This is a genomic window from Psychrobacter sp. Pi2-52, assembly GCF_904846705.1.
In the GTDB taxonomy this organism is placed as follows: Bacteria; Pseudomonadota; Gammaproteobacteria; order Pseudomonadales; family Moraxellaceae; genus Psychrobacter.
In genome coordinates this window covers 57,672-105,072 of the sequence record NZ_CAJHBS010000010.1, presented here as the reverse complement: position 1 = coordinate 105,072, position 47,401 = coordinate 57,672, and the positions used below count along the sequence as shown (strand labels likewise).

43 protein-coding genes (1 of these 43 running past the window's edge) are annotated in these 47,401 nt (G+C 42.9%); 29 read left to right on the top strand and 14 right to left on the bottom strand.

The window, feature by feature from the left end:
* The first annotated feature begins 185 nt into the window (after positions 1 to 185).
* From JMY00_RS07450 to JMY00_RS07430, 5 genes are all read left to right on the top strand, one after another.
* Positions 186 to 1,370, top strand: coding sequence for a glycosyltransferase family 2 protein (locus JMY00_RS07450; protein ID WP_201579679.1), 1,185 nt, complete (start codon positions 186 to 188; stop codon positions 1,368 to 1,370).
* Between the two features lie 39 nt (positions 1,371 to 1,409).
* A complete protein-coding gene (locus JMY00_RS07445) occupies positions 1,410 to 1,802 on the top strand; it encodes a hypothetical protein (protein ID WP_201579678.1) in 393 nt (130 codons plus the stop codon).
* A gap of 190 nt (positions 1,803 to 1,992) precedes the next feature.
* The gene (locus JMY00_RS07440; protein ID WP_201579677.1) at positions 1,993 to 3,297 is read left to right on the top strand and encodes a glycosyltransferase; all 1,305 of its coding nucleotides are present in this window, start codon (positions 1,993 to 1,995) and stop codon (positions 3,295 to 3,297) included.
* Entirely contained in the window at positions 3,297 to 4,598 is a 1,302-nt protein-coding gene (locus tag JMY00_RS07435) for a hypothetical protein (protein WP_201579676.1), read from the top strand. Before JMY00_RS07440 ends, JMY00_RS07435 begins: the two co-directional genes overlap by 1 nt.
* Positions 4,599 to 4,659: 61 nt before the next feature.
* On the top strand, positions 4,660 to 5,655 hold the full coding sequence (locus JMY00_RS07430; protein ID WP_201579675.1) for a glycosyltransferase: 996 nt from the start codon (positions 4,660 to 4,662) through the stop codon (positions 5,653 to 5,655).
* Positions 5,656 to 5,692: 37 nt separating this feature from the next.
* On the opposite strand, the gene JMY00_RS07425 is transcribed toward JMY00_RS07430, so the two are convergent.
* From JMY00_RS07425 to JMY00_RS07415, 3 genes are all read right to left on the bottom strand, one after another.
* Positions 5,693 to 6,073: a hypothetical protein gene (locus tag JMY00_RS07425; RefSeq protein WP_201579674.1), complete on the bottom strand. Its 381-nt coding sequence runs from the start codon at positions 6,071 to 6,073 to the stop codon at positions 5,693 to 5,695.
* A complete protein-coding gene (locus JMY00_RS07420; protein WP_201579673.1) occupies positions 6,066 to 6,350 on the bottom strand; it encodes a hypothetical protein in 285 nt (94 codons plus the stop codon). Before JMY00_RS07420 ends, JMY00_RS07425 begins: the two co-directional genes overlap by 8 nt.
* 132 nt (positions 6,351 to 6,482) lie before the next feature.
* Complete coding sequence (locus tag JMY00_RS07415) at positions 6,483 to 7,400, bottom strand: LysR family transcriptional regulator (RefSeq protein ID WP_201579672.1); 918 nt, start codon at positions 7,398 to 7,400, stop codon at positions 6,483 to 6,485.
* A gap of 244 nt (positions 7,401 to 7,644) precedes the next feature.
* Between JMY00_RS07415 and JMY00_RS07410 the strand changes: the two genes are divergently transcribed.
* The 14 genes from JMY00_RS07410 to JMY00_RS07345 all read left to right on the top strand — a co-directional run bounded on the left by JMY00_RS07410 (position 7,645) and on the right by JMY00_RS07345 (position 22,323).
* Positions 7,645 to 8,817: a muconate/chloromuconate family cycloisomerase gene (locus JMY00_RS07410; RefSeq protein ID WP_201579671.1), complete on the top strand. Its 1,173-nt coding sequence runs from the start codon at positions 7,645 to 7,647 to the stop codon at positions 8,815 to 8,817.
* A gap of 89 nt (positions 8,818 to 8,906) precedes the next feature.
* Entirely contained in the window at positions 8,907 to 9,197 is a 291-nt protein-coding gene (catC, locus tag JMY00_RS07405; RefSeq protein ID WP_179799432.1) for a muconolactone Delta-isomerase, read from the top strand.
* Between the two features lie 202 nt (positions 9,198 to 9,399).
* Positions 9,400 to 10,323, top strand: a complete 924-nt coding sequence (gene catA / locus JMY00_RS07400; RefSeq protein WP_201579670.1) for a catechol 1,2-dioxygenase — start codon at positions 9,400 to 9,402, stop codon at positions 10,321 to 10,323.
* 128 nt (positions 10,324 to 10,451) lie between these two features.
* Positions 10,452 to 11,837, top strand: coding sequence for a benzoate 1,2-dioxygenase large subunit (benA, locus tag JMY00_RS07395; protein WP_165596829.1), 1,386 nt, complete (start codon positions 10,452 to 10,454; stop codon positions 11,835 to 11,837).
* A 62-nt stretch (positions 11,838 to 11,899) separates the two neighbouring features.
* A complete protein-coding gene (gene benB, locus JMY00_RS07390) occupies positions 11,900 to 12,397 on the top strand; it encodes a benzoate 1,2-dioxygenase small subunit (RefSeq protein ID WP_201579669.1) in 498 nt (165 codons plus the stop codon).
* Between the two features lie 65 nt (positions 12,398 to 12,462).
* A complete protein-coding gene (benC, locus tag JMY00_RS07385; protein ID WP_201579668.1) occupies positions 12,463 to 13,479 on the top strand; it encodes a benzoate 1,2-dioxygenase electron transfer component BenC in 1,017 nt (338 codons plus the stop codon).
* Positions 13,480 to 13,538: 59 nt separating this feature from the next.
* Positions 13,539 to 14,318 carry a 1,6-dihydroxycyclohexa-2,4-diene-1-carboxylate dehydrogenase gene (locus JMY00_RS07380; RefSeq protein ID WP_144296328.1) on the top strand — a complete coding sequence of 260 codons (780 nt, stop codon included), beginning with the start codon at positions 13,539 to 13,541 and terminating at the stop codon, positions 14,316 to 14,318.
* A gap of 75 nt (positions 14,319 to 14,393) precedes the next feature.
* Positions 14,394 to 15,623 (top strand): benzoate/H(+) symporter BenE, encoded by a 1,230-nt coding sequence (gene benE, locus JMY00_RS07375; RefSeq protein ID WP_201579667.1) that lies wholly within the window; start codon positions 14,394 to 14,396, stop codon positions 15,621 to 15,623.
* Positions 15,624 to 15,736: 113 nt separating this feature from the next.
* Complete coding sequence (locus JMY00_RS07370) at positions 15,737 to 16,459, top strand: 3-oxoacid CoA-transferase subunit A (RefSeq protein ID WP_201579666.1); 723 nt, start codon at positions 15,737 to 15,739, stop codon at positions 16,457 to 16,459.
* A gap of 26 nt (positions 16,460 to 16,485) precedes the next feature.
* Entirely contained in the window at positions 16,486 to 17,151 is a 666-nt protein-coding gene (locus JMY00_RS07365; RefSeq protein ID WP_201579665.1) for a 3-oxoacid CoA-transferase subunit B, read from the top strand.
* A 20-nt stretch (positions 17,152 to 17,171) separates the two neighbouring features.
* Positions 17,172 to 18,392 (top strand): 3-oxoadipyl-CoA thiolase, encoded by a 1,221-nt coding sequence (gene pcaF, locus JMY00_RS07360; protein ID WP_201579664.1) that lies wholly within the window; start codon positions 17,172 to 17,174, stop codon positions 18,390 to 18,392.
* Positions 18,393 to 18,494: 102 nt separating this feature from the next.
* Complete coding sequence (pcaD, locus tag JMY00_RS07355) at positions 18,495 to 19,274, top strand: 3-oxoadipate enol-lactonase (RefSeq protein WP_201579663.1); 780 nt, start codon at positions 18,495 to 18,497, stop codon at positions 19,272 to 19,274.
* An 81-nt stretch (positions 19,275 to 19,355) separates the two neighbouring features.
* Positions 19,356 to 20,651, top strand: coding sequence for a M20 family metallopeptidase (locus JMY00_RS07350; protein WP_179799441.1), 1,296 nt, complete (start codon positions 19,356 to 19,358; stop codon positions 20,649 to 20,651).
* A gap of 310 nt (positions 20,652 to 20,961) precedes the next feature.
* A complete protein-coding gene (locus tag JMY00_RS07345) occupies positions 20,962 to 22,323 on the top strand; it encodes an MFS transporter (protein ID WP_201579662.1) in 1,362 nt (453 codons plus the stop codon).
* 260 nt (positions 22,324 to 22,583) lie between these two features.
* On the opposite strand, the gene JMY00_RS07340 is transcribed toward JMY00_RS07345, so the two are convergent.
* The 6 genes from JMY00_RS07340 to JMY00_RS07315 all read right to left on the bottom strand — a co-directional run bounded on the left by JMY00_RS07340 (position 22,584) and on the right by JMY00_RS07315 (position 30,036).
* Positions 22,584 to 23,618, bottom strand: coding sequence for a hypothetical protein (locus JMY00_RS07340; protein WP_240990689.1), 1,035 nt, complete (start codon positions 23,616 to 23,618; stop codon positions 22,584 to 22,586).
* A gap of 158 nt (positions 23,619 to 23,776) precedes the next feature.
* On the bottom strand, positions 23,777 to 24,262 hold the full coding sequence (locus JMY00_RS07335; RefSeq protein WP_201579661.1) for a thioesterase family protein: 486 nt from the start codon (positions 24,260 to 24,262) through the stop codon (positions 23,777 to 23,779).
* A gap of 167 nt (positions 24,263 to 24,429) precedes the next feature.
* Positions 24,430 to 26,118 carry a fatty acid--CoA ligase gene (locus JMY00_RS07330; RefSeq protein WP_201579660.1) on the bottom strand — a complete coding sequence of 563 codons (1,689 nt, stop codon included), beginning with the start codon at positions 26,116 to 26,118 and terminating at the stop codon, positions 24,430 to 24,432.
* A gap of 169 nt (positions 26,119 to 26,287) precedes the next feature.
* Entirely contained in the window at positions 26,288 to 27,490 is a 1,203-nt protein-coding gene (locus tag JMY00_RS07325) for a 3-oxoadipyl-CoA thiolase (protein WP_201579659.1), read from the bottom strand.
* Between the two features lie 72 nt (positions 27,491 to 27,562).
* The gene (locus JMY00_RS07320; protein WP_201579658.1) at positions 27,563 to 29,128 is read right to left on the bottom strand and encodes a 3-hydroxyacyl-CoA dehydrogenase; all 1,566 of its coding nucleotides are present in this window, start codon (positions 29,126 to 29,128) and stop codon (positions 27,563 to 27,565) included.
* 131 nt (positions 29,129 to 29,259) lie between these two features.
* Positions 29,260 to 30,036 (bottom strand): enoyl-CoA hydratase, encoded by a 777-nt coding sequence (locus JMY00_RS07315; RefSeq protein ID WP_201579657.1) that lies wholly within the window; start codon positions 30,034 to 30,036, stop codon positions 29,260 to 29,262.
* A gap of 329 nt (positions 30,037 to 30,365) precedes the next feature.
* Here JMY00_RS07315 and JMY00_RS07310 point away from each other — a divergent pair, with 329 nt between their 5' ends.
* The 4 genes from JMY00_RS07310 (at position 30,366) to JMY00_RS07295 (ending at position 35,222) form a co-directional block, all read left to right on the top strand.
* Positions 30,366 to 31,520 (top strand): acyl-CoA dehydrogenase family protein, encoded by a 1,155-nt coding sequence (locus JMY00_RS07310; RefSeq protein WP_201579656.1) that lies wholly within the window; start codon positions 30,366 to 30,368, stop codon positions 31,518 to 31,520.
* Between the two features lie 161 nt (positions 31,521 to 31,681).
* Positions 31,682 to 32,914 (top strand): MFS transporter, encoded by a 1,233-nt coding sequence (locus JMY00_RS07305; protein ID WP_220455972.1) that lies wholly within the window; start codon positions 31,682 to 31,684, stop codon positions 32,912 to 32,914.
* A gap of 220 nt (positions 32,915 to 33,134) precedes the next feature.
* Positions 33,135 to 33,980, top strand: a complete 846-nt coding sequence (locus tag JMY00_RS07300; RefSeq protein ID WP_201579655.1) for an IclR family transcriptional regulator — start codon at positions 33,135 to 33,137, stop codon at positions 33,978 to 33,980.
* A gap of 147 nt (positions 33,981 to 34,127) precedes the next feature.
* Complete coding sequence (locus JMY00_RS07295; protein WP_201579654.1) at positions 34,128 to 35,222, top strand: NADH:flavin oxidoreductase/NADH oxidase; 1,095 nt, start codon at positions 34,128 to 34,130, stop codon at positions 35,220 to 35,222.
* 644 nt (positions 35,223 to 35,866) lie between these two features.
* On the opposite strand, the gene JMY00_RS07290 is transcribed toward JMY00_RS07295, so the two are convergent.
* Positions 35,867 to 36,772 (bottom strand): LysR family transcriptional regulator, encoded by a 906-nt coding sequence (locus tag JMY00_RS07290; protein ID WP_197707684.1) that lies wholly within the window; start codon positions 36,770 to 36,772, stop codon positions 35,867 to 35,869.
* A 150-nt stretch (positions 36,773 to 36,922) separates the two neighbouring features.
* On the opposite strand from JMY00_RS07290, the gene JMY00_RS07285 reads away from it, so the two are divergent.
* From JMY00_RS07285 to JMY00_RS07275, 3 genes are all read left to right on the top strand, one after another.
* On the top strand, positions 36,923 to 37,987 hold the full coding sequence (locus JMY00_RS07285) for a TIGR03571 family LLM class oxidoreductase (RefSeq protein ID WP_101204498.1): 1,065 nt from the start codon (positions 36,923 to 36,925) through the stop codon (positions 37,985 to 37,987).
* 17 nt (positions 37,988 to 38,004) lie between these two features.
* Positions 38,005 to 38,613, top strand: a complete 609-nt coding sequence (locus JMY00_RS07280; protein WP_157822722.1) for an NAD(P)H-dependent oxidoreductase — start codon at positions 38,005 to 38,007, stop codon at positions 38,611 to 38,613.
* Between the two features lie 152 nt (positions 38,614 to 38,765).
* On the top strand, positions 38,766 to 39,581 hold the full coding sequence (locus JMY00_RS07275) for an IS3 family transposase (RefSeq protein WP_145990531.1): 816 nt from the start codon (positions 38,766 to 38,768) through the stop codon (positions 39,579 to 39,581).
* A 143-nt stretch (positions 39,582 to 39,724) separates the two neighbouring features.
* Here JMY00_RS07275 and JMY00_RS07270 read toward each other — a convergent pair whose 3' ends face one another.
* Both JMY00_RS07270 and JMY00_RS07265 read right to left on the bottom strand, forming a co-directional pair.
* Positions 39,725 to 40,372, bottom strand: coding sequence for a glutathione S-transferase (locus JMY00_RS07270; RefSeq protein ID WP_201579653.1), 648 nt, complete (start codon positions 40,370 to 40,372; stop codon positions 39,725 to 39,727).
* Between the two features lie 104 nt (positions 40,373 to 40,476).
* The gene (locus JMY00_RS07265) at positions 40,477 to 42,090 is read right to left on the bottom strand and encodes a phosphatase PAP2 family protein (RefSeq protein WP_201579652.1); all 1,614 of its coding nucleotides are present in this window, start codon (positions 42,088 to 42,090) and stop codon (positions 40,477 to 40,479) included.
* Between the two features lie 175 nt (positions 42,091 to 42,265).
* On the opposite strand from JMY00_RS07265, the gene JMY00_RS07260 reads away from it, so the two are divergent.
* Positions 42,266 to 43,282, top strand: a complete 1,017-nt coding sequence (locus JMY00_RS07260; protein WP_201579651.1) for a bile acid:sodium symporter family protein — start codon at positions 42,266 to 42,268, stop codon at positions 43,280 to 43,282.
* A gap of 294 nt (positions 43,283 to 43,576) precedes the next feature.
* On the opposite strand, the gene JMY00_RS07255 is transcribed toward JMY00_RS07260, so the two are convergent.
* Entirely contained in the window at positions 43,577 to 43,744 is a 168-nt protein-coding gene (locus JMY00_RS07255; protein ID WP_201579650.1) for a hypothetical protein, read from the bottom strand.
* Positions 43,745 to 43,765: 21 nt separating this feature from the next.
* Between JMY00_RS07255 and JMY00_RS07250 the strand changes: the two genes are divergently transcribed.
* Together JMY00_RS07250 and JMY00_RS07245 are read left to right on the top strand one after the other, a co-directional pair.
* Complete coding sequence (locus JMY00_RS07250; protein WP_240990688.1) at positions 43,766 to 44,125, top strand: TonB-dependent receptor; 360 nt, start codon at positions 43,766 to 43,768, stop codon at positions 44,123 to 44,125.
* An 83-nt stretch (positions 44,126 to 44,208) separates the two neighbouring features.
* Positions 44,209 to 45,972, top strand: coding sequence for a multidrug ABC transporter permease/ATP-binding protein (locus JMY00_RS07245; protein WP_240990687.1), 1,764 nt, complete (start codon positions 44,209 to 44,211; stop codon positions 45,970 to 45,972).
* 103 nt (positions 45,973 to 46,075) lie between these two features.
* Here the strand turns inward: JMY00_RS07245 and JMY00_RS07240 are convergent, their stop codons facing one another.
* Positions 46,076 to 47,401 carry the 3' portion of a PepSY domain-containing protein gene (locus tag JMY00_RS07240; RefSeq protein ID WP_201579649.1) on the bottom strand. The gene runs 180 nt beyond the window's last position, so 1,326 of the gene's 1,506 nt are visible here — the last part of the coding sequence; its start codon lies off the right edge, out of view; the stop codon is at positions 46,076 to 46,078.

Genomic DNA, 47,401 nt, shown 5'->3' with positions numbered 1-47,401 from the left:
TGCTTTTTTACTTAGTTTACAACGGGTTATCTTCATAAAAGTAGTCTAGCATAGTGCTTATCTACTACAGCCCCTAATTTTGTATTAGTATGCATTAAATGACTGAGGATACAAGTACTTACATTGTCTATAGGCCCATTCTTTTTATATAAATTTAATTTGTTGTATATGCCTAAGGACCAGACATGACTGCTAACATACAAGAAGCTCTAGCTAGAGAAGCACTCAGTTTTCAATTGATGACGCGAGCTGAGCCTCCAGAGTTGGTTATTGCCACGATAAAGTCGTTATTAGCAGTAAAGGAAGCGCGCGATGAGATATTGATTATCGATAATAATAATAAAGAGACATCGTTGTATGAGCCATTAGCAGCATTTTGCCAAAGCTTAGACGTTAAATTGAACGTCCATTTTTATCACATCGATCGTGTCGAAGGTTTCAAAGCGGGCGCTTTAAACTTGGCACTTGGGTTAATGAGTCCAGACTGTAGTCACATTGTGGTTGTCGATAGTGATTACCAAGCATTACCACATGCTAGAGCCTCTATTACACAGGCTATCGCCCAGTATCCTGAGCATACCCTACTGCAGTTTCCGCAGTTTTATCGTAATGAAGGACAGCTCGATGCGCATAGCGAGTTGAATCACTATTTTAACCATCATCTGTACCGCTCTTTTAATCGCAATCGCGCCTTATCAACGGGTACTTATGCAGTCATTCGACGCTCGGATCTTTTGAGCATAGGAGGTTGGTCAGGCGCTTCTATCACTGAAGATGCTCAGATGGGCGTGCTTATGCATCGACAAGGTTTTCGCAGTCAATTTGTGCCAGAAGTCATTGCCACGGGTTTACTGCCCAACACGCTAGATGACCTAATATGTCAACGCCGACGCTGGATCTACGGCAATATGCAAGTGCTCACGGATTACTTGTCAGTCCCGTACAACTCTCCAAGTCAATATGTTTCACAGTCCAAAAGTATGAGTGAACGTCTAGCATATATACGCGCTCATCTGTCTCAATTAAGTGCTTGGGTAAACTTCACGGGGTTCTTTATCCTTTTGCATATCTGCGCAATTCTGGTAATGGTTGATATGCTTTTAATAAATAACGCTGACGTGTCAATGCTTGCACCTTTATATCTGGTTTATGCAGGCTACATATTTTTTATCCTTAGACGGTTGTGGGCTTACTGCCATGATCAATCGCCTCTCAATCAACAAGTAGATGACAGCCATCAGCCACGTTTTAGCAGAAAGATACGAGCATGGTTGATGCATTTAAACTTTTGGGAGATTGGTGCCTTGTCATGGCTTCCGGTGCTGTGGGGACGAGAGAAACCTTTTGTTTGTATAGTCAGTTCAATATAATTTCGATACAAGGAAACCGAGTGCAAGTTATACATTAGTATGCTTAGCGAGGATGACGATGTATCGGATTTATATAGGCTTGACTATACGCCAAAACAAAACTATATCCAAAGTCGTCAGTCATTACTCCTTAAGAATATAGCAGCGTTACCAAAACTGCTGTTGGTGCTAAATATCATTACAGTCCTAGTTGTAGCACCGTTTTCATCGCTCTACTCACCAGTACTATTTATATGTGCAGCAGCAGTTTGCATTCTAAAACTAAGCGCAGCCAAGGTAGCAATGGATAACTTCTCTGATGCTCGAGCAGACATACCAAGTATGAGTAAGGTTCTAAAACAGACTTTAAAGGTAGCCCATGAAAAGAAGACGACTATCACGACATCTTATGCGACGTCTTTATTTAAAGATAAAAAAACCATCGATTCATAAAAATCAGTACTTATAAAGACAATACTCATAAAGATAGTGATTCTCAAAAACTTGCGATTTATATAAGCCAATTTTGAACCAAGGTCATTCTATTGTCTTTTATCGTTTCTATACTAGGTTCCCTATACATCACTCTACTAACTATAGCGCTTATAGCCATAACGCTTATAACTATAAAGGTCTTAAAAACATGATTAGGTCTTCGAATTCACCGCTACGTATTGCCATTATTGCGCATTCACTGTACCCCATTGCCCAGCCATATGCGGGTGGTCTAGAAATGATTACCCAATTGATTTGTGACGAGCTAGTGGCGCAAGGTCATGAGGTATTGCTTTACGCTCATAAAGATAGCGAGACGAAAGCAACGTTGGTGCCGTTATTGACTCGTCATGATTTTAACAAGATGGTCTATGATAATGAGCATGAAACGGTCGCCATGGGCCGTGAAGAGATGTACCAATATCTCACCTATCAGATAGCCTTACGAGATATTATCGAACGTGATGATCGTGGTGAGATTGATATCGTACATAACCACAGTCTGCATCATATTCCGATGATGACAGGCCAAGCATTTGGCGAAAGGTTTTTTACCACTTTTCATACGCCTATTTTTCCACAGTTACGTTTAGCGCTTTTAACACTGCGCTCTGGTACAACCACTCAATTTACAGCGATTAGTAAGCACCAACAGCAGTTATTCGCTGAGTTTGTCCCTTCACAAGTGGTGTATAACGGCATTGATGTCGAATCCTTTACTGCCAATACAGAATCGCTTGGCAATACTAATGATAGCGATGACGAGGTATATTTTTGGTATGGGCGTATCTGCCCTGAAAAAGGCACTCATTTAGCCATGCGGTACTGCATGGAAGCTGGGAAAAAACTTATCATAGCAGGACCTAAAAGCAACGAAGACTACTTCAATCAAAAAGTAGCCCCTTTGTTATTTAAAGACAGTAAGAGTGGCGATGACAAACTATTCAGTTATGTAGGTCATGTCACCAAGGACGAGATTAACAATTACTTGTGCCGAGCAACTGCCATGCTATTTACCAGTACTTGGGACGAGCCATACGGATTGACCTTAGCTGAGAGTCTGGCATGTGGCACACCAGTCATTGGTTTTGATGCTGGAGCCAGTGCCGAAATTATTACTTCAGAGACAGGAGTCATCGTACCTAAAAAAGACAAAGCCGCCTTTATCAATGGTTTTGCTACGATTAAAAATATATCACGCCAAGCCTGCCGTAACCGTGCTTTGCAGTTTTGTTCAGTGTCAGCCATGGTAGACGGCTATCTGAAACTGTACCGAGCAGCGTTAAAAAATAGAACTGCGTTGATAGAAGACAATTCAGAAAGTTATATCAACAGTATCAACAGCTATGAGCTGTCTGATTTAACAAAAGACTCCCTGCAATTTTTTAATCAGGCCATTCAAGCACCAGTTGAAACTGATAATGATCTTGTTAGCTTTTCTGAGGGGTCGTAATGATGCGTATCGGATATTATGCGCATCATCACGGCTCAGGACATTGCCGACAGGCAGACAAACTGGCTGCATTGCTGCCTAATGATGCAAGAGCGCAATTAACGGTATTTACGAGCTTAGATATAAATAGCTATCGTTTTACCGCTATTGATGAACAACAAATTGTACGTTTGAATGCAGAAGATGAACGACCCGACGACATATTAGCAGGTCGTGCAGGACAGTACTGGCAACCAGCCAGCCTACACTACTCGCCCGTAGGCAATAGTGACATTCAAAAACGCAGTCACCAAATATTAGACACTATCTTTCTAGGTAATATTGATCTGATGATTATCGATGTCAGCGTCGAGGTGGCCATGCTCTGCCGTGCGGCAAGTATTCCTTACCTTTACGTTAGGCTTCCTGGTATTCGCGATGATGCGCCACATTTGGGTGTATTTGCTGGTGCGCTTGCCTTATTAGCACCTTATCCTAAAGCGTTAGAGTCTGCCCAGACATCCGAATGGGTCTGCGGTAAAACGCTCTATCTTGATTTTATCTACTCTCAAAAAACTGAGTCATACACTTATGAGAGCTTTATAGATATCTTGGCAAAATTAAGCGTGGATAATGAAAATTCTGATCTTAAATCTACAAACCTACCAGCTATCGAAACTCAATTAACAGACAAGTCCGGAGCTACAATACCTATTATTACCGTTATCAAAGGCTATGGTGGACACAAAGCGATTGACGAAAAACTACCGGAGTTGCGCTCACTGCTACCCGATACATTAATTGTCTCTCTCGGGCCTATAGACGATGAAAAACGATGTTATGTCGATATCTCAGCTGAGGTAGATGATGTCACACCATTTATTTGTCATAGCGATTATCTGATGATGGCCTGTGGCCTAAATGCTGTCGCGCAAGCGTATCATTACGATACGCCGCTCATAGTAGTGCCTGATGACAGGCCACATAATGAACAGGCCGTCATGGCTGAAGCGTTAGTCACTCAAAACAAAGCGCTAAATTGGCAGCAGTTTAAAACCTTAATGAGTGTCAATGATGGTCAACCTGAATTTATTGCCCAAATAATTCATGGCCAAAGCAAACAACACCCCACTACATCGGTTGATAGCATTGAAAAAAATAACAGTGAGGAAGATAGCATTGAGGAAATCAACGCAGTTACGCCAATAGCTGCTCAAGCGTTTATGCATAGTATCACTGATTATCCTACAACTAAGCTTTGGTTCGAAAAATGGTTGCTTCCTCGTCTCAACTTAGCACCCGAATCAACAATTGAATTCTGACTTATTAAATACTGATTTATTAAAAGTAACAGGCAACCTGATAGCGAGGTAAAGACAAGCGATGACCATTCAGCCAACGAGTAATGCTAGTACGACTTCTGATACTGTATCGATGACCGTCATTACGACTTGCTATGGTCGTAATCGTCATCTCTACAACCTACTCAGTAGTCTAGAAAGTAGTAGTGTAAAGCCAGCCGAAGTCATTATCGTCAACGACGACGCTGATCCCAATCGGTTAGCTGAATTTTCATTAAATATTGTGAAGTTACCGACTACGGTTAAATCAGCTGTGAATGATGGTGACGATACTACAATTATAGAGTTTGATATCGGACATAACCGTAATCTTGGGGCACTGCAGGCAACTCACGATATGCTGATTTTTTTGGATGTTGATTGTATCGTAGCGCCTACGTTTATTGAGCAAATGTATAAGAAGCTTCTGCAATATCTTAATGCGCTTTTGATGGGTCAACCACGCTATCTAACTCGACCATTATCAGTAGAAGAAAGTACACAATTAAAAATCAACCATCTGCCTGTCTCTATTTTAGACGAGCTGTCTGTCTATAACCCTTATCGTTACAATTTTGATGAAGCTGACTCATATCCTACTGAAACAGAACAAACCGCTATCAAACAAACTGATGATTATGGTGCATTTTGGAGCCTATGCTTCGCTATCAAGCGACAGACTTTTGATAAAATTGGCGGTTTTGACACCCAATATACAGGTTATGGTGCAGAAGATACCGATTTTGCCTTTACAGCACGTCGATTAGGTATCAATTTTTACCTTACTGCTGATATCGCTTATCATCAGCAGCACAGTGTCTACCGGCCACCTCTTAATCATCTGGACAGTATCATTGTCAATGCCAATCGCTTCTATCAAAAATGGCACTGTTGGCCCATGGCAGGATGGCTGTCCCAATTTTCCGATATGGAACTGATTGATTGGACAGAGGAACAGTCGTTACCGATAGCCATACAACGAGAGCCTAATGACAAAGAGGTGGAGCTTTCTCATTGTCCAGACGCTCCTTATGTTTAACTACTTTTAGCTAACGAAAACTGAGCTAATCAATATTCTAGTATCGATGAATAGTCACTCCTTTAGGTAGTCGACTCATTTCCTGACGTTCAAAATCCCAATTATGACCATGCCAAAAGTGAGCAGTTTTATCATTGTCATTGAAGCCGATCATTAATATCTCTAATGGTAGTTTTGTCTTTTGAATATGGTGTAAGTATGCTCGAGCTACCAGCATCAGCCGATATAACAGAAAACCTGATGAGGGTGCTGACGAATGAATCTCGGTAAAGCATGGATAGTCAGCAACGACTTTATGATGCTCTGATAGCACACTGTGATAGGTAGGGCTTGATAATAGTTTTTGCATGCTCGAAGGAATATCTAAGATGCGCTGAGCAGTGATAGGATCGTCATTAGGGCTTGGGTCATCAGCCAATGTTGGAAACTGATTCAGCGTGAATAAAGTGATTAAATAACACCAAGACATCATCGGGCTGTAACAACATCTCAAGCTGAGCCGTGGTGACAGCAGGATTATTTGCAATTAGCACGACTCGTTTAGCTTGCTCTAGTGCAGTTTGTATAACGACTGGTAGTATTAAGAAAGCAGATTGCGCTGTGCTTATATCATCAAATGTATATTTGCTATTCTCTGACAGTGCGATACTCTGTTTAAGTATTGGTTTTTCTGTATTGGACTCTATATTAGACATAGCAACCTTAGTTAATGTGAACTTTTGATTGCTACTTTAGCATTATTAGCGATTTTTATAGAAAAATTGACGATGTTAGTATGCCTATTACTTTTGCCTTAAATAAGTAAAGCCCTTAAAACTTATACTTGATCAAATTTTTTCACGCTTATATATGAAGCCTTCTTCATCATAAATTTGATAAGTAACATCTAATAACGTTTCCAGTAATTCAGACTTATCGAAATGCCTGACACTCATCACGATTGGCGAAGTCAATATCCCTTCTTCAAATGGTATATAGGTTATCTCTTGATGACGTAAATGCTCAAGTGTCTTCGGTACGATAGTCAACCCTTCTCCTGCTGCTACTAACCCTAGGGCAATATGCAATTCACGTACTTCCATGAAATAATTCGCTTTCAAATTACGATTTTCAAATAGTTCTAATACGTAATCAATGAAACTCGGCCTCGGTGCTGTTGGATAAAGTAAGAGATTTTCATTTGTTAAATCGATCAAGCTTAAACTGTCGCGTTTTTCTTTTGATAACGGGTGTTCGATAGGAACAGCAACTACTAAATCTTCCTCTCTAAGTACCATTCGCCTAATGGAAGCATCTTCAAATAACAACCTGCCAAAACCTATATCTATCTTCCCTTCTGTCAATGCTTGCGTTTGTTGCCAAGAGTTTAGCTCATACAATTTAACCTCGATATTCGGATGAACTTCTCTGAAACGGGATATTACTCTCGGCAATATGCCATACAATATAGATGATACAAAACCTATTGAGAGTGAATTATCAAAATTCCCCTTACGAATAGTCATAGTACGCAGGTCGTCTGATTTTTTTAAAATTTGTATCGCATGATCATAAAAAAACTCGCCAGCCTCAGTGAGTTTCAAGGGACGGTTCTCCCTATCGATGAGCGTAACGCCAATCTCTTCTTCCAATTGTTTTATCTGCCGGCTAAGTGGTGGCTGCGAGATGTATAAACGAGCAGCTGCTTTATTGAAGCTTTTTTCTTCTGCCACGGCTATGAAATAGCGTAAATGCCTGAGTTCCATTATTCTTCCTTGATTGACTTCCTATTGTTTCTATCCTAAGTCGTTCTAATTTCTTCCCTTTTATCTATCACCTACTTCATATACAAAATTTCCATACCTAAAGAACATAACATACCACCTACCTTCCGACAAAATACCTAAAAAGTATTAAAACAAGACTAAATAGGTCTTAGACATGTCGATATTTAACACCTATAGTTCTTATTAAGCATAAGGAAGCCAAAATTTTATACTAAGGATAGATATGATTCGTTCAATTAATACTTTACTAGTACCAATACCTACTATTCGAGCGCACAAACTGGCTTGTACTGTGATGAATGAACAAGTATTGGTTCTGGTGCATATCCAAACCGAAGATGGCTACGAAGGTTGGGGCGAAGCAACGACGATTGGCGGCTTAAGTTATGCTGAAGAAAGTCCTCATAGTATCAAAACTAATATCGATACTTACTTTACCCCTCTCTTGATGAAGGAAAAGCCTACAAGCACAGCAAAAGCAATGCAGCTATTGAATACCCACATCAGCGGCAATCGTTTTGCAAAATGCGCGATTGAAACTGCTCTACTCGACATCGAAGGCAAAAGACTCAATCTACCTATCAGCGAGCTCATCGGTGGTCGCGTCCGTGATCGTATCGAAGTGGCATGGACGCTTGCTAGTGGAAATACTGATACCGATATCGCTGAAGCTCATCAAATGATTGAACAGAGAAAGCATCGGATTTTTAAATTAAAAATAGGCAGCAACCCTATCCTTGATGATGTCGCCCATGTGTTAGCTATTAAACAAGCCTTACCTGATTGCCGCATCACCGTTGATGTCAATCAAGCATGGACAGAGCTTGAAGCTATGAAAGGTATAAATTTATTACAGAATGGCAGTGTTGATTTAATCGAGCAACCAGTATCAATGCGTAATAAATCAGCGCTGAAGCGTTTAACTGAGCACTTTGACGTGGCTATTATGGCTGACGAAGTCGTGCAAGATCCACATAATGCGTTCCAATTGGCAGCGGATCATTGTGCTGATGTCTTTGCTGTAAAAATCAATCAAGCTGGTGGATTAAAAGCTGCCTGCCTTATCGGACAAATGGCACATCTAGCAGGTATCGAGCTTTATGGCGGGACGATGCTAGAAGGACCCATTGGTACTGCTGCATCAGCGCATGTGTTTTCTACTTATCCTAGCTTGAACTTTGACACGGAGCTGTTTGGCCCGTTGCTATTAACAGAGAATATTTTAGTTCAACCGCTTGATTATCAAAATTTTGGTTTGACTATTCCAACTGGTGCTGGCCTAGGTATCGAGGTAGATAGCGACAAAGTATATCACTATGCCAGACAAGCAAATTTATCATCCTCAAATCCCATGTCGTTAGGAACTTACGTAAGCGACTCTCACGCTGGGGCTTGATAGTGCTCTGCCAAAAGCTCCGTAAAATAAATGCTGATGTAGATCAAATATCAGCCATATGACTAACCATAAAATATAAGGACATAATTATGTTATATCACGTCAGAATGGATGTGTTGTTACCGACAGATATGAATGCTGATCAAGTTAATGAGCTTAAGCAAGCTGAAAAAGCGCTATCACACAAACTGCAGGAACAAGGTAAGTGGCGTCATATTTGGCGCTTAGCAGGAGAGTATTCTAACTTTAGTATTTTCGATGTCGAAAGTAATGAAGAACTACACGACATTATGATGTCGCTACCACTTTACCCTTATATGAAAGTCGAGGTCACCCCTCTACTTCGTCATCCTTCTTCTATTCGCGATGATGATAGTTAGTGCCTCATAACGCTATTACTAGATTTCATTATTACTTTTGATGCTAATCAAATAATAGCGCCTTAACCCATTTTTTAATAATTATTGGTCTATACCAGACCAACGGGCACCTGTTGCCAAAAATAAGCAGTGAATGAATAAAATTTGAGTAAGAGTACTCGTTATAACTACCTTTTAAATAGTCCTCAACAAGGAGAGAGACATGGAACGCAGCCAAATTGAAGCATTAGCCAATCAGTTCATCAAAGGTAAAATTGACTTTCCTGAACAAGTTAACCCACGTATACAAGCCATTGTCTTACGTATCGTAACCGACCTCATGCAAACCATTAATGACTTAAAAATAACCGCCGATGAGTATTGGTCTGGGGTTGAGTTCATTGGTGATTTAGGCAAAGAAGCCGGTTTGTTATCACCAGGTCTTGGTTTTGATCACTTCATGGATTTAATGATTGAAGAAGATTTAAAAGCAGCAGGTCTTGATGGCGGGACTGTACGTACTATTGAAGGTCCACTCTATGTCGCTGGTGCGCCAGAAGAAAAAGGCTTTGCGCGTCTAGATGACGGCACTGACCTTGACAATGGTACCGTGCTATTTATGCAAGGCACTGTTTATGGTGAAGACGGAAAACCTCTTCCAAATGCCAAAGTTGAAGTGTGGCATGCCAACAGCTTAGGTAACTACTCTTTCTTTGATGAATCACAGTCTCATTTCAACTTACGTCGTAGCATCATTACCGATGAAAACGGAAATTATGCATTCCGCAGCATCGTGCCGCTAGGTTACTCGGTACCACCAGAAGGAATGACGCAAAAAGTATTGGGCGCGCTAGGACGTCATGGTCATCGCCCAGCTCACATTCATTTCTTTGCCAGTGCTGACGGTCATCGCAAACTGACCACGCAGATTAACATCGATGGCGATGAGTACCTATGGGATGACTTTGCTTTTGCAAGCCGCGAAGGTTTGGTACCAGAGGTAACGATGGTCGAAGATGCGGACAAGCTAAAAGAAAAAGAGCTTGATAAGCCTTACGCAAGTATCGACTTTGACTTTCATTTAGTAAAAGACATTGACCAAGCTATACAAGGCAGCGAAGTAGCACGTCGCCGTGCACAAGGTTAACGAGCACTCATATTAAATAGCACTAATTAATCACTACTAGCGACTTACGTTTGATATGTCCTCAGTTGTTGTATCAAACGTAAGCTTCTAATCTCATTTTATACCGTCATTATACAAGGAAGGCAGCCATGAGCGAGCGTATCAATCTAGTACCTGAAGGATCAGACATCACTATTGATGATTTTTTAGAAGAGAACAGTGAAAAAGGGATTTATCGCCTGCATCGTAGCGCCTTCACTAACGAAGAGCTGTTCGAGCTTGAGATGAAGTACATCTTTGAGAACAACTGGGTCTACTTAGCTCATGAGTCTCAAGTTCCTGATAATAATGACTATTACACCTCATACATTGGTCGTCAGCCCGTCATTCTTGCCCGCAATAAAGAAGGCGAGCTGCACTGCATGATTAATTCATGCTCACACCGCGGCGCACAATTATGCCGTCATAAGAAAGGCAATAAAGCCACTTACACTTGCCCGTTTCACGGTTGGACTTTTAACAACTCAGGTAAGCTGCTTAAAGTTAAAGACCCAAGACACGCCGGCTACCCAGAATGTTTCAATAAAGAAGGTTCACACGACCTAAAACAAGTGAAAATGGCCAATTATAAAGGCTTTATCTTTGCTAGCTTAAATGATGATGTTCAGTCAATTGAAGACTGGCTTGGTGGTTCTACCAAAATTCTTGACATGATTGTCAATCAGTCGCCAGAAGGTCTAGAAGTTCTACGCGGCACATCAACCTATACCTTTGATGGTAACTGGAAACTGCAAGCTGAAAACGGTGCTGATGGCTATCACGTATCAGCTGTGCATTGGAATTATGCGGCTACCACTGCACGTCGTAAAGAACAAGAAGCAGTCAAAGAAGACAACATCAAAGCCATGAACGCTGGAAAATGGGGACGTCAAGGTGGCGGTTTCTACTCTTTTGAAAACGGACACATGCTGTTATGGACACAGTGGGAAAACCCACAGGACCGTCCAAACTATGCCTATCGCGATGATTATGTCGCTAAATACGGTGAAGCAATGGCGGACTGGATGATTGGACGCTCACGTAACTTATGCCTATATCCAAACGTCTACATCATGGATCAGTTCAGCTCACAAATTCGCATGCTCCGCCCTATCGCGGTTGACAAAACTGAAGTCAGCATCTGGTGTATCGCACCAAAAGGCGAAAGCGATGAGTCACGTGCACGCCGTATCCGTCAGTATGAAGATTTCTTTAACGTTACTGGTATGGCAACACCTGATGACTTAGAAGAGTTCCGCTCATGCCAAGAAGGTTATAACGGTATCAAACTTGAATGGAATGATATGTGCCGAGGCTCCGAGCACTGGATTCAAGGTGCAGATGAAGGCGCTGCCGCTATTGACCTAAAACCTTTAATGAGTGGTGTTAAGACTGAAGATGAAGGGCTATATACCGTCCAACATCGCTACTGGCATGAAGAAATGAAAAAAGCTCTAGAGCAAGAGCAGCAGCTACACGGTGCTAATAGCGACTAATACATTTTTATTATTACTCTGCTATTTATTGTAGAACTGACAAAAAAATAAGGATATCAATCATGAAAAACACAACTGTTAACATTGAAGACATTAGACAGTTTCTATACCGTGAAGCGCGTTTATTGGATGAGAAAAAATGGGAAGAATGGCTCACCTATTACCATGAAGACTGCCCTTTTTGGATGCCAAGTTGGGATGACGATGGTCAGCTCATCAGCGACCCACAACGAGAAATTTCGCTGATTTATTATCCGGACCGTCGTGGTCTTGAAGATCGCATCTTCCGCATCGAGACTGAGCGCTCATCAGCGACTATTCCTGACACTCGTACTACGCACAATTTATCGAATATTGAATTGCTAGAAGATAATGACGGTATTGTGACGGTGCGTTTTAACTGGATTAACAAATCCTTTCGCTATCACGAGACCAACACGTATTGGGGTTACTCTCAGTACAAAATAGACATGACTCAAGACAGCCCAAAGATTTTAGATAAGTATGTGGTCTTAAAAGACGACTATGTTCATCAAATCATGGATGTCTATCACGTCTAATCATTATTCACTCATCATTTAGTCACTAGCTTTTAATTAATACGTGTTGAAAAGGGATATTTCTCATGGAATATAATATTGCTCTACAGTTCGAAGACGGCGTCACGGGCTTTATCAAGTGTGAAGCCGACGAAACAGTTGCCGAAGCAGCGTATCGTCAAAAATTCAATATCCCTGTGGATTGTTTAGATGGTGCTTGCGGTACTTGCCGTTGCCATTGTGAATCTGGCAGCTACGACATGCACCCTGATATGTATATCGAAGATGCACTGACAGAATCTGAAGCTGAGGAAGGTTATGTTCTTACCTGTCAGATGATTCCTGAAAGCGATTGCGTAATCAAAGTACCAACCTCCTCTGAAGCTTGCAAAGTCGGCAAGTCTGTATTCAAAGGCAAATTACAGCAGCTGAATGTACTTTCAGAATCTACTATTCACTTTGGCGTCGAAGTCGACAATCCAGATGCGCTAGTATTTTTGCCAGGTCAGTATGTCAATGTCAGTATTCCTGACTCTAACGAGACACGCTCCTATTCATTTAGCTCTATACCTAGTGCCAATCAAGCCGAGTTTGTCGTCCGCAATATCCCTAATGGCAAGATGAGTACCTTCTTATCTGATAATGCGACTATAGGTCAAGAGATTAATTTTGAGGGTCCATTTGGCAGCTTTTATCTGCGCCCCCTAATCCGCCCGACGCTATTTCTAGCTGGTGGTACCGGTATTGCGCCTTTTCTATCGATGCTAAAAAGTTTAGAAGTGTCTGGTGCTCATCATCCTGTCAGAATGGTCTATGGTGTAACTAACGATTTTGATCTGATAGAAGTCGAGAAACTCGAGGAAGTAAAACAAAACCATCCTTGGTTTGACTACCGCACCTGTGTCGCAAATGAAGATAGCATCCATGAGCGCAAAGGCTATGTCACTGGTCATGTTGACAATGAGTGGCTGAATAATGGTGACATTGATGTCTACTTGTGTGGCCCGTTAGCTATGGTTGATGCAGTGAGTAATTGGTTAGACAGCATCAATCTAAAACCGAGTAATTTTTACTATGAAAAATTCACGCCCAGTGAACAATAACATAGCTTAGCCGTATTACTCTACTAGCAAAGCATGAGCAAGATTTTTAGGAGACTGTCATGAGTAAAAGATTTGATAATAAAGTATGTATCGTTACTGGTGCCGCCCAAGGCATCGGGCGCGGAGTCGCATTACGCTTAGCAAGTGAGGGCGGAAAAATCGTCATGGCAGACTTTTCTCCATTAGTAGAAGAGGTGCTGGCTGAAATTATCGCTGATGGTGGAGAGGCAATTACCATTCAAGCTGACCTTGAAACCCATCAAGGTGCTAAAGAGGCTATTGATAAGGCACTTGATAGCTATGGGCGTATCGACATATTGGTCAACAATGTCGGCGGCGCAATATGGATGAAACCTTTTACCAGCTTCTCTGAAGCAGAAATCCAAAAAGAAATCAGCCGCTCATTATTTCCAACATTATGGTGTTGTCATGCTGTTTTACCAACCATGGTCAAACAGCAATCAGGCACTATTGTTAATGTGTCCTCTATCGCTACTCGCGGTATCAACCGCATACCCTATTCGACAGCGAAAGGCGGCGTGAACGCCATGACCGCATCGCTCGCTTTTGAGTATGCAAACGATGGTATCCGTGTGAATGCTGTGGCAACTGGCGGTACTGAAGCGCCACCCAGAAAGATTCCACGTAACGCCAAACCATTAACTGATGATGAAAAATCATGGATGAATGCGGTGGTTGATCAGACCATTGATCGCACCTTTATGAAACGCTACGGCACGATTGATGAGCAAGTCAATGCCATCTTGTTTTTAGCATCCGATGAGTCTTCTTATATTACTGGTAGTACCATTCCTGTGGGCGGTGGCGACGAAGGCTAATAATAAATCTGCCAATTAGTAGCATGCATCTTAATTTGCAACCCCGTAACGAATGCTAATTTGCAAGGAAGCAATATGGCCTCTGTAATCCAAACCTTAAAAAACGACTGGTCGCTCTCCGCATCGGTTGCAGGGTTCTTAGCGGTTCTTATTTCTTATGCGGGTCCTTTGATTATTTTTTTTCAGGCCGCACAAGCTGCACAAGTCTCAGATGCCATGATGGCATCTTGGATTTGGGGTGTCTCCATCGGTGCTGCCATTCCTGGTATTTATTTATCTATTAAATATAAAACACCGGTTATTACAGCATGGTCCGCCCCTGGTACCGCTTTACTAGTCACCCTATTTCCACAGATGAGTATTAATGAAGCTATTGCCGGTTATATCATCTCGGCGATTGTCATATTTATTGTTGGAGCGACAGGTTGCTTCGACAAAATATTAAAATGGATTCCTAACGGTATTGCCGCTGGCATGATGGCAGGGATTCTATTTCAGTTCGGCTTAGAATTATTTAAAGCCACTGATAGCATGCCATTTATCGTCTTTAGCATGCTCGGTTGCTATTTATTAGCCAAACGCTTTTCGCCGCGCTATACGATGATCTGGGTGTTGATATGCGGTGTTATCTTAAGCGTCTTACTTGGCAAAATGAACCCTGTCCATTTCGATTTAGCCGTTACCATACCTACTTTTATTGCACCTGAATGGTCGTGGAACTCAACGTTTAACCTCGCTATACCACTCATCCTTGTGAGCTTAACTGGTCAATTCTTACCCGGCATGGCGATTCTTAATCTTAATGGTTACGACACACCAGCCAAACCTATCGTCAGTATTACAAGCCTCGCCTCTTTAGCAGTTGCATGTGTCGGCGGTATTACTATCGTACTTGCCGCGATCACAGCCGCGCTTTGCACTGGTAAAGATGCGCATGAACTTAAGGAAAAGCGCTATATCGCAGGTGTTGCTAATGGCATCTTCTATTTATTTGGCGGTTTATTTGCTGGCAGTATCGTGATGGTATTTAGCTTGCTTCCAAAAGAGCTTGTCGCGGCACTGGCCGGTCTTGCATTAATCGGTGCCATTTCTGCCAATATCACCATTGCTATGAAAAATGATGAGCAAAGAGATGCAGCGTTAATTACCTTTTTGGCGACAGCATCGGGTATGAGCTTTTTGGGATTAAGCTCTGTGTTTTGGGGCATTCTTATCGGCATGATTGCTCACTATATTCTGACCAAAAAACGCTTACTACCAACATCATCTATCTCATTAACGACCTCTAATAATGAAGCCAATTAAGAGCAAGTCTCTTACGAAAAAAATTAAGTAGTGTCAGAGCAATGAGTCTAACCCATGTACCACTTATTAATTTTAAAGACACTACCTCATATGACTTTTTATAGGATATAAACATGATTAATAAAGCTGATAAAAATATAACTGACGTACTTAGTCAAATCAAAGATGGCGCCACCATCATGATTGGTGGCTTTGGCACAGCGGGTCAACCTGCTGAACTGATTGATGGGCTTATTAATTTGGGCGTAAAGGATTTGGTCATCATTAATAATAATGCCGGTAACGGCGACCATGGCCTTGCCAAGCTCTTAAAAACAGGTGCTGTGCGTAAAATCATTTGCTCTTTCCCGCGTCAATCGGACTCTTGGGTATTTGATGAGCTTTATCATGCTGGCAAGATTGAGCTGGAGCTCGTACCACAGGGTAATCTGGCTTGCCGTATTCAAGCAGCAGGTATGGGACTCGGTGCGGTATATACGCCCACAGGCTTTGGCACTTTACTCGCAGAAGGTAAAGAGACTCGTCATATCGATGGTAAAGACTATGTTCTTGAATATCCGATAAAGGCTGATTTTGCCTTAATTAAAGCTTCTAGAGGCGATCGCTGGGGTAACTTGGTGTACCGCAAGTCTGCACGCAACTTTGGTCCAATCATGGCAATGGCAGCTGAAGTAACTATCGCCCAAGTCTCTGAAACGGTGGATCTTGGTGAACTTGATCCTGAGTATGTTATTACACCGGGTATCTTTGTGCAGCATGTGGTGCAAATCCAGCCTACTAGTACTGAACCTGCTAGTGATGAATATGCTAGCACAGCAACGACAGCCACCGCTTAATACTGCCAATTATAAGGATCGTCATCATGAGCCATACTTCCTACACCGTTTTGACCCGCGATCAAATTGCCGAGCGCGCTGCACAAGATATTCCAGATGGTGCTTATGTCAATTTAGGCATCGGACTACCGACCAAAATTGCCCAATACCTACCGGATGATAAAGATGTATTTTTACATTCAGAAAATGGCTTACTAGCTTTTGGACCACCACCTGCTAAAGGTGAAGAGGATCCCGAGCTGATTAATGCCGGCAAAGAATACGTCACCATGCTCGATGGCGGCAGCTTCTTTCATCATGGCGACTCTTTTGCGATGATGCGTGGTGGTCATATCGACATTTGCGTATTGGGCGCGTTTCAAGTGGCAGCCAATGGCGACTTAGCCAACTGGAGTACCGGTGCAGAGGATGCAATACCTGCCGTTGGCGGCGCAATGGACTTAGCCGTCGGTGCCAAAAAAGTCTTTGTCATGACCAATCATACCACCAAGACGGGCGACCCTAAAATCGTCAGCGAGCTTACTTATCCTGTGACTGGCAAAAACTGCGTTGATCGCATTTATACTGATTTATGTGTCCTTAATGTCACCGATAAAGGCTTAGTAGTCACCGAAATGGTCGATGGCATTAGCTTCGAAGACTTACAGGCCTTGACGGGTGCCACACTGACTGACGCTACTACAGTAAAATAATAAAAAGGATAATATCTACAATGGATAACTTAACAAACGCTTATATCATTGACGCCATTCGCACCCCTTTTGGACGCTACGGCGGCGGTCTAGCACCCGTACGTGCAGACGACCTAGGCGCTATCCCTATCAAGGCGTTAATAGAACGTAATGCTAATGTCGACTGGGTACAAGTAGATGACGTCATCTATGGCTGTGCCAACCAAAGCGGCGAAGACAATCGCAACGTCGGACGTATGTCGTCATTGCTAGCCGGCCTACCTTATCAAGTGCCTGCGACAACTGTTAACCGCTTGTGCGGCTCGTCGATGGATGCGTTAGCGATAGCGGCGCGTGCGATTAAAGCTGGTGAAGCCAATTTAATTATCGCAGGTGGTGTTGAGAGCATGAGCCGTGCGCCATTTGTGATGGGCAAATCAGGTCAGGCATTTGGTCGTAGTCAAAAGCTGGAAGATACTACTATGGGCTGGCGCTTTATCAATCCAAAGCTTGATGAGCTATATGGCACAGAGACTATGCCGCAAACCGCTGAAAATGTCGCAGAGCAATTCAATGTCAATCGAGCTGACCAAGATGCATTTGCGCTACGTAGCCAACAACGTACCGCAGCGGCGCAAAAGTCAGGATTTTTTAAAGATGAGATGACCCCTGTCGTCATTCCGCAGCGTAAAGGCGAGCCTGTCACCGTCGATACTGATGAGCATCCTCGTGCTGACACCACCCTTGAGAAGTTGACTAAACTGCGTCCTATCGTCACCGCAGATGGTACGGTGACTGCTGGTAATGCCTCTGGAATTAATGATGGTGCAGCAGCCTTCCTAGTAGCGTCAGAGCAAGCGGTTAGAGAATTTAATCTAAAGCCACGGGCACGTATTGTGGCCTCAACTACGGTAGGCGTTGAGCCACGTATTATGGGTTTCGCCCCAGCACCCGCAATGAAAAAGCTGCTTAAGCAAACCGGACTGTCTCTCGATGAGATGGATGTCATTGAATTAAACGAAGCCTTTGCTGCACAAGCTCTAGCTTGCACACGTGACTTAGGGTTAGCTGATGATAGCGAGCGCGTCAATCCTAACGGCGGTGCGATTGCCCTTGGTCATCCACTCGGCGCCTCAGGTGCACGTTTGATCTTAACCGCCCTTAATCAACTGGAAAAAACAGGTAAGCGTTATGCTATCTGCTCAATGTGTATCGGAGTTGGACAAGGTATCGCGATGATTATTGAGCGTGTTGAGAGTTAAGCGTGTTGAGAATATATAGATAGCTCAAAAAATAGATGCACTCATTGATAGGCAAAAACCAATACCTTACTCACATGACAATCACAAACAAGGACGTTCATCATGCCTGAATTTGACAATAAAGATATAACGCTAAACTATGCCACTTTTGGTGATAGCAGTAACCCTGCTCTGATATTCTCTAACTCTTTAGGTACCAGCTATCATATGTGGCAGCCACAAATCGATGCTTTGCAAAACGATTATTTTATCATCTGCTATGACACTCGTGGCCATGGTAATTCTTCTGCACCAAGAGGTCCTTATAGTTTCGATCAGCTTGGACAAGACGTCATTGATTTGCTTGATTATCTGAACATAGATAAAGCATTTTTTTGTGGCATTTCTATGGGTGGTATGACTGGTCAATGGTTAGCTATTCATCATCCTGAGCGCTTTGATCATTTAATGCTATGCAATACCGCCGCGAAGATTGGCAATGAGGCCGCATGGACAGAGCGGGCACAATTGGTACGAGAGCAAGGTCTAGATCCTATCGCGGCAACAGCTGCTCCGCGTTGGTTCACAGCAGATTTTATCGATCATTACCCAGGTGTAGTCACGGCATTGTCTAGCGCTCTTGCGGCTGGCAGTGCCGAGGGCTACGCAAGCTGCTGCGAGGCGTTATCTATCGCTGATACTCGCAAGCAGTTAAAAGATATTCGTGTACCAATTACAGTGTTAGCAGGCGTTGAAGACCCGGTAACGACCGTTACCGATGGCCAATATATGGTCGATCATATACCTAACGCTAAGCTCGTCACTATCGATGCCTCGCATATCTCAAACATTGAGCAGCCTGAGGTATTCAATCAGCTTGTGCGACAGTATTTAACCTACTAATCACGCCAAATTTATTGAGCAGTTAAGCGCTATTATGAAAAAAAGTCACCACACGGAAGTAATTTCAGACAAGGAAGCAACATGAAAAAGTCATTATTATCATTGGTTGTTAGTATTGCGGCCTGTAGCGCATTTAGTGCTCATGCCGATATTAACATCGATGAACAGGTAAAAAGCGTTGAAAATAAGGTGATTGAATGGCGTCGGGACATTCATCAACATCCTGAACTGAGCAACAGAGAAACCCGTACTGCCGCTATCGTTGCTAAGCATTTAAAGTCACTCGGTATGCAGGTTGAAACTGACATCGCGCACACGGGGGTTGTGGGTTACTTAAAAGGTGCCAAACCCGGCCCCACAGTCATGCTACGGGCAGACATGGATGCATTGCCAGTCACTGAAAAAGCAGATGTGCCTTTTAAATCAACCATTGTGACTAAGTATATGGGTGAAGACGTTGGGGTCATGCATGCCTGCGGACACGATACTCATGTTGCTATGCTAATGGGAACGGCTGAAGTACTGGCTGGCGTACAAAACGAATTGCACGGTAATATTATGTTCGTGTTTCAACCGGCAGAAGAAGGCCCCCCTACAGGTGAAGAAGGTGGCGCCAATCTGATGTTGAAGCAAGGCATATTTAAAAAATATAAACCAGACGTTGCATTTGGACTTCATATTATGTCTAGTTTAAACACTGGTCAAATTGGCTACCGAAGCGGCCCTATCATGGCTAGTGCGGACACCTTTGATATCACCGTAAAAGGCAAGCAGACTCACGGTTCAGCTCCTTGGAATGGGGTGGACCCTATTGCCGCTGCCTCGCAAATCGTTACAGGAATTAATCATATAGTCAGTCGTCAAGTGGACATTACTAAAGAGCCTGCCATCATCTCATTTGGCAAAATAAGTGGTGGAATACGCGACAATATTATTCCAGATAGTGTCAATATGATTGGTACTATTCGTAACTTTGATATGGATAATCGCGATCAAATTTTTAATAACATAAAAACGACTGCCACTCATATAGCGATGGCGTCAGGCGCAGAAGCAGATGTCAAAATCATCAAAGGTTATCCTGTTACGATCAATAATCCAGCGCTTACTGCGCAGATGCTACCCACTCTTAAAAGCGTAGCGGGTGCGGACAACGTATTTGACGTCCCTAAACTAACAGCATCTGAAGATTTCTCGTTTTATTCCCAAGAAGTACCGGGATTATTTATTTTCTTAGGCGGTACACCTGCTGGTCAAGACACTAGTAAGGCACCGTACAATCACTCTCCCTACTTTTACGCAGACGAAGCCTCATTTAAAGTGGGTACTAAAGCGTTGAGTCAATTAGCCATAGACTATTTAGCCATGAACAAATAACGCTTTCATAGAAACCTAAGTAGCTCATATATCTAAAAGATATATGAGCTACTTTTTTATTAGTGTTTTCAAAAAGACTATCTATGATCAGTAAAGGCATTATTTTCTTGAACAATAGTAATATTGCCGGAGTCATCGGCGTATAAATCCTTACAATGTATTCTAGAGAAAGGTCTCGCTTCTTCTATTCTACCAAAGTAAAAACCATACCTTTTAGGTATAAATTTATACTTAGATGGTTTTTGACTTAGCACCTGTAAAACCCTAACTTGTAAAGCACGTATAAGGATATCATCAACGGAGAATATGAATGGAATCTCAAACCTTAAACATCAATAAAGTTATTGATGAAGCCAAATTTTCACCTTTTCATTGGAAAGTCCTGTTTTGGTGCTTACTGATTATTATCTTTGACGGCTACGACCTCATTATTTACGGCGTGGCCCTGCCATTACTTATGGAGGAGTGGTCATTGACTTCGGTACAAGCAGGTTTTCTTGCTAGCGCAGCACTATTCGGCATGATGTTTGGTGCCATGATTTTTGGCACTTTATCTGACAAAATCGGTCGTAAAAAAACAATTATGATTTGTGTCGCTCTATTCAGTAGCTTTACTTTTTTTGGTGCTTTCGCTAGCGGGCCTATGCAGTTTGCGGCTTTGCGCTTCATTGCAGGTCTAGGTATTGGCGGCGTGATGCCAATCTGCGTGGCACTAACATCTGAATACGCACCGAAACGTATGCGTAGTACTTTAGTCGCTATTATGTTCAGCGGTTATGCAATTGGTGGTATGACGTCAGCATTATTAGGATCTTTTTTGGTGCTAGATTTTGGCTGGGAAATTATGTTTTATATTGCGGGCATCCCTACTTTACTATTGCCAATTATCTGGAAGATGCTACCTGAATCCTTGATGTATTTGGTCAAAGAAAAGCGAGAAGACGAAGCTAAAAATATCGTTCAAAAATTGGCTCCTCAAGAAAAAGTTACACCCTCTACTACGTTAGTACTAGACGAACCCACCAAAGGTGATGATGCACCAATTAAAGCGTTATTTCTGAACAGACGTGGATTCACTACTATTATGTTTTGGGTAGCATTCTTTATGTGTTTGCTGATGGTTTACGCTTTAGCAAGCTGGTTACCAAAGCTAATGATTCAAGCCGGTTACTCATTAGGTGCTAGTATGTTATTTCTATTTGCACTTAATATTGGTGGGATGATTGGGGCTATTGGCGGTGGTGTCCTAGCTGATAAATTCCATTTAAAACCTGTACTAACTATTATGTTTGTCGCTGGGGCAATAGCATTAATTTTGCTTGGCTACAACAGTCCTCAGATTGTACTATATACGCTCATTGCGATTGCAGGTGCTACAACCATCGGCTCACAAATTCTGCTCTATACTTTTGTGGCTCAATATTATCCTACCGCTGTACGTACGACTGCTATGGGTTGGGCGTCAGGGATTGGACGTATTGGTGCTATCGTAGGTCCAATCCTAACTGGTGCGCTTCTCACCTTAGAGCTGACCCATCAGATGAACTTCTTATTTATCGCTATACCAGGTATTATCGCAGCCATCGCTATCTTCTTAGTAAATCTGAGCGCAGCGGTCGATAGCAAAGAAAGCAAACTGCAACCAACAAGATTAGATGCTTCAGCAGCGTAAAAGTAAGACTGTCTTTAAAAGTGTATTACTGTTACCGTAGCAAACACATAGCATACTATCTTTTCATAAGCTAATATAACTGGCGTTTCGACCCCGACAATTGCAACGTCAGTTATATTTATAAGAGAATTCCTAGCATATATTCTAATACCTGAATAACATGATAAGTATTGGTAAAAAATCATTAATCAAGATAATACTTCCCCACTATAACTATGAAGATGCGCCATCGTATCGCTTACTCCTCTCAACACTTCAACTCAAAAATCATATTTTGCCATTATTTCAATTTGCTGACCTGCTGGCATCCATGGGAATGTCGTTACGTCCTGATTTCTCCACTCAATTCCCAAATCCAAATCTGGCAGATACTCATAGATAAGATTGGCGCTTTTGACATTGGCAGAGGTATTTGCCGCGTCATCGACATTGACCTCACCATAACGCAAGTTGCCACGCAGTTTTTGAGAGAACTGATGCTTATAACCAACACTATAACCTGTCTGAGAGATCAGTTTGCCATCTTCAGCGTCACAATCGGCACCGCCATTCATAATAAGCGGCTCGCCCACACATATGGCAGAATAAGCACCCATCCCTTTACCGTTATAGACACTCGCATGGAGCGAGTCTTGACCCAACGACAGCTTACCAGCTAAAGACACGCCGACGCCTACATCCGAGTCCTCTCCGTTCTCAGCCTCACGCGCCGTGACAGCGACATTATAGTCGAGACTGGCTATCTTATCTTTGTAACTGACCACCATGTCAGGCAGGCTGGCATCGTCATACACAGGGTCTTGAGCGGTAAAACGCAGCCCCTTGTAAGTGTAATGCACCGTCAAATCTGGACGAATGTATGAGCCGCCACCGGAGGCTGTGCCGATACCTGTTCCCCAAAAATCAAGCTGCTCGGTAGAGAGTGGCGCAACGGCTAAAAATTGACCGTTCCAAGTCTTACCCACTGTCAAATCATCAACCTGAACATAGGCATGGCGTAAGCGCAGATTTGAGCCGCCCTTGGCGTAATCGCCATAAAAATCACCTTCGATAAACCCCGTGAGTTTTTTATCATCTACCGACTTGGTCGTCTTAACATTGATACGAGACTGGCGTAAATTACCCTTAAATTCCGACTCGCCTTCATCAGGAGAGTTAAAAGCACCTTCTGCTTTGATGTAACCACCGATACTCAAAGTCGTGTCATCTGTTGTCACAAGATCGATTGCTTGTGCAGATACGCATGTTACAACCGTAGCAAAACCTACAGATAGCCTTTTTATATAAAGCATCATTCATCTATTCCCTGTTTTATGTTGATATCCTTATCAATCCCAATTGCTACTACGTTTTCTTTAATCCATAAAAATAAATAATTCTTTTACATGAAAATTAACTTCTACTTAATAAGTACTTTCTAATTAAAAACCCCAATCAGAATTTGACCGATATATTATGTTTTAGGCTGATGTTTGATATTCTCCAAAGCAGCAATCGCGTCTTTTTGCGACTCATCGATAGGCTTTTTCTGCCCACTCAATTTATCGAGATATACCAACACCGACTCACCGATTGCAACGACTGTTTTCTGCACCGTACTGTAATAGGTATATTCATGAATCAGACTTGAATTACCGATTTTTTTGACCTTGACGCCAATCCATAACTCATCAGGATAAGCAACCGATTTGAGGTATCGACATGACGAGGCTGCCATCACCGAAGACGTCTGTTCGTTAAATAAACCAAGCCGCCTGTTGTAGTAGATACGAGCATTTTGAGCATATTCGTAATAAACCACATTATTGACGTGACCAAAGGAGTCCATATCACCCCATTCCACTTGCTGAGGGTAGATAACTGTAAAGTCATGCAATGGGTGATCGGCATCGCTTGCGACAATCTCTTGTATTTCTGGGAACGTAGGCGCAGCTTCCATAGTTTTTCTCTTTTTATTAGACAGGTTTTGTTATAGAGATGATGAGTGTGACTCAGGGTGCTCGTGACTCACACACCTCTCCCATCCCTAGCATTTAGTCAAACACTAGGGTTTATGCAAGCTTTCACTTTTGTCAAAGTCGATTTGATGGTGACCGGATTGTTTGACTAGATGAGGTTTTCTGAGTACATCGAACGCATGCGTTTTTTATCGAGTTTACCGACGCTGGTTTTTGGCATATCTGGCAAAAACCTCACTTCACTTGGCACACCATATTTTGGCAGATGACCTCTCTCTACTGCTTGATGACCCAATGCCAAAATATCTTCCATTTTTGTGTCAACATGGTCTGGTTTTAGCACGATCAATGCCAAGGGACGCTCGCCCCATCGCTCATCTGGCACACCAATCACCGCGATATCAGCCACACTCGGATGAAAGGACAAAATGGTTTCGACCTCAAGCGAGGATACCCATTCGCCGCCAGATTTAATGACATCTTTGAGCCTGTCTGTGATGCTTAGCGTGCCATCAGCAGTCATGCAGGCGATATCTTGAGTATGCATCCAGCCGCCTTTCCATAACTCATTACCTGCGTCAGGATTTTTAAAATAACTTTGCGTTAGCCAAGGCGCGCGTATCACAAGCTCGCCTGTCGATTTGCCATCCATGGGTTGTGGTTTACCATTTTCATCCCAAATTTCCATCGAAACTAGCATAATGGGTGAACCTGATAGGCAACGATAGTTAAGGTTATCCTCTAGCGTCATTGACTCTGTTTTGTCATCGAATACTGCTCGAGACAGTACAGGGCAAGACTCTGACATACCAAAGCCTGACATAAATTCGATACCGCACTCGATAGCTGCTTTGGCTAAGCCTTCGTTTAGCTTTGAGCCACCTAGTAGTAGTTTGAGATTCTCGAATTTGCGGCCACGCTCTGCCATTTCTTTGAGAAGCATCTGCAATATTGCTGGGACACCATGTGACAATGTGACTTTGTGCTGCTCAATCAAATCGACCAATTTTGGTGCCAGATATCTCCCGGGATATACTTGCTTGAGCCCTATCATGGTTGCGCCATACGGCCAGCACCACGCATGTACATGAAACAAAGGCGTCATCGGCATATAGACATCGTTGTAGCGCGCGCCTTGACCTTCGGCATTGAGGGCTGACGCCAAGGTACTTGCCATCGTCTGTAGTACAATCTGTCGATGAGTAAAGAAAACCCCTTTTGGGTCGCCTGTCGTACCACTGGTATAGAATGTCGTAGCAATAGTGTTTTCGTCAAAGTCTGGGAAGTCAAACTCGTCACTAGCGGCTGCCAATAGTGCCTCATATTCGCCATCGACATAGTCTGGCAGCTCAGCTTTCTCACCACCTACTTTATCATCCTCTGCATCATCAGCCCACATTACGTGCTCAATAGAAGGCGCATCGTCACGATAGTCTTTAATCATCGGCGCAAATTCAGCATTCAACAATAAGGCTTTTGGCGCAGCATGATTGACGGTGTACAGCACTTTTTCTTCTGACAGACGGACATTAACGGTTTGCAAAATCATGCCCGACATTGGTACTGCAAAGTATGCCTCAAGGTAACGATGACTGTCCCAGTCCATGACCGCGACCACATCACCTGCCTGCAAGCCCATATTTTTTAATACATTAGCCAAGCGATTAATACGTTTAAAAAACTCAGCATAGGTATAAGTGACTTTGTCGGCATAGCTAATGGTTTGGTTGGTGGAAGCAATCTTGGCGCGGTTTAGTAGTTGTTTTATAATTAACGGAAACCCATACGCTTCTTCGGCTTGATGGTAGTTATCGTGTTCGTTGAGTATGGTTGTCATGGTATCTTCCTTGATAATAAATTGTCCTTGATATAGTCAATTCTCTATAAAAGAGTGACAGCGTTAACCTCACTTGAAGTATCACAATTACATCTGCGATCGGTTGCCTTATTTCTCTTCTAAACTGAATCAACCATAGTCAGTAATGGGGCGAGGTTGCTTTTGAGTCTTAGACGCGTTCTATCACCATGGCAAGCCCTTGCCCAATACCAATACACAAGCTGACCACGGCATATTTGCCGCTCGTACGCTGTAGCTCTCGAGCGGTACTCAAGGCGATTCTTGCACCTGATGCGCCAAGCGGATGACCGACAGCGATGGCGCCACCATTAGGATTGACACGCTTATCATCAAAATCAATGTCCAACCCTTTTAGACAGCCAAGCACTTGAGAAGCAAAAGCTTCATTAATCTCAATGACAGACATGTCCTCGAGGGTCAGATCCGCACGCTTTAGTGCTAGCTTAATTGCTTCAACAGGACCCACACCCATGATATTGGGTTCAACACCCATTGCACCTGATGATAAGATCTTGGCAATCGGTTTAAAGCCTAGCTTTTCCTCTGCTTGCTTTGAGCCAATGATGAGCGCGGCAGCACCATCATTGATGCCAGACGCATTACCTGCGGTGACGATTCCATCTTTGTTTAACGGTTTGAGCTTTTGTAGTGCTTCAATATTAGAGCTGGCACGCGGATGCTCATCCTCTATGACTACTTTTGCAGGCAATTTCTTACCTTGGGGTACGGTGATAGGTGTTATTTCATCGTTAAAAAACCCTGCTTGCTTAGCAGCTTGGTACTTGGCTTGTGATGCGGCTGCAAACTTATCGGCTTCCTCGCGCGTAATACCATACTTCTGCGCGACATTATCGCCCGTCTGCGGCATGGTATCACTGCCGAACTGCTCAATAATTTTTGGGTTGGGGAAACGGCTACCAATGGTCGTATCAAATACTTTGAAGTCACGGCTAAAAGGTTGCTCTGTCTTGGCAAATACAAACGGTGCACGCGTCATCGACTCGACCCCACCTGCTAAAATAATATCCCCTTCATTGCACGTAATACTGCGAGCAGCATCGACAACAGTGGACAGACCTGACGCACATAAACGGTTTACTGTCTGACCTGGGGTATTGACATCCAACCCTGCTAACAAAGCCGCGTTACGCGCGATGTTACGAGAGTCTTCACCTGCTTGGTTGGCACTGCCTAGCAACACTTCATCAAAGATATCAGCAGATAGTTGGTGCTTTTCGACCAACGCTTTCATCACGGTAGCAACCAAATCATCAGCACGTACGGTTGCTAATGCGCCAACATAGCGACCAAAAGGACTTCTTAATCCATCATAAATATAGGCATCTAACATAACGTTTCCTTGTCGTATTTTTAACTCTGAATAATAGTTTTATGGTTTGGCAATATTGCTGTGTCGTCAATATTAGTATTTGGTCTGCTGAGTAAACAATGACACATCAAGCTTGGCACGGCGTTGTAACCAAGGGCTTGGACGATAACGTGGGTCACCTGTCAGCCCGTAGATACGCTCTAAAATGAGCAATACACGCGAGGCCCCAAGATGGTCGCCCCAAGAGATAGGACCATATGGATAACCTAGCCCAAGCTTGACGGCATTATCGATGTCTTCAGGTGAAGCAATCCCTTGCATGGCAATGTCACAACCGAGATTAATCACCATAGCGACCACACGTTGTGCCACAAAGCCGATGCTTTCGGAAATCAGCGTGGCACCGACCATAGGCTGTGTGGTTGCTTCACTGTCATCCAAGCTTTTACCAAATAACGTATAGGCTTGTGCGATAAATGTCTCCTGCGTAATGAGACTTGGCATCAAAGTACGATACTTTGCTAGTCCAGTAAGCATATCAATAGCAACGGCTTGCTTGGGATCAACTTGATAACGAATGGCAGCATTGGTCGTATCTTCGCCATAGGGTGCGAGCAGCACCAAACTATCAGGGTTTGGCTTGTCGTTGTCATCGATAGTGATACCCTGAGACTTTAGGTAATCGACCAGCTGATTTTTGTCTTCTGCCAGATCAGCGCCAACCCAAACCGATGTAATAACGGCATCAGATATGAGTGCTTCGGACGACTGATCTTGAGCAGTAGCTGCTGACAACTTTTGACCGTTTTCATAGTGATAAAACCCTTCACCAACCTTACGACCAAGCTTTTTACCTACCAGCATTTGACGGGTCAGTGGATGCGGGCGATAACGCGCTTCGTGATAGAACTGATTGTAAATCGACTCCATCACGGGGTGCGATACATCGATACCAGTGAGGTCTAACAGCTCAAACGGCCCCATGCGAAATCCTGCGCCTTCACGCAAAATTCGGTCAATATTCTCAAACGTGGTTACCCCTTCACCCAATATTTTTAACGCTTCTGTACCGTACGCTCTACCGCCATGATTGACGATAAAACCCGGTGTGTCTTTTGCTACCACACCTAGGCGACCCATACGTTTGGCCAAATCGGAGAGAACGTCAATCACTGATTGCTGAGTAGACAGACCTGGAATGACCTCTACAATTTTCATTAAAGGGACTGGATTAAAGAAGTGAAATCCTGCCACGCGCTCCGGATGCTCGCAGTCAGCAGCAATGGCGGTCACTGATAAGGAAGAGGTATTGGTCGCCAAAATAGTATCGGCGGTGACCACACCTTCTAACTGGGCAAAAAGCTGTTTTTTGATGTCTAGATTTTCGATAATGGCTTCAACCACTATCTCAGCAGTCGCAATTTGGCTAAGCTCTTGTAGTACCGTCAAATTACTTAAAGTATCCTGTAGCTGCTCATCGGTAAACTTGCCTTTAGCAGTTAGTTTTTCTAGGGTACTTTGCAAGGATTGTCGTCCTTGTTCAGCAGCGCCTGACTTGGCGTCATACAAGAGTACTTGGATACCAGCTTGAGCAGCAATTTGAGCAATACCCATGCCCATAATACCAGTGCCTATAATGGCAATTGTGTTCACAGTCATAATAACTCTCTACATGATTTGCTATGAAATTTCGGTTCAAAGGTGATAACTTGCTTCAAAAGCGATCACAATGTGGCTCTGAATTAACGTGCCTATGAATTCACATGCTTATGAATCAACGCAGCTATGGATTAATGCCCTTTGTACTCTGCAGGACGCTTTTCTAGGAAGGCTTTAGCACCTTCTTTTTGGTCGTGAGTATTGAACAAAATCTGGAAAGCCTTGCGCTCTAGAGCCAATGCACCTTCTAAAGGCATATCAACGCCTAGATTTGCGACTTCCTTGATTTGCGCTAAGGCAATGGGAGAGTAATGTGATAGCTGCTCAGCAATCTCGATGGCACGTGTGATGGTAGCCTCGTCTTCAACGACTTCAGATACCAGCCCCATTGTGTCCGCCTCATCAGCGCTGATCATATCGCCCGTTAGTACCATCTTCATGGCCTTATGTTTGCCAATCGCGCGAAACAAACGCTGCGTTCCGCCAGCACCTGGCATGAGTCCTATCTTGATTTCGGGTTGACCAAATTTGGCAGACTTGCCTGCGATGATGATGTCAGCATGCATCGCTAGCTCACAGCCACCGCCCAAAGCGTAACCATTGACAGCAGCAATAATGGGTTTTTGGCAGTTAGTAATGGCATCCCAATAGCGCTCACTATGACGCAGGTACATATCCACTGTACTTGTAGTCAAGAAATCATTGATATCCGCACCAGCGGCAAACACCTTGTCACCACCAGTAAGGACGATCGCTTTGGTTTGTGGGTCATCATTTAGTTGAATGAACAGATCTGCCATTTGTTGACGTAGCTCGCTGTTTAGTGCATTGCGCACTTTGGGGCGATTAAGTCTAACGACACTCACGCCCTCTCCTTTTTTCTCACAAATAATGAGCGGCTCTTCCATGATCGACTCCTTAAACATCATTCTTGCATAAAGTATAAACACCCTAACAAAGTATTTATTTTGAATATTAAATATCGCTATGCGGTATTTAATATCAATATATACTGTTTATTTTGGTTTGTGAAGCATAAAAATTTGATAAATTAGAATAAATGTAAAGTAAAAAGCTATATTCAATTATATAAATACCGCAATGCGGTTTTTTAAACCAAAACTATTGTAATTTAATAATTCATCGATTATGCTGTTTATCCAAGGACGTCACATTATTTATTACAGTCACAGAGCCGATACTGATATCAGGCATCAATCAAACAAGGAAGATTCATATGATTAGAGATAAAGAGACCCTCGACCACATCACTCAAACCATTCGTAACTTCGTTAATGATCAACTTATCCCTATGGAACATTGGGTTGCCGAAAATGACCGTCTTCCAGAAGAGATCATTGCGCAAATGCGAGAATTAGGGCTTTTTGGATTGACCATACCTGAAGAATACGGCGGACTTGGGGTCACTATGGAAGAAGAAGTCACGCTGGCATTTGAGTTAGGACGCACCTCCCCTGCATTTCGCTCATTAATAGGGACAAATAATGGTATTGGCTCATCTGGCCTAGTGATTGATGGCACTGAAGCACAAAAACAGAAGTATCTACCTCGGTTGGCCAGTGGTGAAATCATCGGTTCATTCTGTTTGACTGAGCCGGAGTCAGGCTCAGATGCCGCCTCATTGAAAACGACGGCTATTAAGGATGGTGATACTTATATCATCAATGGCACCAAGCGCTATATCACCAACGCCCCGCAGGCTGGTGTATTCACTGTTATGGCACGCACCGATCCACAAAACAAACGCTCTGGCGGTATTTCAGCATTTATTGTGGAGAGTGACACACCTGGTATTACTTTGGGCAAGATTGATAAGAAAATGGGCCAAAAAGGCGCGCATACCTGTGATGTGATCTTTGACAATTGCGTTGTACCGGTGGATGCACTCATCGGCGGTGTTGAGGGGGTTGGCTTTAAAACGGCTATGAAAGTTCTTGATAAAGGGCGCTTGCATATCGCAGCAGCCAGTACTGGAGCTGCTACTCGCATGCTGAATGATGCACTCAACTATGCTGTCGAGCGTAAGCAATTCGGTCAACCAATTGCTAGTTTTCAGCTTATCCAAGGTATGCTCGCTGACTCAAAAGCAGAAATCTATGCTGCCAAATCCATGGTACTAGACGCTGCACGTCTGCGTGACGAAGGCAAAGACGTCGTTACTGAATCCTCATGCGCCAAAATGTTTGCCACTGAGATGTGTGGCCGTGTTGCTGATAGAGCGGTACAGATCCATGGCGGTGCCGGTTATATCGCAGACTACGGTATTGAACGTTTTTATCGTGATGTACGTCTATATCGTTTGTACGAAGGTACCACACAAATTCAGCAAGTCATCATTGCCCGCAATATGATTAAAGAAGCCAGCGAGTAATCCCTACCACTTTTTCATCCACCAAAATGCACGGCGGTATTTGCTAGGATGCTGATACCGTTCCCCTCTATTTTTACCACTACGCATCAAATTAGTTTTTCATTCTCACAACGTTAAGGATATAAATTGTGAAAAGTGTCGCTATAACTGCAGATCCAAGTATGAGCTCCACCCAAAAACAACCTTGGAAACTGGCCTTTGTTTTTTGTTTTTTAGTTTTACTATGTGATGGGGCTGATATCGGTATTCTTGCCTTTACCTTATCCAGCCTAAAGCTAGAGTTTGCACTGACCAATGTACAAGCTGGCGCTCTAGGCAGTTGGTCGTTATTTGGAATGGCAATCGGTGGGTTTTTTGGTGGTTGGGCTTGCGATCGCTTTGGCCGAGTACGTGTCATCGTCCTTGCGACTGGTATGTTCTCTATATTGTCTGGTTTTAGTGGATTGGTGCAGAGCTATGAGCAGTTTGTCACGCTACGGGTTATTGCTTGCTTGGGGCTTGGTAGTCTTTATATCGCTACCAATACGCTTATGTCAGAGATGGTACCTACCAAGCATAGAACCACTGTACTTGCTGCATTAATGACTGGATTTACTTTAGGCTCATTGGTTATCACCAGTGTATCCGCTTGGATTATCCCTAGCTATGGTTGGCGCACACTATATCTACTGACGTTTTTGCCGATACTTTTGGCAGTATCAATGTACTTTTTAGTCCCTGAACCCCAGTCTTGGAAAGACGCTCGAGCACTAAAACTGAGCGGAGCATTAGACACACTCAAAAAAGCAGAGAACCCATACAAAGCGATAATGGAAAATCCGAAACACCGTATCATGTTTATCCTATGGTCAATGAGCTCAGGACTTTTGTTATTTGGCTATTTTGGTGTCAGTAACTGGCTACCTTCTTATCTAGAAACTGAATTAGGTATCAAGTTCAAAGAAATGGCACTGTATATGGCGGGAACGTACCTGACTATGATGTTTGCCAAAGTCGTGGCTGGATTCATGGCTGATAAAATCGGACGTAAGATAGTATTTGCCTTTGGTACGATGGGCACCGCATTGTTTATTCCTATTCTAGTGTATATGCATACTCCAGAAAATATTGGTTGGTTAATGATCACCTTTGGTTTCTTATATGGTATCCCCTATGCCATTAATGCCACCTATCTAACCGAAAGTTTCCCTACTGCTATCCGAGGTACTGCGATCGGTGGTGCATTTAATATTGGACGGCTTGGCTCTGTGATTGCTCCTGTTGCCATTGGTTATATGGCCATGCATAACTCTATCGGCGCAGGTTTATTACTTATGGCAGGTGCATACTTCTTATGTGGTCTTATTCCTACTTTATTCATTAAAGAAAAGCAGTACGATCCACAACAAGCCTAACCATACCTCTTATAACGACTATTGCTACCGTTCATACCGCATAGCGAAACAATAGTTTCTCATTATGCTATGCTGAGAATGTGAAAGTAAATTGATATAATATAATCAAAGAGACAGTGGGTAACTGTGGGCTGATATTAGCTCACAGAATGCTATGACTAATGAAGTTTTGTGATTTTATAACGCTTGTATGAATTTGATTGGGGATAATAGACGACATATGACTAATGATACCCTTGCCGATGAAGACACTAACAATGAGATGCATATTGAACTGTTAGAACCCATTGCAGAGATGAGAGATAAAAACGACAGACAGTTTGTCACAGCGTTGGCTCGAGGATTAGAGCTGCTGCGTTGTTTTACCCCGCAGCGGCCTTATCTAGGTAACCAAGACTTAAGTCAGCTGACAGGACTTCCTAAAGGAACCATCACTCGTCTGACCTATACATTGGTCAAATTGGGATACTTAAAACAATCGACCAATAGCAGTAAGTACCAGCTCTCAACAGGGGTACTAAGTTTTGGTTATACGATGATGACTAATATCTCTATCAATAACCTTGCGACTCCTTATATGGAAGAGCTAGCAGACTATGCCAATAGTGCCGTTGCCATGGCTACTCGTGATCGACTGATGATGGTGTATCTAAACGTTGTACAAGGCCAAGGGACCACGACCATGCAACGCAATGTTGGCTCTTATTTGCCTATTCACTTAAGTTCAATGGGGAGAGCCTGTTTGGCGAGTATGCCACCTGCTGAGCAAGAGTTTATCCTTAATGCGATTCGTAGTAAGTATAAAGATGATTGGCTAAAGATTAGACGAGGATTAGATAAAGCCTTCCAAGACTATGAGGACTATGGTTATTGTTTTTCAATTAGTGAATGGCAAAAGGATGTCAATGCGGTAGCCATTGCGCTGATGCACCCGACAGAAGGCTTGCTCACTTTTAACTGTGGTGCGCCAAGCTTTATCCTCAGTCGTACCAAACTAGAAGAAGATATTGCCCCTCGCCTGCTGCATATGAAAAACATGATCGAGAGTAATCTATATATTAGCTAGCATCGCTTAAATGTGCCCCATGGAAATAACAATTCATCCCCATCATGCATTCAAGCGATAATCATAAAGTCATTCATATCGCTTTTGCATTTTATGTTACGTGTCTTTTTATTTTCAGTGCCTTTAGACGTTTTTTGAGGATTCACCATGAGCCAGCTTTTTTCGCCTTTGAAACTTGGGCAACTCACATTAGATAACCGTATTATCATCGCACCCATGTGCCAATACTCTGCCAACGATGGAGCGGCAAGTGATTGGCATATGATCCATTTGGGCCAAATGAGTTTGAGCGGCGCAGGACTACTTATTTTAGAAGCAACAGCGGTCAATCCACAAGGACGTATCAGCTATGCTGATTTAGGTTTATGGGATGACAGGACTCAAGCTGCACTAGATAAAACGCTAACAGCAATCAGACAGTACAGTCCTATGCCAATAGGCCTACAACTGGCCCATGCTGGACGTAAAGCGTCAACCGAAAAGCCATGGGACGGCGGCGGTTCGATTGCCCCTGATGAAGTAAATGGCTGGCAAACGGTGGCACCGTCGGCATTGGCGTATGACGAAAATTCTACTGTACCCACAGCAATGGATCAAAATGACATTGATGCGCTAGTAAGTGATTTTGTGAATGCGGCAAAACGCGCTGATGCTCTGGGCCTTGATTTAATTGAACTTCATGGGGCGCACGGTTATCTATTGCATCAGTTTTTATCGCCACTTTCTAATAACCGTGAAGATCAGTACGGTGGCAACCTTGAGAATAGAATGCGCTTGTTACTTGACGTGTTTACAGCGGTTCGGGCTGAATTTTCAAGTAAAAAGCCAGTGGGCGTGCGTGTGTCTGCAACCGATTGGGCCCAAGGCGGCTGGGATCTCACCCAAACGATCGAGCTGGCTAAAGCATTGGAGGCGTTAGGCTGTGACTATATCCATGTGAGCACCGCAGGACTTAGCCCAGACCAGCAGATCCCTGTAGAGCCTAACTTCCAAGTGCCTTTTGCAACCGCGATAAAAGAAGCCGTCAATATACCCGTCATCGCAGTGGGCTTAGTTACCAAAGCCGAGCAAGCGCAAAGCATCATTGCTGAGCAGCAAGCGGATGCGGTTGCATTAGCACGCGGTATGCTTTATGACCCGCACTGGCCTTGGCATGCGGCGGCCGAGCTTGGCGCAACCGTCAAAGCGCCTAAACAATATCTGCGCTCAAGCCCACATGGCAAGCCGTCTCCGATAGAATAAGTGTAATCGAACTACGAACATAGACTGAAGACATTACTTGCTTCAGTCTATGCATTAACTCACTTTAATTCAAACTAAAGTAATTATGGCTTAAAAGTTAGATAGTCATCAGTGTATTCAGCTTGACAAGTGGTAGTGATATCAACGCTGCCATAATTTACCGGCTGAAGTGTAGCGCAGGGAGGTCAACTTATGGTCTTGTTAGGCCTGCTAAATGTTCCATAAGCGGAATTACCTCATTGTAAATACCCCATTCTTAACACAACATCATCGTAGAATAATTAAGCCACCTGCCTGTACTCAGCAGGTGTCATTGTAGTGGCATAATGAAATAGGACAGTAGATAAGAGGTTATACTATCACCAAGACTGGAGAGAAGATATGACCACTACACACCGCACAAACAAAAGTATTAAGCTATTATTCTAGTAAGTAATGAAACAAAATTATATATGGTTTTCCGTTCACCCTGAGCCTGTTGAAGAGTAGGAAAACCGTTATGGTTCGACAAGCTCACCACGAACGGTTTTTTATAATTTAAATTTGTTCAGTTACTTAAATCAGAATAGTATGATGAAGAAAGCCTTTCCTAAATTAGATACGCATAATATTCTACTGCTTTTCACAATATCACCATCTACAGTTTAACCTATCAAACGCTGTGCTAAAAAATTCACCAACACGCCAATTTTTACCACATTACGGCTAGTGGGCGGATACACCAAATAAATCCCGTCATCTGTCGCCAAAGACGGGGTCACTTGCCAATCAGACAACACCTGTACCAACGCCCCAGACTGCAACGCTTTCTCAATCAGCCAATTAGGTAAATGGCTAATCCCTTGTCCATCAAGCGTGGCTTGTTTCAGCATTTCTATATTATTACCCATCAAATTCCCTGTCACCCGCAAACTTTGCGTTTTACCCGTTTGATGGAAATACCACTTTGACGCATAGCCTTGATACATAAACGGCAAACAATTATGCTCGGCTAATTGTGACGGTATTTGTGGTGTTCCATGCAATCGTAGATAATCGGGACTGGCACATAACAGCCGTTGCTGAGAGGCAATAAATTTTGCTACCAAGCGGTCATCCTCCACACGCCCTAACCGCACCCCTACATCATATTTCTCATTAAATAAATCTACAAATTCATCACTGGCAAATAGCTCCAATTCAATTTTTGGGTATAAATGGGCAAATTCGGCAAGCAATGGGGCGATTTTTTCAATCCCATAGGCACTGGGAAAAGTAAGGCACAATCGCCCTTGTGGCTCAATTTGCTCCTCTTTAATCGCTTCATTTACCTGTTGTAATTCAGCTAATATCGGCTCGGTCTGTTGTAAATAACGCATCCCTGCATGGGTCAAATCCAAATGTCTGGTTGAGCGATTCAATAGCTTAACTTGCAAGGATTGTTCTAAGTTATCAATTTGCCGAGTGACAGACGACACCGCCAGCCCAAGCTGACTTGCCGTGGCAGTAAAGCTATTAGTATTCGCCACATGGTGAAAAATAGTGAGGGCATAGAAGTAATTGATGGTCATGGGTTTGTTAGCAGTTAAGTGTATTTTTGAATAAACATATTTTTGCAAAAAAAGCAAAACTGTTTCTAATTTTACCCCAATTATCATTAAAAATAAAAGCATTATACTAAGGCTATATTTTTTAATGCTTAATTTAACGGAGTGACTCCCATGACCACAAGCTCACAAACTGCTGTACCAAACCTCTCTGTTCTTGGACAAGACAATAGCCAATTATTTCACACCGCTGAGACGAATGAAAATATAACCCCGCAACAAAAACAACTACCCCCTCATCTTGCCAATCACCCTGCTTTTAGTGAGGTGTTTCAAGCGGATAAACTCACCTTGGGATTGATTGCCCCGTTTAAAGGCTATCCCAATAGTCCGATTCCGAGCTTAGAAGACTTTGGGGAAACCGCTGTCTTAGCAGAACAGCTTGGATTTTCTGCACTATGGTTGCGAGATGTGCCATTTTATGACCCAAGTTTTGGCGATGTTGGACAAGCATTTGACCCCATGGTTGCCATGGGCTATTTGACTGCGAAAACCCAACGAATTGCGATAGGTTCAGCAGGCATCGTTGCACCTTTGCGGAGTCCCATTCATATCGCCAAAGCCTCAGCAAGTACGGCAGTATTAAGCAATAATCGCTTTATTTTGGGGATGTCGAGTGGCGATAGACCTGTGGAATACCCTGTGTTTCAGCAAAACTTTGACAATCGTGCCGAGCGTTTTCGAGAAAGTTGGGACATGATTCGTGCCTTAACCACCCAAAAATTTCCGCAGTTTAAAGGGCAACATTATGGGGATTTAACAGGCAATATTGGCTTTATCCCTATCCTTGAACAACGCTTACCGATGGTTGCTATTGGTCGTGCCAGACAGGAACTAGATTGGCTTGCTAATACTGCCGATGCGTGGATTTGGCATGGGGTAAACCCAAAAGATACCAAAAATATCGTGCAAACCTTGGCGGATTTAAATCAAGATGACGCTTGGCATCCTTTTGGTTATGCCAATTTTGTCGAACTTAGTGAGAATCCGAATGAGCCTGCTCAATTATCTCGCAATATTTATCTACGAGGCGGGTCACATAGTTTGCTGGAATTTTGGCAAGAGCAGAAAGAACAAGGCTTATCTCATGTCACCATTAATTTAAAGCCTACCAAACGCCCTGTCAAAGAAACGTTGCAAGACTTAGCAGAAAATGTGTTAGCCAAATTAAACCAATAAAAATGGGGTATAAAACCATGAAAACGCTTGTCATTGATACCACAATCAATGCCCATACTGAGTCATTTTCGGCTCAGTTACTACAACAAATCAAACAGCAATTTGCTGAAAGCACAACCTATTTGCCATTAAATGACATGGATTTACCTACCTTGGATGAGGCAACCCTAACGGTCATTTATAAACAAAAAGCAGGGGAGGCTTTGAGTGTGGCGGAGCAAGCTATCGCCGACACTCGGCAATCGATGTTACAGCAGTTTAAAGCGCATCAAAAAATCGTTATTATCTATCCGATGTATAACTACAATATCCCTGCTCGACTCAAAGATTATATGGATATGGTGTTGGTGCCACGAGAGACTTTCCAGTACAGCGAGGCAGGTAAAATTGAACCCTTATTGACCGATAATAGAGCCGTGTTGTTTCTACAAATTAGTGGGTCGATGTTCTCATTGGATAAAGAATGCCAACAAATGGAATTTGCTTACCGTTATTTGGATATGATGTTTGCAAAAATGGGCTTTAAAAAACGCACCTTGATTCGAGCAGAAGGCACAGCCATTTGTGATAAAGAGGCAATTTTACAAGCCACGCTAGAAGATTTTAACCAATGGCAAGTTAATTAAATTTTAAGATAGCTGATACATAAGCTCAAGTTACCCAATATACTGTTAGGAGAATTTTCTTATGAAATCAAAATACCACCCTTTATTTCAACCTTTTACCCTTAATAATGGCATCGTCATCAAAAACCGTTTGGTAGTTGCTCCTATGACGCATTGGGGTTGTTAGAAGCAGCTATTACAACAGTACTAAATCTAGGTCTATAGACATTGAACTTATAAGGCTCAAAGCCTTAATCAGAGAAGTATTTGAGCAGTCAAATGGCTCGGCTGGTGCAAGGACGGTATCTGCTATCGTCACGCATCAACATGACATTAAACTCACACGCTACAGAGCAGTTAAACTGATGGCACAAATGGGGTTGATTAGTCGACAGATAAAATCACATAAGTACAGGCGTTGTGAAGAATTCCATAAAGCTTATGGAAACATACTAGACCGTCAGTTTGCGCCCACTGCACCAAACCAAGTGTGGACAGGTGATGTTACTTATATTCGTATCAAAGCCGGATGGTGTTATTTAGCCATCGTTATGGATTTATATGCTCGACGTATTGTTGGTTTTGCCTTGTCAGATAGCCCGAATACCCAGCTGACCACATCTGCACTAAAAATGGCATATCACATAAGACTTGAGCCTAAAGGCGTGCTGTTTCATTCAGATCAAGGCAGTCATTATACCAGTGAAGAGTATGCTAAATGCGTAGCCAAGTGCAATGGTATGTCGCATAGTATGAGCCGACGAGGCAACTGTTGGGACAATGCACCTACAGAGAGGTTCTTTAGAAGCTTTAAGACAGAGTGGATGCCAAAAAACGGCTATGACAATATTGATGAGGCTCGGCAGGCAGTAAATGATTATATTTGGGGCTATTATCAAAGTGTAAGACCACACAGCTTTAATGAGTATTTAACACCGAGCGAGAAAAAGAGACTTTATTTCAACAAAAACCTCTTAAGTACTGTCTAAAAATATTTGACCACTACAAGTATACAATGTGTATTCTCCTACGTTCTTTCAAATCTATACTTTACCTACCACTCACCACTCACCACTCACCACTCACCACTCACCACTCATGTGATCATATAAATAACTTCAAATACCATATATTAACAAGGAAAAATCACCACCTCATCGCCTTCTTGCCATGGTTCAAACTTAGTCATAACTTGCAAAAATAACGGATGCGCAAGCCAATCTTGTAACCACTGCTGCAATTTAGGGTATGGCAAACCATAAAACACCTCACGATCAACATGTGCAAATTGACGAACAAACGGCATGATACCGATGTCAGCAACGGTCACGCTATTGTCTAGTAGATAGGTATTCTTAGTCAATAACGCTTCTAAATACTGCAGAAAAATTTCACCTTTTTGTCGATATTCTATTTGAGTCATCTCAGGGTGACGATCGGCATATTTGTAGCGATCGAGCCACTGCTTAAACTCATTGTCGTTTTGTGCTATCAGTGCATTAGCTTGGGATGAAATCTTTTCATCTAGCAGTCCTTGAGGATCGTTTTGCTCAAGCGCCCACATCATGATCTCTGCACTCTCTTCAATGACGGTCCCATCCGCTAACTGTAACACAGGAACCGTGCCTTTTGGACTAATCGCTAGCATCTGATCTGGCTTATTCTTTAACGTTATTTCTCGTAGCTCTAGTGGTAACTCGGCGAACATTAGACCGAGACGAGCGCGCATAGCATAAGGACAGCGACGAAAAGAGTACAAGCGAGGCAACGAGGTGTTCATAGATTCCTCCATAGTTGAATAGGAATTAAGCAATAGGTAAAAAGCAAACAAAGAAGAATTAGCAGACGGAAACCTACTGAAATTAATAGTTATTAAGGCGCTGTTTAATAGGTGACAGACTTATAATTGGCCATAGTTTCTACTAATGACTGTGGTAGATAAGTATCTTTCAGGTGCGCGTGCGGATAATGCTGCTCAATCCACGATTGATAGTTATAGACAGTTAGCGTACCACAATATAATAAATATAGAACCTGTACACCGATGCTACGCGACAGACCCATCACGCAATGGAAATTGATAAGTGTGATGAGGCCACCCTTTACCTGACTATCTTCTACCTGATTACCCTCTACCCAACTCTCATTATTAGCGGTTATCGCTTGTGTCTCTACCGATTGTATCAACGCTTCAATTTGTTGAAATAGATCAATATAGTATTGGAGCAATACATCATTTAATGGCTGCAAATCCAACAAAGGCAAATACAAATAATGAACTGTCGTATTCATAATGCCGTTAGCGGCTATTTCAAGATTATGGGCATGGCTAGATATCTCAGCGGCTAAATCAACAACGATAATCTGATGGCAAACTGCAGGCCGATTGCTTTCTAACGAACTTCGCAACTCTAATAAACTAGAACCAAACAACCAATACGTTAAATGACTACTTAGATCCGTCTGCATCAATCGAGGTGAAGCAACAACATTGACCTTGTCATTAATAGCATATGGCGTGAGTGAATACTTTTGACTTTTGGAGAAAATTTTGAAATACCACTGTCCAAACAACGACATGCCATTGTAAATAATAATGATTGGTGCAAACTTAATCCAAGTATGTAAGGTCAGTCGACCGCTACTGGATTTTTGAAACCAGCGTATATCTCGTATTGGCTTGACCTGTTGATAGACACCAGCCAACATCGTAAAGCTGATTAACCAATATGAAGCAATCATAATGGCTAAATCTTCTACAACTTCAGACGCTATCATACTCATATTAGCAAAGTAAAACCCTGCTATCGCTATCAACAAAAACCCTATTACCCCCAGTGTCAGATGCTTGATTACCAATGCATTTCGGATTCGATTTGAGAGTATCAGCACCAACACTGCCAATACTACCCCGCCGAACATATCTAGCAAATGATGTTGATACGTCAACACTGTCGACAGGGCAATCAATGTACATATGCCAGTCAGCAACAATCGATAAGCCGCTGAAATCAATCTCTTTTTAGACGCTACAACATCCCATAATGATACGCCAAGCAACATGGCATAGCTGACATGCAATGATGGCAACTGATTAAATGGCTTGTCCACCAACTGCAAAAACTGATAACCAAACTGCGTCCAATCATCAGGTATCGATCGATTGAATGAGAAACGAGCGGGATAGAGATAGAAAATTAAACAGGCAAAGATGGTCGTCAGAATCAAGCGATAGCTCAATAAAGATAATTGTGTAGACGTCCGCACTAAGAAAAAACTAGCCACAAATAAAATCAATGACCAGCTATAAGGAACAATCATAGCTGGAATGAAAGGAATCATGCTATCAAATGGCGTGGCTAGGTTATGAACTTTCGATGGATAAAGTTTATACAGGGAGACACTATAAAAAGTCGTTAAGTTGTAGAGCAGATAAAATATCGCTAACGCAAGACCTAGGTGTTTGAATCTAGTTAAATTTGATGGAGTTTGCAACACCTAGTACCTCATTTGACTATTGAATAAACATTTCAAAAAACTTTGGCAATATAATCATAGTTAAAGTTGTCATAATAGCAACTTATTGTTGGCTAAAAACAGCCTAAACCCATTGGAAATACAGTGGTTTTGAACTTATACTTGACTATTTTCCAGACTTAGAAGGATTTGAGAAATGCAGTTTTTGAGGGTGATAAGTCAGCAGTTGAGTCGATTTACGGCATTGGTTATTATTTTAGCGGCCGCAGTGACATTTATAGAGCCTGCGACTTTTTCTTGGGTGACAGGTGATGCCCAAGTCATCGTTCTGGGTGTCATTATGCTCGCAATGGGTATGACACTAGGTAAAGAGGACTATAAAATGTTGGCCCAGCGCCCGCTTGATATTTTTATCGGTTCAATTATCCAATATACCATTATGCCGATTTTAGCGATTAGCGTGGCCAGATTGTTTGACTTATCGCCTGGGTTGACACTGGGTCTAGTATTGGTTGGTACTTGTCCTGGTGGTGTGTCTTCAAACATTATGAGCTACCTTGCCAAAGGTGATGTGGCGTTTTCGGTAGGTATGACCACCGTATCAACCATCATTGCACCGTTAGTGACGCCACTTTGGCTCAATTATTTGGTTGGTCAATCTGTAGAAATGGATGGCTGGGGTATGTTCCGCTTTATGCTATTAGTGACGTTGTTGCCAGTCGCTATTGGCTCTATGTTAAACATACTATTTCAAAACAAACACTGGTTTAATGACGTACGTGCGGTGATGCCAGGCGTGGCTGTATTAGCTTTTGCTGCTATCGTCGGTGGCGTTGCCGCTGTATTTGGCGATCAGTTCTTGCAGTCAGGGCTAGTCGTTATCTTGGCCATCGCGGTACACAATATCGTCGGCTATATATTGGGCTACTACTCAGGGGCCTTATTTGGTATGAGCAAACCCAAAAAACGCACCATATCTATCGAGGTTGGCGTACAAAATGCAGGTCTAGCCACGGGTTTAAGCACTAAGTTTTTCCCTGGCAATGCAGAGTCCGCCATCGCTGCCGCCGTCGCTTGTATTTGGCACTCTGTTTCTGGCTCTATATTGGCCAATATCTTCGCTTGGTGGGATAAGCGTCAAGAAGCGAAAAATCCTACCGTCATCGAGACTGAAGAGACCATGGAGCTTGGTAGACCAATCAGAAATCATTAGTACCGAGAAAGGTAATGCTCAGTAAGGTAATACTGAACTAGGTGATATTGAACTAGTTAGTAAAGCTAAAACGCTATGAGTTAAAATACTATGCTAGATTATTGTTTCTAGCATAGTATTTTCTAATAAAGCACCTTCTAATACAGAGTCTTTCAACATAGAGACTTTTAAATGTGAATTTTCTAATAAAGCACCTTCAAATATAGCGCTCTTTAGCATAGTATTTTTAGCATAGCACTATCGGTAATTTGCATGAACCGCTAGCCTCTCTTCTAGGTTCTCACTTAACGTAGTCTACCGCAACTCATTTCCAAAACGTTTACGCACCTGACGCAAGTATAAAGCTGGTGCAATACGCCACAGTAAACTGCCAAAGCGTGAGATAGGGTCCGGCAATATCCAACGTTTGCGCCGCTGCAAACCTTGATCGATCTGTTCGGCCATCCACTCAGCACTACGCATATTACCGATCATTGAGCGTGGATGCTTTGCGATACTGCCATCACAGCCGAGCGCGTGGTTCTCGATAGGTGTATCAAGAACGTTAACCTAGAATACGATCTAGCAGCCGTCGAAGGATTAACATTAACGGGCGATATTATCCATACAGGTGCGCGTTATGCTGATGCTGCCAACACCTTAAAAGTTGATGGTTATACTACCCTAGATTTAGGTGCTCGCTATCGTACTATACTGGCAGGACAAGACGTTACTCTAAAAGGTATGGTGACCAATATCACAGGTGAAGACTACTGGCAATCTGTAGGTGGATTACCAGGCTATGGCTATCTAAATGCGGGTGAACCAACGGCCTTAAAAGTATCGGCAACGTTCGACTTTTAAGCTTTATTAGGTTTTATAAAAGGGATTAGGCGCGGCCTACTCCCTTTTCTGCTATCAAAAATTTATTTTATTACTGAGTTACTATGTCTTCTCATACCACAGCGTCCTCTCATACGACCGCTTCTTTATATCATATGATTTGGGCGAATTATCGTCTGCCTTTTCTCAAAGTCATTCTGCTAAATCTGAGCAATGCCGCTGTCAGTGTGGGTATTATTGCCTATATCAATCATACCTTTATTAGTCAGCCAGTATTCGATACCTTATCTTGGCTCAGCTTGGCGCAGTTTTCCCTGCTGGTACTATTACTGCTAGTGACGACATTTTTATCGCAATATGCCTTAACGCGATTGGGGCATCGATTTGTCTATGAGCTTAGAACCAAATTGGTCAAACAAATCATCGATACTACCGTTCCTCAGATAGACCATTTGGGTAGTGCACGCTTACTTGCCAGCTTATCCTCAGATATTCAATCGATTACCGTTGCTTTTGTCCGTATGCCAGAGCTGGTACAAGGCATTATTTTATCTGTTGGCGTTGGGCTATATCTGGGCTGGTTGTCGTTGCCATTATTGTTTATTGTCATGTTTTGGATTGTGATGACGATTTGGATAAGTACCATTTTGGTCAAGCATGTCTATACCCATTTGACCGAATTGAGAGAGATTAATGATGCGTTATATCAGGATTATCAATCGATAATAGAAGGTCGTAAAGAGCTTGCTCTTAATCAACATCGAGCAGAAAAACTATATACAGATGATTTTTTGGCTCATGCCAAATCGTACGAGAAGACCGTGACTAAGTCTGATACTTTTCATTTATCAGCGGTGAACTGGTCCAATATTATGATGTTCGCATCGATTGGTATCGTGTTTGCAGTGGCCAATTATCTCGATATTCCGATGGGGGTTGCTACTACTTTTTCTTTGACGATTTTGTTTATGCAGTCGCCGCTCCTACATGCGGTGGGTGCGTACCCAACATTGCAGACTGCTCAAGTTGCACTAGAAAAGATACAGTCTTTAGAATTGGCCGAGCATCAGCCAAGCTTTGCGACAGATACTGTTGCACAAGACTGGCAGTCCATAACTCTAAATAATATCGATTATCGCTATGTAGGTAGTAGTAGTCATGCACCAGACACAGGGGTTAATGATAATGCTCAAAATAGCGACAACAGTGATAACAATCAAAACCCTACCAATAACATCTTAAAGTCCGTCAATTTAACCTTGCAACGAGGTGACGTGGTTTTCTTAATCGGTGCGAATGGTAGCGGCAAATCGACTCTTGCCAAAATCATTACTGGTATCTTTACCCCCACTACAGGGACGGTACAAGTCGATGGACAGAGCGTTAATTCAGAGAACAATGCCGATTTTAAACAGCTATTTTCTGCGATTTTTAGCGACCAGCATTTATTTAAACAGCTGATTGGAGTTCAAGGCAATGAGCCTGATGCGGCTCTAGTGTCTGACTGGCTGCATAAGCTCAATCTACAAGAAAAAGTAAGTGTGTCTGACCATAAACTCTCTACAGATAAGCTGTCGCAAGGTCAGAGAAAACGCTTGGCTATGCTGATCGCCGTCGCCGAACAAAAGGACATATTACTGCTCGATGAGTGGGCAGCCGACCAAGACCCTGCTTTTCGCCGCGTGTTCTATCAGACGCTCATCCCTGAGCTAAAAGCCATGGGTAAGACACTGTTTATCATCAGTCATGATGACGGTTATTTTGAGCATGCTGATCGATTATTACTGATGAAAGAAGGCCGTCTCATTGAGCTAAATGCCGAAGAGCGACAGCGCGCCAGCAAAGATGCCATTGCTATGCTCAAGTAAATACCAGTAACATTTAATCTAAGCAATTTTTAAGCAAAAAAGGAGCGCCTTACTACAAGGCGCTCCTTTGCTATATCGAGAACAACGATATCTTACCGTTCGCTTATTTTAACCATTTCTGTAAAAACTCAACTCGAGAAATCACAAAGAAATCTAATAGCGCGATAGCCATAATCGCAATAATAGCAGTCGGAAATATGATAGCCACCACTAATAATGGAATAGCAAGCGGCCACCAGACGGAAACATCTGAGCCGCGAGCTGGTGGGTTTAATCCCGCGCTATCACTCTCATGACGAGGGCGACGATGCCACCACATGATATAGCCACTGACACAAATAGCGATTACTGCTAGGCAAAACAGCACATTAACCAGTACGCTCCACCATCCGAGCGTGCCCATATGCAGCGCGATACCAGCCGCCATAAACTTACCAAACGCATTATAATCATCAAAATGAATATCAGCCAAAACGTTACCCGAATAACGGTCGATATGTACCGTACGATCTGCTATCGGACTTTTCATATCATAGCTCATTGAATCTTGACTAATGGTCCAGACGCCTGTACTACCTTGGGGTAGGTTCAATTGATAACGCCCTTCAAAACCGATTTCACGAGCGTAGCGATCCACCGTATCAATCATAATCGGTATATTGGCAGCGATACCATCTTTACCCTTGGTCGTGCCTGACACAGGCATCGGCGTCAGCTCAAGTACCCAGGGAACTTCTTTGGTGTCGCTTGAGTTTAGGGCACTGCCATGCGTGGGTGCTTCAGTATGTGATTCAGACGCTGCCGCACCATGTACATGCGGCGCTGGTGTAGACTCTTGCATAGCAGCGTGTTGACTGTGATCAATCGATACAGGAACAGGTGCAACGCCCCACTTACCCGCAGGAAACTGGCTCCATGCTTGCACCACTCTTTCGCCCCATACACCTGCCCATGCCATACCTGATATACAGAAAAACAGTAGCAGCACAGATATCCAACTACCCAATGTCGCATGAATCGTACGGATAAAAGAGCGCTTTTTCTTATTGGTTACCCTTTCACTAGGTATCAACATCGCTTTGACTGATTTACGTTTTTGCCACCACAGATACCAACCAGACAAAATCATTAAAATGGTTAATGATGCCGCCGTTTCTAACAAATAATCACCGACTTTGCCAATCAGCAAATCACTGTGAATATCATTGAACGTACTATAAAGACCACTACTGGTAGGCACACTTTGGACGATATCGGCTGTATAGGGGTTGACTGCCACCATATTGTTTTGGTCGTCTGATTTTATCTGAAATAAAGCCACCGTATCGGTATCACGAGGGGCGATATATTTAACCAGTGTGCTATCAGACAAGGTGCTCAGCGCGTTCTTTGCTTGAGTAGAGACAGGTGATTGAACCGTAGACTCTGG

Bases quoted from the DNA above. Each gene is read 5' to 3' on its own strand.
- JMY00_RS07450 (WP_201579679.1), top strand. From the start codon at position 186: ATGACTGCTAACATACAAGAAGCTCTAGCTAGAGAAGCACTCAGTTTT.
- JMY00_RS07445 (WP_201579678.1), top strand. From the start codon at position 1,410: ATGCTTAGCGAGGATGACGATGTATCGGATTTATATAGGCTTGACTAT.
- JMY00_RS07440 (WP_201579677.1), top strand. From the start codon at position 1,993: ATGATTAGGTCTTCGAATTCACCGCTACGTATTGCCATTATTGCGCAT.
- JMY00_RS07435 (WP_201579676.1), top strand. From the start codon at position 3,297: ATGATGCGTATCGGATATTATGCGCATCATCACGGCTCAGGACATTGC.
- JMY00_RS07430 (WP_201579675.1), top strand. From the start codon at position 4,660: ATGACCATTCAGCCAACGAGTAATGCTAGTACGACTTCTGATACTGTA.
- JMY00_RS07420 (WP_201579673.1), bottom strand. From the start codon at position 6,350: ATGTCTAATATAGAGTCCAATACAGAAAAACCAATACTTAAACAGAGT.
- JMY00_RS07415 (WP_201579672.1), bottom strand. From the start codon at position 7,400: ATGGAACTCAGGCATTTACGCTATTTCATAGCCGTGGCAGAAGAAAAA.
- JMY00_RS07410 (WP_201579671.1), top strand. From the start codon at position 7,645: ATGATTCGTTCAATTAATACTTTACTAGTACCAATACCTACTATTCGA.
- catC (WP_179799432.1), top strand. From the start codon at position 8,907: ATGTTATATCACGTCAGAATGGATGTGTTGTTACCGACAGATATGAAT.
- catA (WP_201579670.1), top strand. From the start codon at position 9,400: ATGGAACGCAGCCAAATTGAAGCATTAGCCAATCAGTTCATCAAAGGT.
- benA (WP_165596829.1), top strand. From the start codon at position 10,452: ATGAGCGAGCGTATCAATCTAGTACCTGAAGGATCAGACATCACTATT.
- benB (WP_201579669.1), top strand. From the start codon at position 11,900: ATGAAAAACACAACTGTTAACATTGAAGACATTAGACAGTTTCTATAC.
- benC (WP_201579668.1), top strand. From the start codon at position 12,463: ATGGAATATAATATTGCTCTACAGTTCGAAGACGGCGTCACGGGCTTT.
- JMY00_RS07380 (WP_144296328.1), top strand. From the start codon at position 13,539: ATGAGTAAAAGATTTGATAATAAAGTATGTATCGTTACTGGTGCCGCC.
- benE (WP_201579667.1), top strand. From the start codon at position 14,394: ATGGCCTCTGTAATCCAAACCTTAAAAAACGACTGGTCGCTCTCCGCA.
- JMY00_RS07370 (WP_201579666.1), top strand. From the start codon at position 15,737: ATGATTAATAAAGCTGATAAAAATATAACTGACGTACTTAGTCAAATC.
- JMY00_RS07365 (WP_201579665.1), top strand. From the start codon at position 16,486: ATGAGCCATACTTCCTACACCGTTTTGACCCGCGATCAAATTGCCGAG.
- pcaF (WP_201579664.1), top strand. From the start codon at position 17,172: ATGGATAACTTAACAAACGCTTATATCATTGACGCCATTCGCACCCCT.
- pcaD (WP_201579663.1), top strand. From the start codon at position 18,495: ATGCCTGAATTTGACAATAAAGATATAACGCTAAACTATGCCACTTTT.
- JMY00_RS07350 (WP_179799441.1), top strand. From the start codon at position 19,356: ATGAAAAAGTCATTATTATCATTGGTTGTTAGTATTGCGGCCTGTAGC.
- JMY00_RS07345 (WP_201579662.1), top strand. From the start codon at position 20,962: ATGGAATCTCAAACCTTAAACATCAATAAAGTTATTGATGAAGCCAAA.
- JMY00_RS07340 (WP_240990689.1), bottom strand. From the start codon at position 23,618: ATGATGCTTTATATAAAAAGGCTATCTGTAGGTTTTGCTACGGTTGTA.
- JMY00_RS07335 (WP_201579661.1), bottom strand. From the start codon at position 24,262: ATGGAAGCTGCGCCTACGTTCCCAGAAATACAAGAGATTGTCGCAAGC.
- JMY00_RS07330 (WP_201579660.1), bottom strand. From the start codon at position 26,118: ATGACAACCATACTCAACGAACACGATAACTACCATCAAGCCGAAGAA.
- JMY00_RS07325 (WP_201579659.1), bottom strand. From the start codon at position 27,490: ATGTTAGATGCCTATATTTATGATGGATTAAGAAGTCCTTTTGGTCGC.
- JMY00_RS07320 (WP_201579658.1), bottom strand. From the start codon at position 29,128: ATGACTGTGAACACAATTGCCATTATAGGCACTGGTATTATGGGCATG.
- JMY00_RS07315 (WP_201579657.1), bottom strand. From the start codon at position 30,036: ATGGAAGAGCCGCTCATTATTTGTGAGAAAAAAGGAGAGGGCGTGAGT.
- JMY00_RS07310 (WP_201579656.1), top strand. From the start codon at position 30,366: ATGATTAGAGATAAAGAGACCCTCGACCACATCACTCAAACCATTCGT.
- JMY00_RS07305 (WP_220455972.1), top strand. From the start codon at position 31,682: ATGAGCTCCACCCAAAAACAACCTTGGAAACTGGCCTTTGTTTTTTGT.
- JMY00_RS07300 (WP_201579655.1), top strand. From the start codon at position 33,135: ATGACTAATGATACCCTTGCCGATGAAGACACTAACAATGAGATGCAT.
- JMY00_RS07295 (WP_201579654.1), top strand. From the start codon at position 34,128: ATGAGCCAGCTTTTTTCGCCTTTGAAACTTGGGCAACTCACATTAGAT.
- JMY00_RS07290 (WP_197707684.1), bottom strand. From the start codon at position 36,772: ATGACCATCAATTACTTCTATGCCCTCACTATTTTTCACCATGTGGCG.
- JMY00_RS07285 (WP_101204498.1), top strand. From the start codon at position 36,923: ATGACCACAAGCTCACAAACTGCTGTACCAAACCTCTCTGTTCTTGGA.
- JMY00_RS07280 (WP_157822722.1), top strand. From the start codon at position 38,005: ATGAAAACGCTTGTCATTGATACCACAATCAATGCCCATACTGAGTCA.
- JMY00_RS07270 (WP_201579653.1), bottom strand. From the start codon at position 40,372: ATGAACACCTCGTTGCCTCGCTTGTACTCTTTTCGTCGCTGTCCTTAT.
- JMY00_RS07260 (WP_201579651.1), top strand. From the start codon at position 42,266: ATGCAGTTTTTGAGGGTGATAAGTCAGCAGTTGAGTCGATTTACGGCA.
- JMY00_RS07255 (WP_201579650.1), bottom strand. From the start codon at position 43,744: ATGCGTAGTGCTGAGTGGATGGCCGAACAGATCGATCAAGGTTTGCAG.
- JMY00_RS07250 (WP_240990688.1), top strand. From the start codon at position 43,766: ATGCTTTGCGATACTGCCATCACAGCCGAGCGCGTGGTTCTCGATAGG.
- JMY00_RS07245 (WP_240990687.1), top strand. From the start codon at position 44,209: ATGTCTTCTCATACCACAGCGTCCTCTCATACGACCGCTTCTTTATAT.